The sequence below is a fragment of the Desulfuromonas sp. genome, from assembly GCF_002868845.1.
Lineage (GTDB): Bacteria > Desulfobacterota > Desulfuromonadia > Desulfuromonadales > BM501 > BM501.
Genome location: NZ_PKUB01000007.1, coordinates 1 through 50271 on the forward strand (window position 1 = coordinate 1; position 50271 = coordinate 50271).

Here is a 50271-nt window from a genome sequence, read left to right on the forward strand (position 1 = left end):
TCTCGGAGGGGGGCGCGCCCTGGGGAAAGCGGTTGAGCCGCTCGGTGAGGCGGGCGTAGGAGTCGCGGGCGGTCTGGTGGGCCATTGTGTCCTCACGCAACGGGGAAAGAATTCCAAGGCGAAAGGCTTGTCTCACGCCCGTTAGCTTTGCTCACTTATGGCCGCAAAGGGCGCGAAGGCAGACCTGGGGAAAACCCTTTGAAATCTGGCATAGGATATCACAGGCCGTTGACCACGCGAAATATACCGTCCTTCAGGCGCGATTCGCCGAAGTTGATAAGCAAGCCGAGTTTTTTGCCTGACAGTCTTAGGTAGGTCAGGAGCTGTTTTTTGTGAACGGGAATCACTTTTTCCACCGACTTCAATTCCACAATCAGAGAATCCGCCACAACCAGATCGGCCCGGAATCCCTCATCAAAGGTCTTGCCCTCGTAGGTAACGGCGACCGGCACCTGCCGCTCAACCCGAATCTCTCTCCTGGCAAGTTCATAGGCCAGAACATTCTCATAGACCGATTCCAAAAGACCCGGCCCCAAAGCACTATGGACATGAAACGCCGCATCCATGACCAGTCGTGAAATATGATTCTCTTTACCCATATCATTCTCCATTGATTGGCATTCTCCAACAATGAAGACATCTTTCCAAGAAAATAATGCTTTCTGCCCTCCCCTTTGCGACCTTAGCGGCCTTAAGTGAGCAACGCGAACGGGCGTGAGGCGCCCTTGGCCTCGGGTTCGTAGCCCCTAGCGGCAGGCCCCCTTTGCGAGAAACAAGAACAGCCCCGGCGGAACGATCCTGCGGGGCTCGGAACGACATCAACAAAAAACTGAAAACCTAATAACGGGAAGAGTCGATCAGGGAAGGGTCTTCCTCCCAGCTGCGCAGAAGGAAATAACCGATATTGAACTGCTCGTGGAGGCGGGCGAGATCGACCTGTTGCAGGTTGTCGCGGGGGCCGTGCAGGCGGCCGAAGGGGACATGAAGGACGTAGGCGAGGTAGTCTTTGCCGTCGAAGAGGTTGCAGGCGCTGAAATTGAGCACCGGCAACTCGTGCGAGGAGGTGAACCAGCTCCTCTGGGGGAGCAGGCCGCCGACAAGGTTGGTCTCGAGGCCGAGGAGTAAATCTTCGGAGAAGCTCGCGCTCTGGAAGGGGACGTAGTCCGAGGAGAGCCCGGGAGAAAACGGCTCCTGCCCGAGATAGACCCCGAGGCTGTCGGCGAGCGTGCCGACCTGCTCGACCAGCTCCTCGTCGGAGATTCCCGTGGTGACGCAGTTGGGGGAGAAGGCGACGCCGACGCTGTCGATGTTGACGGCGATGAGGATGCGCTCTTTCTCCTGTTTCGATAGGCGCGCCACGTGGGCGCGGCTGCCGCGCATGCCCGACTCCTCGGCCCCGGGGAAGAGAATCCGGTAGGTGAACGGCCCCGGCGGCGACTCGCTCAGGGCGGCGGCGAGCTCGAGGGCGACGGCCACCCCGGTGGCGTTGTCGATGGCCCCTTGCGAGAGGAAGGACCAGGAGATGAATTCGTCCAGGGCCCCGTTGAGAAGGAGGCTGAGGAACTTGAGGGGATTTGCGTCGGTCTTGTCGTAATGGGCGGTGAGGTAGACGATCCGGGGAGTGGTGCCGGGGACTTCGATCAGCAGGTTATTCTGGAGGCTGAACCAGTCGATCGGCTCGGTGCGGGCCAGGTGGGTCAGGCCGAGTTCGTCGATGCGCCCCTGGAGCGCGCGGAATCGGCCCAGGTTCCCGCCTTCGGCGGCGAGAGCGACGACCGTGCGGTAAAGCGAATCGCGACCGATCTTCCCCGATTCGGGAGCGGGGGGCAAGGAAGGCGCTGCGGAGCATCCGCAAAGAATGAGCAGCAGGACTGCGGCGAAAAACTTCAAGTGACTTCTCGGCCTGGAACTCGGACAAAAAAAAAGAGGAAGGTGCGTAAACACCTTCCTCTTTCTCCGTTGGTCGGGGCGAGAGGATTTGAACCTCCGACCCCCTGCACCCCATGCAGGTGCGCTACCAGGCTGCGCTACGCCCCGTCAATCAACGAATCGGGATTATGGTGTATTTGCCTTTTGTTGTCAAGGGAAAAGTGCCCTCGCATGCGCCTTTGTGCGAACTGAAAAGTTGAATGAGATTCGCCCGTTAGGAGTGGGCTAAAGATTCCTGCGGTCGATCACCCGCTGGGCCTTGCCCTCGTGGCGAGGCATGGAGGACGGCTCGACGAGCTTGACCTTGGCTCCGACGCCGAGGGTCGACACCAGCCGCTTCTGGAGCATGTCGACGAAGGCGCGCTGCTTCTTCATCTCGTCGAAGAAGATCCGCTCGTTGACCTCCACCTGGACCTCGAGGGTGTCGGAACTCCCCTCCCGCTCGACGACGAGCTGGTAGTGGGGTTCGCACCCCTCGACCTGGAAGAGGACCTCTTCGATCTGGGTCGGGAAGACGTTGACCCCCTTGATGATCAGCATGTCGTCGCTGCGGCCCATGGTCTTCTCCATGCGCACGTGGGTGCGACCGCAGTCGCACGGCTCGTAGTGCAGCCGGGTGATGTCCCGGGTGCGGTAGCGAATCATCGGGAAGGCTTCTTTGTTGATGGTGGTCAGGACGAGCTCGCCCACCGAGCCCGGGGGCAGGACTTCGCCGCTGTCCGGGTCGATGATCTCGGCGATGAACTGGTCCTCGAAGATGTGCATGCCGCGGCGGTGCAGGCACTCGCCGGCGATCCCCGGGCCCATGACCTCGGAGAGGCCGTAGTTGTCGGTGGCGACGATGCCGAGGCGCTCCTCGATCTCCCGGCGCATCTGTTCGCTCCAGGGCTCGGCGCCGAACAGCCCGACCCGCAGGGCGAGCCCGGCCGGGTCGATGCCGACCTTTTCCATGCGGTCGGCCATGGTCAGGGCGTAGGAGGGGGTGCTGACGAGGGCGGTGGAGCGGTAGTCCTGCATGATCATCAGCTGCTTGTCGGTGTTGCCGCTCGACATGGGGATGACCGAGGCGCCGATGCGCTCGGCCCCGTAGTGCAGGCCGAAGGCCCCGGTGAAGAGGCCGTAGCCGAAGGCGACGTGGACGATGTCCTCGTCGGTGACCCCGGCGGCGGTCATAAAGCGGGCGGCGAGCTCGGTCCAGCTGTTGAGGTCGGCGCGGGTGTAGCCGACGACCGTCGGCTTGCCCGTCGTCCCGGAGGACGAGTGGATGCGCACGACCTCCCGCAGGGGGACGGCGAACATGCCGTAGGGGTAGCCCAGGCGCAAATCCTCCTTGGTGGTGAAGGGGAGCTTGGCCAGGTCCTGCAGGGTGCTCACGTCGCCGTGCTCGATGCCGAGATCCCGGAATTTCTCCTGGTAGCAGGGGACGGCCCGGCAGACCCGCTCCAGGGTGGAGCGCAGCCGGGTCAGCTGGAGCATCTCCAGCTCATCCCGGGAGAGGCATTCGTTGACGGGGTCCCAGATACGCATGGGACCGACCTCGGAGTTAATGACGTTTCTCGACTTGTTCATCTAAGTTCCGAATATCGCAGCAGGTTTGGGGCAAGGGTGATCGTGGCTACATCTGGTAGACCCGCTCCCCTTCGAGGACGGTGATGCCGTTGGCGGTGAGGACCTTGATCGCCTCCTCGGGGTTGTCGAAGCGGAAGATGATGACCGCGTTCTCCCCGCAGCGCTCGACAAAAGCGTACATGTACTCGACGTTTACCTGTCCCGCGTCGAGGACCCGGAGGATGCCGCAGAGCCCGAGGGGCCGGTCCGGAACCTCGACGGCCACCACCTCGGTCTTGTTGACGGTGAAGCTGTGCTCCTTGAGGGCGGCCTTGGCCTGGTCGGTCTTGTCGACGATGAGGCGCAGGATGCCGAAATCGGAGGTGTCGGCCAGGGACAGGGCGCGGATATTGACCCCCGCCTCCCCGAGCACCCGGGAAACCTCGGCCAGGCGGCCCGACTTGTTTTCGATGAAAATGGAAATCTGCTCGACTTTCATGGATCCCCCCTCCTTTATTTTAGTTTTTCTCGCGCTTGTCGATCACCAGCCTGGCCTTGCCTTCGCTGCGGGCGATGGTCTTCGGCTCGACGAGGCGCGCCTTGCAGGTGACCCCGAGCAGGTCCTTGATCTCGTCCTGGATCTGCACCGAGAGCTGCTGAAGCACCTTGATTTCGTCGGAGAAGGTCCCCTCCCCCACCTCGACCTGGACTTCGAGGGTGTCGAGGTTCTCTTCCCGGTCGACGATGAGCTGGTAGTGGGGCTCGATCCCCTCGATGTTGAAGAGGACGCTCTCGATCTGGGAGGGGAAAACGTTGACCCCGCGGATGATGAGCATGTCGTCGCTTCGGCCGCTCATGCGCTCCAGCCGGGCGTGGGTGCGGCCGCAGACGCAGGGCTCGGTGATGATGCGGGTGATGTCCCGGGTGCGGTAGCGGATGAGGGGAATCCCCTCCTTGGTGATCGTGGTGATGACGAGTTCGCCCTTTTCGCCCGCCGGGAGGACCTCGCCGGTGTCGGGGTCGATGATCTCGGGAATGAAGTGGTCCTCCCAGATGTGCAGGCCGTTCTGGGCCTCGACGCACTCGATGCCGACGCCGGGTCCGAGGATCTCGGAGAGGCCGTAGATGTCGATCGCCTTGATGTTCAGCTTGGACTCGATCTCGCTGCGCATCTGCTCGGTCCAGGGCTCGGCCCCGAAGATGCCGACCTTGAGCTTGAGGGCCTTGAAGTCGATCCCCTGCTCGGCGGCCACCTCTGCCAGGTAAAGGCTGTAGGACGGGGTGCAGGTGAGGACCGTGGAGCCGAAGTCCTGCATGATCATGAGCTGCTTGAGGGTGTTGCCCCCGGACATGGGGATGACCGAGGCGCCGAGCTTCTCGGCCCCGTAGTGGGCCCCGAGCCCGCCGGTGAAGAGCCCGTAGCCGTAGGCGTTGTGAATGACGTCGCCCTTGTGGGCCCCGGCGGCGACGAAGGAGCGGGCCATGAGCTCGGCCCAGTTGTCGATGTCGCGGCGGGTGTAGCCGACCACCGTCGGCTTGCCGGTCGTCCCCGAGGAGGCGTGGATGCGGACGATCTGCTCGAGGGGAACGGCGAACAGCCCGTAGGGGTAATTGTCCCGCATGTCCTGCTTGAGGGTGAAAGGCAGGCGCTGAAGGTCTTCAAGGGTCTTGACCGTGCCGAGGCCGACCCCGGCCTTGCGGAAACTCTCCCGGTAGAACGGAACCGTGGCGCAGACCCGCTCGACGGTCTGCTGAAGACGCTTCAGCTGCAGGGACTCGATGGCCTCCCGGGGCAGGGTTTCGAATTCGTCATTCCAGATCATGGCGGCACCTCAAAAACCAGGTTCGGGGATAAAGGTGAAAGGTTCGAGGGCCAGAGCCCAAAATCACGCGCGGGCGGTAACCGCCCTGTCTCAGACGCTTCTGCCGAGGGTGAAGGCCTTGAGATTCACCTCGAGGAACTTGGCCGGCACCAGCTTGTTGAGCGCCTCGACCCAGGTCTCCTCCTCGAGCTCGAGAGAGCGGGAGAGGGTCCCGAGCAGGGCGACGTTGGCGGTCTTCAGGTTGCCGGCCTCGCGTGCCAGTTCCATGCCGTTGACGATCTTCGCCCCGGGGACCGCGGCCTCGATCTTGGCGGGAATGTCTTCGGGGTAGGCGCTGACGCCCATGGAGACGGTCGCCGGGATGACCTTCAGGTCGTTGGCCACGACGTCTCCGCCGGCCCGCAGCGAAGGCAGGTTGCGGTAGGTTTCGAGAAGCTCGAAGCCGAACAGGATGTCCGCCTCTCCCTCGGGAATGAGGGGGGAGAGGACCTTGGGGCCGAAGCGCACGTGGGAGGTGACGCTGCCGCCGCGCTGGCTCATGCCGTGGATCTCGCTCTTCTTCACGTCGTGGCCGGCGAGCATCAGGGCCTCGGAGAGGACCTCGCTGGCGAGCAGGGTTCCCTGTCCGCCGACTCCTGCCAGAAGGATGTTTTTCACGCTATTCGTCATGGGAAACTCCGAAAGCGTCGAAAGTGCAGACCTGTTCGCAGACCCCGCACCCGACGCACAGCAGTTTGTTGACCACGGCCTTGCCCTTGCCCCCCTCCTCGGAGGTCCATTCGATGGCGGGGCATCCGATCTTCAGGCAGGCTTTGCAGCCGGTGCACTTCTCCGGGTCGACGATCAGGGGCGGACGCCTTTCAGCGCCGCCGCGGCGCTCGAGCATGCAGATGCGCCGGGTGATGACGACCGAGGGCTCGTCCCTGCCCATGGCCCCTTCGAGCGCTTCGCGGGTCGCCGGAAGGTCGTAGGGGTCAACGACCTGGAGGTCCTTGACGCCGAGGGCGCGGCAGAGGGTCTCGATGTCGACGGTAGTTGTCTCTCCGCCGTCGAGGGTGTAACCGGTGGCGGGGTTGTCCTGGCGGCCGGTCATCGCCGTGGCGCTGTTGTCGAGGATGACGATCGTCGCCGGGACACGGTTGTAAACCATGTCCATCAGGCTGTTGACCCCGGTGTGCAAAAAGGTGGAATCGCCCATGACGCCGACAACCTTCGACTTCTCGGCGGCGGGCACGACCCGGTTCAGGCCGGAGGCGTTGCTGATGCCGGCCCCCATGCAGACGCAGGAGTCCATCGCCGAGAGCGGCGGCAGCGCGGCGAGGGTGTAGCAGCCGATGTCCCCGGTGACGAAGGCGCCGAGCCTCTTGAGGATGTGAAAGAGACCGCGGTGGGAACACCCCGGGCACATGGCGGGGGGCCTTGCGGGCAGGGCCTCCTCGACGGGATGGGCGACGGGGGCCTCCTCGCCGGTCAAAGCGGTCTTGACCCGGCCGGGGGTCAGTTCGCCGCAGATCGGGAAGATCTCTTTGCCCTGAACGGCGATCCCCATCGCCTTGACCTGCTCCTCGATGAAGGGGTCGAGTTCCTCGATGACGTAGAGAGTCTTGAAACGCTTCGCGAAGGAGCGGATCAGGTTCTTCGGCAGGGGATAGACCATCCCGAGCTTGAGGACGGAAGCCTCGGGCAGGATCTCCCGGGCATACTGATAGGAGATTCCCGAGGTGATCACGCCGACGTCGGAGGTCCCCTCATCGATCCGGTTGAAGGGCTGGGTGCAGGCCCACTCCTCCAGGTCGACGATGCGCTGCTCCACGAGGGGGTGGCGCTTGCGGGCGTTGCCCGGGAGCATGACGAGCTTCTCGGGATTGCGCTCCAGGCACGGCTCGGGCAGGCCGGTGACCGGCTCCTCCAGGGAGACGATCGACTTGCCGTGGGAGATGCGGGTGTTGGAGCGGAGCAGGACCGGGGTGTCGAACTTCTCGCTGATCTCGAAGGCGAGGCGGGTGAAGGCGCGGGCCTCTTCGCTGTCGGCCGGCTCGAGCATCGGCACCTTGGAGAAGCGGGCGTAGTGGCGGCTGTCCTGCTCGTCCTGGGAGGAGTGCATCTCCGGGTCGTCGGCGACGACGAGGACGAGTCCGCCCCGCACCCCGATGTAGGAGAGGGTGAAGAGGGGGTCGGCGGCGACGTTGAGTCCGACGTGCTTCATGGCCGCCAGGGCGCGGGCCCCGCCGAAGGAGGCGCCGATGGCGACCTCGAGGGCGACTTTCTCGTTGGGCGCCCAGGAGGAGTAGATTTCAGGGTAACGGGTAATGTTTTCGAGGATTTCGGTGCTCGGGGTCCCCGGGTAAGCCGAGGCGAGCCGCACCCCGGCCTCGAAGGCCCCCCGTGCGATGGCCTCGTTTCCAGAGAGAATCGCTTTGTTCATGCTACATCCCAATAGGTCAAGAGAAGTGTTCTAAGGTACTCATCAGAGAGGCGAAATACGAGCTGTGAATATAGCTCACCGGGCGGATTATTGTCAATCGCTTCGCCCGGGGAAAGAGGCCTCTTTCCCCGGGCCGGTGAGGAGAATCCCTTCCAAGAGGCCGAAGTCGCTCACCGTCAGGCGCTCCCGGCCGAAGAGTTCCATCAGCCCGAGCACCAGGCGCGTCCCGGGAACGATCAGGTCCCCCCTTCCCCGTTCCATGCCGGCAAGGGCTTCCCGCCCTTCGGGAGGCAGCCCCTCCAGGAGGCCCAGGGTGTCGCGAATTCCGGAGGTGATAAGGAAGTGGTTGTTGACCCGGCGCCAGTCGTATTCAGCCAGTCCCAGGTCGAGCGCCGCGAGGGTGGTGACGGTGCCGGCGGTGCCGACCAGGGCGAAGCCGTCGAGGGCGCCGGCCCCCCACCCCGCCCGTTCCAGGTCGGCCCCGATGCGCCGGAGGACAGCGGCGATGTGAATGCGCTGCTCAGAATCGCCGGGAAAGGACTCGGTCAGTTGGACGGCCCCGACGTGGTAACTGCGCCGATAGGCCAGTTCTCCGCCGGACCGGAGCATGATCTCGGTGCTGCCCCCGCCGACGTCGAACAGAATGCAGCGGACGGGCTTCGGGGAGAGCCCGGCGAGGATGCCGCGGGCGCAGAGCCTGGCCTCCTCGGCCCCGTCGACGATCTCGAGGGACAGGCCGGTCTCAGCCTTCACCCGTCGGCAAAAAGCAGGACCGTTCGGAGCCTGGCGCAGGGCCTCGGTTCCGACGGCCCTCGTCCACCGCACGCCGGCCCGGTTCGCCCTTCCGGCAAAGGCGGCCAGGGCCTGAAGGGTACGATCGAGGGCCTCCCTGGAGAGGTTCCCCTCTGGAGAGTAGCCTCCTCCGAGCCGGGTGATGACCCGATGATGCTCCACCGGGACCAGGCCGTCGCTCGTCACGCGCCCCAGGAGAAGGCGCACGGTGTTGGTTCCGACGTCGATCGCGGCGAGCACCTATTTGTCTCCGACCACCGCCTGGGCCACGTTATAGACGTGGTCGCCGATTTTTTCGAAGTTGTGAAGCATGTCGATGAAGATGAGACCAGGCAGGACCGCGCACTCGCCCGTATTGAGGCGCGAAATATGGTTGTTGCGGAGGGTCTCCTCCATGCTGTCCACCGTGTCTTCCATGTGGTGGGCCTTTTCGAGGATTGTCTTGTCCCCCCGCTCCAGTCCGGAAAGGACGAAGGCGAGGAATTTGCGGGTCTGTTCCGCGATCTCGCCGATCTCGCCGACGGCGATATCGGAAAAAACGATTTTCTGGTTTCTTTTGCGCTGACCGAGGGACCAGAGATTCTCGCAATGATCCCCGACGCGCTCGAGGTCGTTGACCATGTGCATCAGGGAGGCGATCTCCTTCGACGCCTCCTTGGAGATCGACTTCTGGGAGAGCGCGACGAGGAAATCGGTGATCTCTTTTTGCAGGAGATCGATGGCCTCCTCTTTCTTCTCCAGGACGGCGATCCGTTTTTCGTCCGGTTTTTCCAGGTACAGGAGGGACTCGTCAAAGACCTCGAGAGCCAGCTGCCCCATCCTCTTGGTCTCCGCCCGAGCCTGTCCGAGAGCGATCGGCGGGGTATTCAGGACGCGGTTGTCGATGAACTTGAGATGGAACTCCATCTCCTCGTCTTTTCCGCGGATGAGCGCCGTGGAGAGTTTGGCGAGGAGTCCGACAAGGGGCAGGAAGATGATGACGTTGACGATGTTGAACAATGTGTGGGTGTTGGCGATATGCCGGGCGATAAAAGGCTTGTCCCCAATGCTTCCCCCGAGGGCCTCGGCCTGGGCCTGGGTCTGGATCACCAGGTCCGCGTCCCCGGGGGTGATGGACGATATAAAGTCCATGAAGAAGGGGAAAAGCAGGAGCATGTAGGAAACCCCGAGGGCGTTGAATAAAAAGTGGGCGAAGGCCGTCCGCCGCGCCGCCAGGTTGGTGCCGATGGCCGCCAGGTTGGCGGTGATGGTCGTACCGATGTTCTCCCCAAGGATCAGGGCCACACTCGCATCGAAAGAGAGCAGGCCGCTCGTGGCCAATGCCAGGGTGATTCCGATGGTGGCGCTGCTGCTCTGGACAATGACCGTCAGCAGGGCGCCGATCAGAACGGCGATCAAATGGTTGTCGCCGACCATGGTGAAGATCTGGCGGAACTCCTCGCTGGTCTTCACCGGGTCGAAGGCGTGCTTCATGGTGGAGAGGCCGAAGAAGAGGATGCCGAACCCGAGAATGATCTCCCCGGTGTAGACCCACTTGCGGTCGCGCCCGAACAGCTTCAACCCGGCGCCGATGCCGATGGCGGGGAGAGCGAACTTGGTGATTTTGAAGGCGATGAGCTGGGCGGTGACCGTCGTGCCGACATTGGCCCCGAGAATGACCCCGATGGACTGGACGAGGGACATGAGGCCGGCGTTGACGAAGCCGACGACCATGACGGTGGTGGCGGAGGAGGACTGGATGATGGCGGTGACCGCGAGGCCGACGAGGGTGCCGACGACGCGATTGGCGGTGAGGGCCCCAAGGATCTTGCGCATCCTGTCTCCGGCCACCTTCTGCAGACCCTCGGACATGATCTTCATGCCGAANAGAAAGAGGCCGAGGCCGCCCATCAGGCCGAAAATCAGTTTCTGGTTCAGAAGAATATCGACCATCAGTCACTCCCCTTGATTCCAACAACGTCGGTTGAAAAACGGAAGTGACTATATCGAAACAGCACCTTTTCTTCAATGAAAAAGGAGGGGCGTTCCACGGGGGGAATGAGGCTGGGGCATGCACCGGAGAGAGGGCCGGATGGTACGGAGGGATAGGGCGCGAAAATTCGGAACGCTGAGGGTGGGGCTTAGGAGGTCAGGCCTCCTCGCCGAGGGCGAGAAGGAGCATGTGCCGGTATTCCTGGGCATTCTCCCGAATGCGCTGGCTGAGGGCCTGAACGATGTTGCGCATCAGCTTGATGCCGAGAGCGGGGTTGCGCTCGCAGAGGGCGTCGAAATCTTCTTTCTTCAGAACGAGCAGGCTGGCCGCCTCGATGACCCGGGCGGTCGCGGTGCGGGCGCCGCCGTCGAGAAGGGCCATTTCGCCGAAGACGTCCTCCGGGCCGAGGATGATGATAATCCTCTCCTCCCCCTCGGCGAGCATCTTGGAGACCTTGATGGTCCCCTCCCGGACCATGTAGAGGGATTCGCCGGGCATGTTCTCGACGAAGACGGTGGCCCCCTCATCGATCCGTTTTTCGCTGCAGATGGCATCGAGGGCTTCGATTTCCCCCTCGTCCAGATTGCGCAACAGGGCGCTGCCCCGGAAGGTTTCAAAACGGTCGCCGGACTGTCTGCTCATACTATTTATTGACCCTCTCCCGCAGCTCCTTGCCGACCTTGAAGAAGGGAAGTTTTTTGGGACGGACCTCGATGACCTCACCGGTCTTGGGGTTGCGCCCCATGTAGGCCTTGTAGTCTTTGACGACGAAGCTTCCGAAGCCCCTGATCTCTATGCGTCCGCCAACAGACAGCTCCTCGGACATCGCGTCGAAAATGATGCTGACGATTTCCTCTGACTTCTTGTAAGTCAGGTTCTTCTCGTTAGCCAGTGCTTCCACCAGTTCCGACTTGTTCATATCGCCTCCCGGGAAGAAAACAACTGTCTGCTGCCGATCGCCCCGCGCCAGGAAAGAGTCTTTTTGGAACCGGCGCCCCGAGAGTCCTGCATCGGGGCTGGGCCCGTCCTGATGTCGACCGGCACGTCTGATAAGTCAAATATACTTTGCGGCAAAATCCCTGTCAATAGATATAGCGAGAATTATCAAATACTTCCGCTTCATTTCCCCTTGCCGCAGGTGGCCAGGAGGGCCTTGCCCTCCTCACCCAGCTCCGGGGGCAGGTCGGAACTGGAGAGGGCTTTTTGCAGAAGAGGGACTCCCTCCTTCACCCATCCCCGGCCGATGTAGGCCTGGCCGATCCTCATGGTCCAGCGGGGATTGTCGGGTTCCTGGCGCAGCGCGCCCTTGAAACTCTCGAGGGCCTGGTCCAGGTTCTTGTTGTGGCGCAGCCAGAACTCGCCGAGGAGCGGATTTCCTCCTCCGCCGCCGCACCCTCCTCCGCCGAGGCGCTGCAACAGCTCTTCGGCCCCGTCCAGGTCTCCCCGTCTCTCCAGAAGGGTTGCGGTCAGGAAAACGGTCTCCGACTCGACATGTCCGGACTGGAGAGCCTTTTGCCCGTGCGCCAGGGCGCCGTCCAGATCCCCCTTACGACTGCGGATGGCAGCCAGTCGGGCATGGCAGAACCCCGGCTCGATCCCGTCGGCGAGGGCCTTTTCGAGGCGCTGCTCGACCAGGCGAAACTGCCCCGCCGCGCTTAACAGCCCGACAAGAGCTTCGAAGGCCAGCAAGTTTGAGGGGTTGAGCGAGAGGGCGGTTTCCAGCGCCTTTACCCCCTGCTTCGATTTCCCGAGCCTGGCAAGAAGGGCGCCCTGTTCGAAATGAAAAAGATCCGACCGTTCCCCGGAAGGGACCCTTTCGAGGGCGGCCAGGGCTTCGTCTTCGGCCCCCTGGTGCACCAGCAGCAACACCTCCCTCAGGGCCGCCCCGCTGCTTCGGTAGCGATCGGCGAGTTCAGGGGGATAAGTTGCGAGAACGAGCTCCAGGCGGGTTTCAGCATCCAAGCCGTCTTCGGGCGCATCCCCGTCTCCCTCGCCGTCATCGCCCCCCGGGGAGCAGGTTGAACCGCATCCGGTGCCGCAACTGCCGCCGTTCGTCTTCTTGGCGAGAGGGGCCTCAGGGATCCCCTTTTCAAGCTCGGCGAGAGACTCGGCCACCCTCTCCTTGAGTTCCGGAGAGACGGCCTGCCCGGCGGCCAGGGAGAAATGGTCGCCGGCCCGGTCCGCATTGCCGGCCCGGAGACAGGCCTGCCCTTCGGAGAGGTTCAGCTCGGCCAGGCCGTCGCGAGCCTCGATCAGCAGATTGTCGAGCCCCTCAAGAAGTTCCGGGGCCAGGGTGTCCCGGTCGATACTCTCACCATGGCAAAGGGCGTCGGCCCAGCGTCTTTGCTGGAGTGCCCTCCGCCCGGCGGACAGGGGATCGCTCTTGCCGAAAATCTTATTCCATATGCTCATTCTGTTTCTGCCTTTCGGTCGTCGGGATAGACCCCGCTTCGGGTCGAAGAGTCCCCATGGTGACGGAAAAACGGAATCAATGCAAGAGGTCACAAAGAAAGCGCACCGAAGACTTTACCGGCATGCCGTGGTCGGAAGGGGGCTCGAAAGGGGAGGATGCGGTTTCGGAAAGGGGCCGAAGGGCCTCAGATGGTGGTGAACGGGGACAGGGTCCAGATCACCTTGGCGTCCTCTTCACCGACGTTGTCCCAGCGATGAGGCAGGTGGGACTTGAAGCACAGGCTGTCGCCAGGGTTGAGGATCTGTGTTTCGCCGGCGATATTCACCCGGAGTTGCCCTTCCAGGACGTAGATGAGTTCGTCTCCGGGATGATACATGTTCTGGACCCCGCTGGTGCCCCCCTTCTGCACGGTGCAGAAAAAGGACATGAACTGGGGATCGCGCAGGCCCGAAGTGAACGATTCCGTATGCATGTTGTGTTCGTCGTCATAGACGGTTTTGTCGCGATGGCCCGGAGAGGTAAAGACGACCTCATGGGTGGTGGTGACTTCCTCCACGAAGTAATTAATGCTCTTGTTGAAAACGCCGGCAAGCTTCATGAGGATTTCGACCGAAGGGATGGTCAATCCCCGCTCGATGCGGGATATCATGTTCTAAGAGACCTTGGACTTCTCCGCGAGTTCTTGGATGGTCATGTCGTTCTTGAGGCGGATGTCCTTCAGTTTTTTCCCGACGATTTTCTTTATTTTCATGACCTTCTCCGGTAATCCATTGGAATTGGCGACCTGCGCGAAACCGGCCTTTCACCCTTCGGCGCCCGTCGGGCCCTTTTCAGTGGGACACTTCGGGGGCCGGGGAGACGACCCACAAAACGACGGTCTGCCCATCGTGGCGATTACGCCAACTGTGAGGCTGGGACGCTTTGAAAGTGATGGAGTCCCCCTCTTCGACCTGGTAGCGCTCCCCCTCGATGACGAATTCCATGCTGCCCCTGAGGACGAGAGCGAATTCCTCGCCGTTGTGGACCATGCCCCCCTCGCCACTCGTGCAGTCCCTCTCCAGGGTGTCGTAGAAAACGGCGAAGTTCGGGTCCCGCAGACCTTGAGTTAGGCTGGTGATCTGGTGCTTGTCCTCGAAAAAGAAGATCGGCTCGCCATGCCCCTTGCGGGTGTGGACGACCGTCGAGCCCTTTTCGGCCTCCTGGACGAAGTAGTTGATGCTCATGCCGAAGGCCTCGGCGAGTTTCATCAGAATCTCGACCGAGGGAATGGTCAGACCCCGTTCTATTCGCGAGATCATATTCGACGAGACCTTGGAGCTTTCCGTCAGTTCCTGGATGGTCATGTCATTTTTGAGCCGCGTGGCCTTCAGCTTTTTCCCGATCAGTTTTTTTACCATGGGTGACGCCCCTCCTCAAAATGAAATGATGTTCTACCACTGCGAGAGGCGATTGTCAATACGATATGGAAATTATTCATCCAGAAGTGGTATTCCGGAAAGAGGGGGATTGTCAACCCGGCCCCGACCAGGGGTTGACAATCGGCGCCGACTCTCTATAATCAACCCCCACATCCATTTTCCAAACAAGGGTCAATCAATGCAAGGGTCATATCGGGACATTTTTCAAAAGGTCGCAGAGGGGCTCCTCCCGAGCCGGTCTGAAGCGCTGTCGATCCTTCGGGCCCGGGGCGCCGATCTGGGGTGGATCCTTGCAGGGGCCCAGCAGCTCCGCGAGAATCACTCCGCCGACCGCATCCGTCTCTGTTCCATTATCAATGCCAAATCGGGACGCTGCGCGGAGGACTGCTCGTTTTGCGCCCAATCGTCCCACCACCGCACCGACGCCCCGGTCTTCCCCCTCAAGACGGCGAAGGATATTGTGGCGGAAGCCCGCCGGGCCGAGGCCTCCGGGGCCACCTGCTACGGCATCGTCACCAGCGGCACCGGTATCGCCCCCGGTCGGGAACTGGAGGGACTCCTCTCGGCGATCAGGCAAATCCGGGCCACCACCACCCTGGAACCCTCGGCCAGCCTGGGAATCCTGACCAAAGAGACCGCCGGCGCATTGGCCGAGGCCGGGTGCGCGACCTACCACCACAACCTGGAGACGGCCCGTTCCTTCTTCCCCTCGATCTGCTCCACTCACGGCTACGAGGAAGACGTCCTGACCGTGCGCCTCGCAAAGAGTGCCGGGATGAAGGTCTGCTGCGGGGGCATTTTCGGTCTCGGAGAATCCCTGGAGCAGCGAGTGGAGCTGGCCGAAACCATTCGCGAACTGGACGTCGACTCGGTCCCTCTCAATTTCCTCAACCCCGTCCAGGGCACGCCCCTTGAAGAGGCAGAACTTTTGAGCCCCATGGACTGCCTGCGGATCATCGCCATGTTCCGCCACATGTTGCCGGATCGGAAAATCACCGTCTGCGGCGGAAGGGAGAGAAACCTGCGGGACTTCCAGTCCTGGATCTTTCTCGCCGGGGCCGACGGAGCGATGGTCGGCGACTACCTCACGACCGGCGGCCGCAATCTCGGGGCCGACCTTCAGATGTTTCAGGACGGGGAGTTGAAAATCGATGCCGACTGATTTTTCACAAAAAGGTATTTTCGTGACGGGGACCGACACCGGGGTCGGAAAGACCCTCGTGAGCGCCGCCCTCGCCCTCTTCCTCCGCGGTTTCGGCATCGATGTGGGAGTGATGAAACCGGTGGAGACAGGAGTGGACGAACCGGCCGGCCTCGGAGAGGATGCCACCCTTCTTCAGTGGGCCGCAAAGAGCGGGGACGCCCCGGACTCCATCTGTCCCTGCCGCCTGCGCCTGCCCCTGGCCCCTTCGGAGGCGGCATCCCGGGAAGGGGCGGCCATCGACCTCTCCCTTCTGCAGGATCGTTTTGAAGCGCTCGCCGGGAGGCACGATTTCGTCATCGTCGAAGGAGCCGGCGGACTCATGGTACCGATCGCCGGCGGGGTCCTGATGGCCGACCTGGCCCGGAACCTGGGCCTGCCCCTCCTGGTCGTGGCCCGGCCCGGCCTGGGAACGATCAACCACACCCTGCTGACCGTCTTTGCGGCCCGCACCATGGAACTGCCGCTCGCCGGGATGATCATCAACGGCATGCCGAACAGCCCCGACGAAGCGGAGCAATCCGCCCCTCATGCCCTGGCCGCCCTGGCTTCCGCCGACCTCCTCGGGGTCCTCCCCCGGGTCGCCGGGGAGAAACGGGAGATGGCCGAAGCACTGGCGAAACATATCGCCGCCCTCCCCTCCCTCTTCTGGCTGCTCAAAGGCCTCGGCCTGCCGACCGATCTGGCCGGTCACTGAGAGTCGATCGAGACCGGTTCTGAACCCTTCCCCTGGAGAAGCCCATGGACACCAAGGAGATCATCGATCTGGACCGCCGTCACGTCTGGCATCCGTGCACCCAGGAAAAGGACCATGAATCTCTTCCTCCCATCCCCATCGACAGGGGAGAGGGCGTCTACCTCATCGACACCGAGGGCAACCGGTACATCGACGGGGTGAGTTCGTGGTGGGTGAACGTCTTCGGCCACAGTCACCCCCGGCTCAACCGCGCCCTCCAGAAGCAAGCCTCCCGCGTCGCCCACCACATCTTTGCCGGGTTCACCCACGAACCCGGGGTTTAACTGGCCGCCAGGCTCTGCGCGAAGGCACCCGCAAAGCTGGAGAAAGTTTTCTATACCGACAACGGTTCCGCCGCAGTCGAGGCAGCCCTGAAGATGAGCTTTCAGTACTGGCAACAGGCGGGCGAACCCGGGAAAACACGCTTTCTCTCTATTACCGAGGCTTACCACGGCGAGACAGTGGGCGCCCTCTCGGTCGGCGGGTGCGACCTGTACCGGGAGGTGTACCGTCCATTGCTCCTGGAGGGGTTCCAGGTGCAGGGACCCGACTGCTTCCGCTGCCCCCACGGCCAGAGCCGGGAGAGTTGCGACGCCCAATGCTTCGACGCCATGGAGAGTCTTGTGGCCGCCGAACACGGCCGCATCGCCGGAATCATCATCGAGCCCCTGATCCAGGGCGCGGCGGGAATGCGCATCTTCCCGCCCGTCTACCTGCGCAAGCTTCGGGCCCTGTGCGACCGCTACGGGGTCCATTACATCGCCGACGAAATCGCCGTCGGATTCGGCCGCACCGGCAAAATGTTCGCCAACGAACACGCCGCGGTGGCCCCGGACATCATGTGCCTGTCCAAGGGCATCACCGGGGGGTACATGCCCCTCGCAGCGGTTCTCACCACCGATGAGATCTACCAGGTCTTCTACGACGACTACCAGAGCCTGAAGGCGTTTATCCACTCCCATTCCTATTCGGGCAACCCCCTGGCCTGCGCGGTCGCGGTGGAGGTGCTAAACATCTTCGACGAAGAGAACATTCTGGAGGGATTAACACCGAAGATGGACTTGCTGGAGGCGAACCGGGAGCGGTTCGAGGCCCTGCCCCATGCCGGAGAGGTCCGACGCTGCGGCATGGTGGCCGCGGTCGAGATGGTTCAGGAAAAAAAGGGCAAGACCCCCTACCCCTGGCAGGAACGGCGGGGCTACCAGGCTTTCCAGGCCGCCCTGAAAAAAGGGGCGTTGCTGCGGCCCCTGGGCAACGTCGTCTACTTCATGCCTCCCCTCACGATCCCCGAGGAGGACCTCCAGCGCCTCCTGGACATCGCCTACGAGGCGATCGTGGAGGTCACCGACTGAACGAAGAAAGGCAGCCCCGAGGCTGCCTTTCCTTTTTGATGCGCATTGCCCGGCCCCGTCGAACCGGAAAGAGGAACCTAGTTGACCACGGCCCTGTGCTCCTCGGGAACCCCCTCTTTTACCAGGGGTTTTGACGAGAGGAGGTTGTCGAGGTCGTCAAGGACGGAGATGGCTTCCTGGGCGTAGGGGTCTTCCTGGATATCAGCAAGCCACTGATCGCGCTTTTCCTGCTCGCTCAGCTCCGCGTTCTTCTTTTCGTCCCCCTCGTCGGCGCCATGTCCGTGCATGCCGGGATTTTTCTTGGCCCTCTTGGCCTTGACTTCCTCCCTCTCCTTCTTCACCTCTTCGAACTGAAGGGGCTGCAGGGTCTTCTCGCGCCGGGCCTTGGCCTCCTCGGCCTCCTTGGCGATAGTGACGAAGTCTTCGCTTTCCTTCACCCTTTCAATGCTGCGCGCCTTGACCGCTGAGAGGGCCTGAGCCGGCAGCTGCCACGGGGTATATTCGGTCGGATCGACCGTATCCCAGGGAAGGGAGAAATCGAGAAACTTTTCCCCGCTCTTGACGTGCTGCATGGTGTCGGGCAGCACGATGTCGGGAACGATGCCCCGGTATTGGGTCGACTCCCCGCTGACCCGGTAGAATTTCTGGATGGTGACCTTCATCGCGCCGAGAGGCTTGTACTTGACCATGTTGGGAAAAGGGACGCTCCGGTTCAGGTCGATCATGGACTGGACGGTGCCCTTGCCGTGGGTGTGCTCGCCGCCGATGACCACGGCCCGCCCGTAATCCTGCAGGGCGCCGGCAAGAATCTCGGAGGCCGAGGCGCTGAACTTGTTGACAAGGACGACGAGGGGTCCGTCGTAGACGATCGTCGGATCGCGGTCCTTGAGGACCTTGATCTTCCCGTCGCTCTGTTTTACCTGGACCACGGGGCCGGACTTGATGAAGAGTCCGGTAATGGACACCGCGTCGGTCAGGGCCCCCCCGCCGTTATTTCTCAGGTCGAGGATGAGCCCTTCGATTCCCTCTCCCATCATCTTTTTCAACTCGGCCTGGACGTCGTCCGTGACATTGCGTCCCGTCCCGCCGTTCTGGGTCCCGCTGAAGTCCCGGTAGAAGGTCGGGATTTTGATATAGCCGACCCGCTCGCCGGTCTCTTCGTCTTCGATGGTGAGGCCCTTGGCGAAGGTTTCCTCGATTTGAACGACGTCCCTGACAATGGCAATAACGGCCCGGGTGCCGTCGGGATGCTTGACGGTCAGCCTGACTTCGGTTCCTTTTTTCCCCCGGATGAGACTCACGGCATCCCTTAGCCGGGTGTCGGTGATGTCAACGGGCTCCTCCTGCCCCTGGGCGACCATGACGATGATGTCCTCGGCATGGAGTTGCCCCTGGCGCGAGGCGGCGCTGCCGGGGATGATGCTCACGACCTTGATATAGCCGTCCTCCTCCCGAAGGGTGGCGCCGATCCCTTCCAGGGACCCCCTCATGCTGATGTCGAAATCCTCTTTCTGCCGCGGAGGGAGGTAGTTGGTGTGGGGGTCGAAAGCCCTGGCCACGGCGTCGAAGTAACGATCGACGTGGTCCTTTCCCTCGTCCTTCTGCAGGCGTGAGAAAAAGTCCTCGAAGCTTTTCCGGACTTTCTCCCGGGCCTTGATGCGAAGGGCCTCGGGGGATTCTTCCACCTCTGCATCGTCAGCGCCGTCGGTGACTTCGGATTCCTGCTGCTCGTCTTCGAGCAAATTCAGATAACGGTTCATGACCTGGTATTTGAGGATCTTCCGCCAGCGCTCCTTGAGTTCCGCATCGGTCCGGCAGAATTAAAGTTTCTCGGGGTCGGTTTCCAGGGTCTCCTTGATGTCGAACTTGAATCCCCGGTCGAGGAGTTCGCTTGTCATGGCCTGGACCTTCGGGATCCTGGCCTTCATGATGAGAGCGGCGACATTGGGGAGTTCAATCTGGGCGCGATTGAGTTCGTCGTCGATACTCTCTGAGTAGCCTTTGAGCTTCGCGACATCGTCCTGGAGAAGGAAACGCTTCTGGAAATCGAGCTGCTTCAGGTAAAGATCAAAAGCGCCCCGGGAAAGCTCGTCGTCCATCGCCTTGTGGCTGTAGTGACCCATGAGCAGGTTCTGGCGAATAATGTAGCTGAGCAACTTGGCCCGGTTGTCTTCGTAGTCGCCGGTACCGGAAAAGCCGAAGGCGCCCGCGGCGCCAAGACCGAGGAGCAGGACGAAGAGTGACAGCAGGATTTTAAGAGCATTTTTTTTCATATTCATATGGTTTCCATCCGCAATGCCGGCGGGGTTCTCCCTGACCGGAAGCCGTTCCGGTAAAAGGGACGTCTTATTGCCCGACCTCGGGCATTCCGAGGTCCGATACGGCCCTGTCCTTTGAGGAAAGGCCGGGCGTTAATCTACGCCGGTTTGTTTTTTTCAACTTGCCAATTTTACACCCAATGGGTTTCCCTGTGTAGGGTATTTTACAATTCGACCAAGATTCTTGAAAATACAGAGACTTAACAATGGTCTTCGGGGACAGTCTCCCGGTCCTGCCGAACGTTCCCGGTGAACCGGACGGCCCTTGCCGGAGCCTCGCGACAATTCGGGGGGAGTGCGGAGGAAACGAAACGGATTCGGGCCGGAGGGCCGGGCCACAGAACAATCGGACGTTTTACCGGCACTGCGGGATGTGTCAGCTTCGTCCCAGGCGCCCCCTTCCGACCCGACTGCTGCTGCGCTATGGAGCTTCGCTCAACCCTGCCTTTTCTTCCACCTCGTAGTGGTGCAGACATTTTCTGCAGACTTTTATTTCCCGTTCCTGCCCTTCGACAAGATCATCCAGAAAAACCGGGGTAATGATCAATTCCGGTACGCCACAACAATGGCTTGGGAAGTCGATGTCATGAATCTCGATGTCCGTCAGTTCCCAATGGTGCCAAAAACCGTAATGGGTTTTGAGTTTTTGAATGATTTTCTGTTTCTCTTCATCCTGAACGGTCGCCCGGATAAAGATGGAAATGATATTTTTTGCGAAGTTGTTGAGAAAGACGAACGCCCCCGTGGCAAGGATAATACCGACATAGATTCTCCAGTCCTCCGGGAAGTTCATTCCGTCCCCCTGGTTCGGCCCTTTACTTGACACTAACAGACCCTTCTGTCATGGCAACCGGGCCTTTTGTGCCGGGTGGGAAGCCCGGGTTTATGGCAACCATTCGGGGTGGGAACGGGAATAGCCGGCCGCAGTTGACTTTTCCCACGACGCAGGTTATCTAAGGAGGCATTTTTTCACTTCAACCGGAAGGACACCGCGAATGTACTGTGCAGCAGAGGGAGATACGGTCAAGGTCAACTACACCGGGACCCTGGCGGACGGAACCGTTTTCGACAGCACCGAGGGAAGGACACCCCTTCATTTCATCATCGGCAGGCAAGAGGTCATCGCCGGTTTCGACAGGGGCGTCATCGGCATGGTCATGGGGGAGAAAAAGACCGTCGTCATTCCCAGCGACCTGGGCTACGGACAGAAAGAGGAGAACCTGATCGAGGAAGTCGACCGGAAGGACCTTCCGGAAGACCTGGAACTCAAGGTCGGGGCGCAACTGGAAGTGACGCGCCAGGACGGCTCCAAATTCCTGGTCATGGTCGCAGGCGTCACCGACGACACTGCAACTCTCGACGCAAACCACCCGCTGGCGGGCCGGGACCTGACCTTCGAAGTCGAGATGCTCGAAATCACCAAGAAAGAGGCCAAGTGATCAAGGTCATTTTCTTCGGCGCCACTGAATAAAACCGACAGCAAGGATCGAACAGATCACCGCGCCGACGCTATTGGCCACGATGTCCCATCCGTCGGCATGTCGTCGGGCGGACAAGACACCCTGCAACATTTCCGCTACGGCGCCAAAGAGTACCGCAAAGACGGCGGCGCCGGCCCAGGCCCTTGCCGGCGAGGAGGAGAACAGGGCGAACAGCCTTCCGGCCAGGAGGGCCATAAGGGCGTAAGCGCTTGCATGCTGGAGTTTATCCCAGGAAAGGATCGAGGGGACCGTAAAAGGGTCGGACGTCAGAGAAAGCCAGAGGACGGTCCCGACCCATAGACTCAGGGTGAATGCGCGAAGGACAAGGAGCTGACCGCAGGGCGCCGGGTGTACTTTTTCGCTGCACCTTTTCATGGGGGAAGCATAGCCCAAAAACTCTCTCTTACAAAGACCGGCCGCCCCGGATCCGGCAGTCCCTGCCGGACCGGTGCGCTTCAATCGATCCTGGACAAAAAGAAGGCCCGCCTTGAAAAAGACGGGCCTTCTTTTTGTCCGAACCTTGAAATCAGGCCACTTTGGAGAGGACTTCCGGGCGCTGCCGGCAGTTTCCGAGACTGTCGAGAAACCCGACCAGAACAGAATGAAATTCCGATGGGTTTTCAAGGTGAACAAATTGCCCCGATTCCGAAAAGAAATGTTTTTCGCACTTCGGCGGGACCGATTTGAGAAGACGGTTTTTATCACGCAAGCCCGCCTGATCCGCATCCCTTCCGACAACGAGGGTGGGCAGCAACAATCTTCCGGCATAATCAGCGAAGTCCCTTCGGTCGCGCAGCGCGATCAGGGCACTGCTCAACCCGACGGGGTCGGCCGCCTCCATGGAGGCTCGAAGACTCAGAAGCGCGGACGAGCTTCCGGCCCGGCCATTCTGCCGGTCGATCTTCTGCCATATGTCCTCGATCAGCGCCTTGGGACCCTCCTGGCGAAGGAGTTCCAACTGGCCGTCCCTGAGGAGTCTTTCCTCCTGTGAGGCCGCATGGGGCGTGGTGGCGATGAACCCGGCAGCAGCCACTTTTCGCGGATGCCGTTTCAGGAGATCGAAGACCAGGTGTCCCCCCATCCCCAGGCCGAGGAAGACCGACCGTCCAATACCGAGGTATTTCAGCAGACCGACCAGGTCGTCGACCATGGAGGACAAAGTGTACGGGCCGAGTGGAGCGCCGCTCTCCCCGAAACCCGGCAGATCGGGCACGATCACCCGGTATCCCGCATTGGCAAGGGTCTTGGCCTGCCAGCGCCACATGTCCCGATTGAACGGGAAATCATGCAGCATCATCACCGCCGGGCCGGACCCGAAATCATCAAAGGCCATGAGAGTGCCGTTAACTTTGACTTTCATCGTCCTTCTCCTCCCGTGCAAAAGGATCATGTAGCCCCGCTCCTCTACGAAGCAGAATCTATCCGTCAAAGTGGCAACATTCATACCAATGTTTTATTTTTTATCGTTTTATTTTTTGTGACGTTTTATTGGGGACTTAGAGCGGCTGGAGGTTGCCAGGACGAGGCCCCATGAAAAAGCTTCTTTTTGCGGATTTGCAAGAACTGAGCGGAGGCGACTACCCGAAGTGGAACTATATTCGATCCGTGGAACGGCCTCCAGCCCCTTAGCTTCCTATATTCAGACACTTACACCCCACAGGCTCCTGTATGAAAGACATTTTGCGTTTTTGCATAACATTATTCTATTTTCGCATTTCCGCAAAAGGAGATCCCCTTTTCGGAAGGGGCAACCCTACATTGACGGTCGGAACGGAAGGCAGCGAAAAGGGCCCCGAAAACGCTGAAGGTCTGAAAAAGAAAAGCCGCGTTATCCGCGGCCTTTCTCTACAACATGTTCAGCTTGTGGTAATCGGAAGGTCTGTTTATTGGGCCTTTTGATAGGAGAAGCTGAACTGGCGTTTTTTGCCGTCGGCCATTTTCGTCCCGACGACGATGTTGTACTCCCCGGCCTCTTTCAGGGCAAGGTCGGCACCAAAGCCTGCCCCCATCCCCATGAGCTTGGTGGGCCCGGTGGTGGTTCCGTCGGGACCGGTCACCTTGATCGCCACCAGGCCTTCAGCGAGGGCGTCTCCGCTGGCGTCATCGGTCAAAAAAACCATGAAATGATGCGTCATCGCCATGCCCATCCTGGCCATGGCGGCGCTGATGTCTTTGAGCATCCCCTTGGCGGCGACCCCGTCGACCGTATCGGTTCCGACGGGAATCATGTCACCCTTCATGGCCATTGAGTCATGCTCCATTTCGCCGTGATCGTGCCCTTCGTGCCCCATGGGCTCGGTCGCTTCCATTTTGCCGTGATCATGCCCTTCGTGCCCCTTGTGGTCCATGGCAGAGGCGACCAGGGGGAACGAGAGGACCATCAGGGCTGCCAAAATCATCGAAAATTGTTTTTTCATCGTGTTCTCCTGTCTGTCGGGGTTTGGCGGATCATTCCGCGAAAATGGTTTCTTTCGTTTCGGGCCAGTTTTCACCTCAGGTCTCGGTCAACTCATCAATGGCGGTCGGTTCCAGGCTCTTCTCGAGCCTGCGCCCGCGCCAGAGATAGTAGATCACCGGGTAGACCATCAATTCCATAATACCACTAGTGACCACCCCGCCGACCATCGGCGCGGCGATACGCTTCATGACATCGGCCCCGGTGCCGTGACTCCACATGATCGGCAGCAGGCCGGCGATGATAACGGCGATGGTCATTACCTTGGGCCGGATGCGCTTGACTGCGCCGTGGTGGATCGCCTGAACCAGGTCGCCCCGGGTCAGCATGCGGCCGTTGTCGCCCCACAATTTGTGGGCGAGGTCGAGGTAGAGCAGCATCACCACCCCGGTTTCGGCGTCGAGCCCCGCCAGGGCTATCACCCCGACCCAGACCGCCACCGAGGTGTTGTAGTCGAGCAGATAGAGGAACCAAAAGGCTCCGACCAGCGAAAAAGGCACCGCGAGAAGGACGATGCCGGTCTTGACCACGCTCTTGGTGCTCATGTAAATGATAACGAAAATGATCAGTACCGTCAGCGGAATGATGACCATGAAACGTTTCTTCGCCGCCTCCATGTACTCGAACTGGCCGCTCCAGACGATGCTGTATCCCTGGGGCAGTTCGATCTTTTCGGCGACGGCGGCCTGGGCCTGCTTGACGTAGGTGCCCACGTCGATGCCACGCAGATCGACATAGACCCATGCGGTCTGGCGTGCGTTCTAGCTCTTGATGCCGGGCGGGCCCTTTTTGAGCTCGATGCTGGCCACCTGGGAAATCGGGATATGCTTGCCGTTTTTCAGCGGCACAAGCACCCGCTCGAGGGCAGGCAGGTCGTTGCGGTAGTCTCGTTGATAGCGGACGTTGACGGGGTAGCGCTCGAGCCCCTCGACGGTCTCGGTGACGTTCATGCCGCCGATGGCGGTCTGGACAATGTCCTGCACCTCGCCGACAGTGAGGCCGTAGCGAGCCGCGGCGGCACGGTCGACGATGAAATAGAGGTAGTTGCCGCCGACGACCCGCTCGGAAAAGGCCGACAGGGTCCCCGGCAACGTCCGCACCAGCGCCTCGATCTCTTCGCCGATACGGCTCAGGGTCTCCAGGTCGTCCCCCATCACCTTGATCCCCACCGGCGTCTTGATGCCGGTCGAAAGCATGTCGATGCGGGTCTTGATCGGCATGGTCCAGGCGTTGGTCAGGCCCGGAAACTGGATGGCGTTGTTGAACTCCTCTGTGAGCTTCCTCACCGAAATCGGCTTCAACTCCGGCCAGACCCAGCGCAGCGGCTTCTTCACCCATTCCCAGGAGTCCGACCACCCGCTGAAGAAACGGTCGGTATGCACCTTGCGCCACTGCTCCTCCGGCTTGAGCATGATGGTCGTCTCGAGCATGGAAAGGGGCGCAGGGTCCGTGGCCGTTTCGGCCCTTCCCGCCTTGCCGAAGGTGCGCTCCACCTCGGGAAAACTGGCGATGATGCGGTCGGTCTGCTGCAGGAGTTCGCGGGCCTTGGCCACCGAGATCCCCGGCAGGGTTGTCGGCATGTAGAGCAGATACCCCTCGTAAAGGGGCGGCATGAACTCGGAGCCCATCTTCGACAGAGGGTAGACGATGGAGAGGACCAGCAGCAGCGCCACGAGGAGGGTGCTTTTACGCCAGCGAAGCACCAGGTCGACAACCGGGTGGTAGAGGCGAATCAAGAGGCGGTTGATCGGGTTGGCATGCTCGGGCTTGATGCGGCCGCGAATGAACCACCCCATCAGGACCGGGACGATGGTCACCGACAAAAGCGCGGCGGCCGCCATCGCATAGGTCTTGGTATAGGCGAGCGGCTTGAAGAGGCGCCCGGACTGCTCCTGCAATGTGAAGACCGGCACGAAGGAGACGGTGATCACCAGGAGCGAAAAGAAGAGGGTCGGGCCGACCTCCTTGGCCGCGGCGAGGATGATCTCCCAGTGCGGCTTTTTGCCCTGATCGCGCTCGAGGTGCTTGTGGGCATTCTCGATCATGATGATTGCGGCATCGATCATCGCCCCGATGGCGATGGCGATCCCCCCGAGGCTCATGATATTGGCGTTGATCCCCTGGGCGCCCATGATGCCGAAGGCGATCAGGATTGCAACAGGGAGGGTGAAGATCGCCACCAGGGCGCTCGGCAGGTGAAAGAGGAACAGGGCGGTGACGATGGCCACCACGATGCTCTCCTCGAGCAGCTTTTCCTTCAGGGTGTCGACGGCCCGCTCGATGAGGCCCGAGCGGTCATAGACCGTTTTGATCCTCACCCCTTCGGGGAGCCCCGCCTTGAGCTCTTCGAGCTTGCGCTTGACGTTTTCGATGGTCTCGAGGGCGTTCTCGCCGAACCGCATGACGATGATGCCGCCGACCGCCTCGCCCCGCCCGTCCAGCTCGGCCAGGCCGCGACGCAGCTCGGGGCCGATTGAAACCCGGGCAAGGTCGCGCAGCAGAATCGGCGTACCGCGACTGTCGTGGCCGACCACCACCAGTTCCAAGTCTTCGACTCCCTGGATGTAGCCGAGGCCACGGACCATGAACTCGGTCTCGGCAATCTCCACCAGGCGGCCGCCGACGTCGTTGTTGCTGCGCTGAATGGCGCGCTGGATCTGCGGGATGGTGATGTGGTAGGCGAGCAGACGGTTGGGGTCGATGGCGACCTGGTACTGCTTGACGTACCCGCCGATGCTGGCGACTTCCGAGACCCCTTCGACGGCGGCGAGCTCGTAACGCAGGTACCAGTCCTGAATGGATCGCAGCTGCTGCAGGTCGTGACGGTCGCTCTCGAGGACGTACTCGTAGACCCAGCCGACGCCGGTAGCGTCAGGCCCCAGCGACGGCGAAACCCCGGGCGGCAGTTTGCCGGCGGCATAGTTGAGGTACTCGAGCACCCGCGAGCGGGCCCAGTAAAGATCGGTGCCGTCTTCGAAAATAATGTAGACGAAGCTGAGGCCGAAGAAGGAGTAGCCCCGCACCACCTTGGCGTGGGGCACCGCGAGCATCTGGGTGGTCAGCGGGTAGGTGACCTGCTCCTCCACCACCTGGGGCGCCTGCCCCGGATACTCGGTGAGGATGATCACCTGAACGTCGGAGAGGTCGGGAATGGCATCGACCGGGGTGTTGAACAGGGAGTAAGTCCCCGCAACAATGGCGAACAGGGTGAGCAGGGTCACCATGAACTTGTTGCGGATGGACCATTCGATTATTTTTTCAAGCATAGTCAATCCCGGCCAGGGGCCAAAAGGATGGTTTTACGCTTTAGGTTTTAGGCACCTAACACCTAAAACAAGCCCTCTAAAACAGTTCGTCGAGATCTTCCTTCTCCTCCCCGAACAGGTCGTCGATCTCCTCCTCCGGGCCGGCGGGCTCCGGTTCCCCGGCCGGTTCGAGCATCTTCTGGATTGCCTCGCGCAGCTTGCTCTCCGAATCGAGCATGAACTGGGCGCTGGTCACCACCTTCTCTCCATCGAGCAAGCCCTGGCGGATTTCGATCATCCCCCCCTCGCCCTGCAGGCCGGTCTTGACCCGCCGCGGCTCGAACTTGCCCTCGCCCAGGGCGACGAAAACCGTGCTCTGTTCGCCGGAGGAGAGGACGGCCTCGCCCGGCACCGCCAGGGCGCCCTGGACGGTCTCTCCTTCGAGCCGCACATTGACGTACATGTCGGGTTTCAGTTCCAGTCCCGGGTTGTCCAGGTCGATGCGGGCCTTGACGGTGCGGGTCTTCGCCTCCACGTAGGGGTAGACGGTGGAAACGGTGCCGGTAAGGGTGCTGCCGCCCACGAAGGGGAGCTCGACGGTCGCCTTCTGGCCGGCCTTGACCCAGGGCAGCTCGTACTCGTAGATATCGGCGAAGACCCAGACCTTGGAGATGTCAGAGAGCTGGAACAGCTCCATCCCCGACTGAACGTACATCCCCTCGTTGACCATCTTCATGGTCACGATGCCACCGTAGGGGGCGTAGAGGGTGAGGGTCTTCTTCACCTGGCGGGTCTGCTCCAGGTCGCGAATCTGCCGCGAAGAGACATCCCAGAGCTTGAGCCGTCGCCGGGAGGACTCGAGCAGCCTTTTCCCCCCATCGGCAATCTCGGGAAAGGGGCTCTGGGACAAGGCGGCGTTGTTGGCCAGGGCCAGCAGGAGCTCTTCCTGGGCGGAAACGAGTTCGGGGCTGTAAATCTCCAGCAGCGCCTGCCCTTTCCTCACCATCTCCCCGGTTTCGGCGACGTGCAGTTTTTCAACCCAGCCGGCCACCTTGCTGTTGACCGAGTACTGGCGGGGCTCCTCGTACCCCACGAGGCCGACGGTGCGAACGGTGCGGCTGAGGTCGGTCCGCACCGCCACTGCCGTGCGAACCCCCATGTTCTGCGCCGTCACCGGGTCGATCCTGATGACCGCCCCGGTTGCCGCCTCGTCCTCGTAGACCGGAACGAGATCCATCCCCATAGGAGATTTTCCGGCCTCGTCGCGGATATAGGTCGGGTCCATCGGCGCCACCCAATACTTGATCTTCCTCTCCCCTTTGGACTTTTCCCCGTCACCGCCGGTTCCGGATTTGAGGGGGGTCAGGTCCATGGCGCAGATGGGACAGAGGCCCGGTTCATCGACGATAATCATCGGATGCATGCCGCAGGTGTACTTCACGTCGGCGGCATGCGCTGCGCCGGGACCACCTATGGAGACCTCCTCCCCGGCCAGAAGACACCGGGAGAGGTAAAGACCACCGCCGCCGGAGAGCAGCAGGACGGTCAGCAGGCTGATGGAAAAAATCTTGGCGGGTCGCGTCATCCCTAACGTTCCTTTGGGTCGTTATTCTGATAAGACTGCTGAATCCGGGCCCGGTTGAGCCCTGCCTCGTACTCGATACGGGCCAGACTGCGCTGATACTCGGCCACCGCCCGAAAGTAGTCGATCTCATAGCGGTAGAGCCCCAGGAGCGAATTGAGCACGTTGAGGAAATCGACTTTGCCGACCTGGTAGGCGCTCATCGAAGCCTGGAAGGCCTGGGAGGCCTGCGGAACGAGGCCGGTTTTGTAGAGCATTGCCTGGTCGCGGCTGCGCTCCTTGCGGGCGAAAGCACTGTGCAGGTTGGCAGCGACCTTTCCGCGGAAATCCTCCAGTTGTCTCCGGGCCATCCGGCTGCCGGCCCGAGCCTCCGCAACCGCCTCGGAGCGCTTTTCCCCGAATATGGGCAGGTTGATCGTCACCCCGGCGCTGGCGAAATCGGTGCCGCCGTCGGCCAGACCGTCGTCCCGGAAACGATAGCCGGCAAAAACCGTAAGATCCGGCTTATAGTCGAGCCGGGCCAGTTTTTCCTTGGCCTCGAAGCGTTCGAGCAGCGAACGATAGGCGGCGAACATGGGACGGCTTTCCTCGGCCTGTTCCTGAAGGCCTGCAAGGGTAAAGTCAAACGGTGTCAGCCCCGCCTCCGGCAGGCCCGATTGGGATGAACCCGCCGGGCGATCGAGGATCGCGTTCAGGGCGGCGAGAGCCTCCTCGCGGCCCTGGCGAAGGGTGAAAAGCGAATCCATCAGCTTTGATCGCTCCACCTGGGCCTTGAGCACATCCTGCTGGAGACCCTGGCCGACTTCATACCGGGTCTCGGCCAGGCGGATGGTGTCATCGAGCAGGCGCAGGTTCTTCTCGACAATGGCGATCGCCTTGTCCTGCTGAAAGAGCCGGTAATAGACGTCTTTCAACCCGAACCTGACTTTCAGGCGAGTCTCCTCGTAGGCCGCCCGATACCACTCGGCCTCGGTCTCGGCAACCTCTCCCTTCAACCCGAGCTTGCCTGGGTAGGGAAACTTCTGTGCGATTTTCACGTCGTTACCGGTCATGGGCGTGTCGTCGGCGTTGAAGGAATCGACCGGGTAATTGGAAAAGGCAATGGTCAGCTGAGGGTCGTTCAGGGAACGGGACGGAAGGACCTTGTGCTCGAACATTCTCCAGCGAGCCTCTGCGGCCCGTATCTCCGGGTTACGGGCGAGGGCCTCGGCGACAAGCTCCGGAAGGAGGGTCTCTGCGAAAACCATCCCTGGAACTCCCCCGAGTAAAACAGAGCAGAACAGGGCATGAACCAGATACCTGCGCAAAAAAGAACCCACGATCAGATATCCTTTCTGCTGCCGAAAGGTCAGGAGTCTCATAGTAAAAATATAAACCCTCGGGTCAAAGCTACAATCCTAACTATTGATAATTGCTGTTTCAGGAATCATGCCGGAAAATTTCCGCTGCGATTAACCAGGATTTAACGCTCTGGACAACGGGTACCCCCGAAAAAGTGGAGAATATTCTACAAGGACAGGGGAATATTCTCCAACCCTTCCACAAAAACCCTTCGACCTTTGGATGAAACCGGTGGATTGGGCTATAATGAGACCCATGATAAAAAACATTTTGACAATCTGCGGTTTCGCCCTATATGCCCTCCTGGTCCTGCTTCCCGCTCCCCTTCGGGCAGCAACCACCATCCTTCACCACGATCTGCAGGTGCGCCTCTTTCCCGGAGAAGCCCGACTCGAAGGAAGAGATGCTCTGCGCCTCACGGTGGAGGGGAAGGAAAAGGTCGTTTTTCGGCTTTCGCCCGGAGCCCGGGTCGAGAGGGTCGTGCTGGAAGGACGCGATATCCCTTTCGAGTTTGAACAGGGCAGTCTGAGGGTCTCTCTCCCGGTGGCGGGCGGACGATCCCAGATCATCCTGAGGGTCGATTACCAGGGGCGCTTTCAGGACGCGATCCCCGGCCAGCCGGTCCATTCCGAGGACCCGAGCTACGGCATCGCCGGAACCATTTCCCCCAAAGGCGCATTCCTCAGCCCCGCCGCAGGATGGTATCCCGACCTGCCCGGCGGCAACGCCACCTTCCGGCTTCGGGTCGAAGCCCCTGCAGGTTTCGAAGGGATCACCGCCGGGGCGCTCGTCGCCGAGGGTCGAAAAGACGGGCAGAGCTACTCAGTCTGGCAGACCGCCCGCCCCCTGAGCGGCCTGACCCTGGCGGCCGGGCCCTACCGCATGGAGCGCGACCTCTACGGCGACATCCCCCTGCTGGCGTACTTTTACCCGGAGAACGAACACCTTGCCCAGACCTACCTGGCGGCGGTCAAGGCCTACCTCGAAATGTACAGTGAACTGTTCGGCCCCTATCCCTACGAAAAGTTCGCCGTGGCGGAGAACTTTTTCCCCACCGGATACGGATTCCCCTCCTGGACTCTCCTCGGCAGCTCCGTGGTGCGCCTGCCCTTCATCGTCGAGACGAGCCTCGGCCACGAGGTCGCCCATTCCTGGTGGGGCAACGCCGTGAAGGTCGATTACGCATCGGGGAACTGGTCCGAAGGGCTGACGACCTATGTGGCGGACCATCTCTACAAGGAACGGTCTTCCCCGGAAGAGGCCCTCGAGTACCGCAGGAAAATCCTGCGCGACTACACGACCCTCGTCGATGACGAGTCCGACTTCCCCCTGAGTTCCTTCACCAGCCGGGACAGCGCGGCGAGCCAGGCGGTCGGGTACGGCAAGGCCGCCATGGTCTTTCACATGCTCCGCCGCCTGGTCGGCGAGGCACCTTACTGGGAGGGGCTCAAAAGGGCCTCGGCCGAACGTCTTCATCAACGGGTCGGCTGGTCAGAGCTGAAGTAGGACTTCGAAGCGACGAGCGGCAAAAGCCTGAAACGGTTCTTCCGGCAATGGCTGGAACGACCCGGGGCCCCCTCCCTTGCCCTTCGGGACGTCTCCTTCGGGCGACGGGACAATGCTTGGCTGATCGAAGGCAGCCTGGTTCAGACGCCGCCCTTTTACGACCTCCTCGTCCCGGTGCGAGTCGAGACGACCAGCGGACCCCTGGAAGGGAAGATCCCCTCGCAAAAAGGATCAGCGCCCTTCATCCTTGAGACTCCGGCCCGCCCGTTGCGCCTCGTCGTGGACCCCGATGCGGACCTCTTCCGCCGGCTCCATCCCGAAGAGAGCCCTCCCACGGTCAACGCCATCCGCGGCGCCCCCGCCCTGATGGCCGTGGTCTCGATCGGCCTGGAGAAGGAGGCCCTGGAAGGGACCAAAACCCTCCTCGCCGCGCTGAGGCAGGAGAAGGCACTCATGCTGGCCGAGGGCCAGGTCGACCTGAGGGCACTGAAGGATCATGACCTCCTTTACCTGGGCTGGCCGCGAAACACCATCCTGCACCCGGTCCTGCCGGAAGGTCTGTCGATAGGAAAAGGAAACGTCACGCTCTTCGGGACGACCTACGACGACCCGGGCGCCGCCCTCTTCGTCGCCCTGCCCCACCCGGTGAACCCGGAACGAAGCGCCGCCATCTTCATCCCCCTCTCGGGCGCCGCCGCCGGCAAGGCCGCCCGCAAGATCCCCCACTACGGCAAGTACAGCTACCTTCTCTTCGAAGACGGGACCAACCGGGTCAAGGGAACCTGGCCCGTCACGGCCTCTCCCCTCATCCACGAATTTTCAGACCGCGAGGACTCCCGATGAAAAGAATCGCTCTTCGATCCGCTCTCATGGCCTTCTTCGTTTGCACCATCGGCCTCGCCGCCCCGATATCTCCCGAAGCCCACACCCTCAAAATGGACGATCGGTCGGTCGTGTCCTTCGACGAGGTTGTCGAGGACCTGCGGACCGTCCGGCTCATTTTCATCGGGGAACTTCACGACAACGAGGCCCACCATCGGGCCCAGTTGCAAATCATCGAGGCCCTTCGAAACGCCGGGGTTCCCGTGGCTGTCGCTCTTGAAATGTTTCGAAGCGGGAGTCAGCCCGAGCTGGATCGCTGGACCGAAGGAGAGATGTCAGAGAGGGATTTCCTGGAGGTCTTCAACGCGAACTGGAGCATGTGGCCTGTGTACCGGGAGATTTTCCTTCACGCGCGACACCACAACATCCCCATGGTGGGGCTGAACATCCCGAGGTCGATCACGCAGCAGGTCGCCGAGGGCGGATTCGCCTCCCTGCCCCCGGAGCAGGCGGGGAGCCTGCTTCCGGTGCGTTGCGACGTCGATGAAAAGTACCAGGACTTTATTCGACTCACCCTCGGAGGGCACGGCCACAACGGAGCGAACTTTTACAATTTTTGCGAGGCTCAGCTCCTCTGGGACGGAGTCATGGCCCATACCCTGCTTGAATATCTTAAAACGCATCCCGGCATGACCGTCGTCGTGCTGGCCGGCAGCGGTCATTCCTGGAAGCACGGCATCCCGGAACAGGTCCGTCGCCAATCCGACCTGGACTTCAGGGTCCTCCTTCCGGCGGTTCGGGGCCGAATCGACCCCGACATGGTGGGGAAAGAAGAGGCCGACTACCTGATGCTCGGCCTGGAGGAAGCGCCCCTGCACTGACCCGGGAAAACCCGCTACCTGCGGACCCCCTTCCCATCCATAGAAACTTCGAACTCGCCCTCGCCCGAGACGAACCGCACCCGATCGGGGAGGATTTCCAGCACCTTCGCACCTTCGACGACTGTTCCCTCCATGACCGGCAACCCATTCACCACGGCGAGCCGCGCCAGGGGATTCTCCCCGAAAGCGATCCCGGAAATCACCAGGCCAGAAGCATGACTCCCTTCGGAGGGCTCGACCTCCGGGAGCGACTCGGCGGCTGCCCGTGCAGCGGTTGCTTGAACATTCTCGTCCGGGACAACGGGAACTCTTGTCACGATCTGGGCGGGTATCGGCGCCACACCCTCGGTCGCCACGGTCGGTTCCACGGAAGGAACCGGTTCGGTCCGAGAGGGGGCGGATGGGACGACGGCCGAGGCGGGTCGCAGATCCTCGATCTTCACCTCCACCACCTCCGGCTCCGAAGGAGCAGTGACTGCCGGTAAAGTCCTGACGGCCCCGACCTCCCGGGAGACCGTCTCCGGTGGAGAGCCGGCGCGGCCCTGGGGAGTGACCGGCTCCGATCGATGCAGAACGGGCGCAGCGGAGGGCGGCTCCGGTCCGAACAGGTGCCAGGCGCCGACGCACCCGACCCCCAAGAGGAGACAAAAACCGAGCAGGAGCGGCCATGGGAAGGCCCTCCTCTTTCTCTGGGCGGAACGCAGAATGTCCCGGGCGATGTCGACCTGCCCCTCGTTGCGGCGGGCCTTTTCCTGCTCCAGCTTCCTCAGGGCCTTGAGGATGGAACTCATAAGACCCCTCCCTCTTCGCCCATTCCGGAACGCAGCCGAGGCGGATCGAACCGGGGGTCCTCCTGGTAAAGGAGCATCAGGGTGTGGGGTCCGACCCTACCGTCCTGAGCCACGCCCCGGTCAGCCTGGAAACGGGTCACCGCCGCGATGGTGGCCGCGTCGAAAACCCCGCTTGGCTTTTCCTGAAGATAGCCGAGTCCACCGAGAAAACCCTGCAGGCGCGCTACCCCCTTCCCACGGGTCCCCGGGCGGGTGATGACGGGAAGGTCGGAAAAATTTTTCCAGGGAAGAAGGGCCCGGCCGAACCAAAGAGTTTCCAGCTCTCCACGGGTCAGAACGTCTCTTCCCGCCAGGGCCGGGGCGATTCCCCATCCTCCCTCAGCCTCCCGGCTCAGGGCCAGGTAGCGGCTTCCGACCGTACCGGGCAGGGTCAATTCGAGCAGTGCGGGGGAATCGAGTCGCAGCAGGTCGTCAAGCCCCCCCTGAAAACTGGCAAGCCTCAACCGCCTCTTCCCGGCCGCGGCCCGCAGCCCCTTGGCCAGTTCCAGCTCCTTGCGGTCCGCGATTTCCCGCACCTTCCACAGCTGGGCCAGGCCATTGAAGGAGGCAACCGCACTGGACTTTTCCTCCATGGCCCGAAGGTTCTCGCGGAGGATTTCGATCGCGGAATCCGGTTGTAAGACGGCGGCCGGCTCCAGGGCCGGTTGTTGTGCGACGGGCCGGGGCGAAGGCGCCGCCTCGGTGGCCGGGGGGGGGACAGGCGCCGGGTTCTGACCCGATGCCGTGGCAGTCGAAACGACCCGCGAAGACGGTTTGTCCCAGAAGAGAAAGAGTCCCCCGGCGACAAGTAAGGCGGAGACAAGGGCGGTGATCAGCGCCCGCCCCCCGGAGGTCCCTTTTTTATCCCGACGCAACTCTTTCAGGGCCTCGCAAACGATGGCCCGGCTGATCGATTTTTCTTCCTTGGTATAGGCCACGAGCAGGGCCCGGTCGCAAAGGACGTTGATCAGGCGGGGCAGCCCCCCGGAGAATCGGTAGACCCGCTTCAGGGCTCCGGTCGAAATCAGGGAAGGGTTTCCCCCCGCGACCCTCAGGCGGTGTTCGACGTAGGTCCGGGTGTCCTGGAAATCCATGGGGCCCAGTTTGTAGCGAACCGTGATCCTCTGACTCAGCTGCCTCAGTTCTGGACGTTCGAGCATCGTGCCGAGCTCTGGCTGCCCCACCAGGATGATCTGGATGAGCTTGTCCTTTTCCGTCTCCAGGTTGGAGACAAGCCGGACTTGTTCAAGGACCTCGGGTTTGAGGTTCTGCGCCTCGTCAATGACCAGAACCACGGTACGCCCGGCGGCGTTCTCCTCGAGCAGAAAATCGTTGAGGGCCTCGAGATGGTCCGTTTCATCAGGCCCCTGGCAACTGACGCCGAACTCCCGGTTAATGCTGCGCAACAGCTCAGGCCCCGACCTGCTGGGGTTGAAGATCAGCGCCAGCCGATAGGCGTCGTCATCGAGTTCGTTGAGCAGGGTCCTCAGGATGGTCGTCTTCCCGGTGCCGACCTCCCCGATGATCTCGATGAATCCGGACCGGTTGCGAATCCCGTACAGAAGATGGGCGAACCCCTCCTTGTGCTGCTGACTCAGGAAGATGAACCGGGGATTGGGGGTCAGGTTGAAGGGCTTTTCCTGAAAACCAAAATAATCACAGTACATGGGCAGGGGCCGCCAGTGAAGGGATGGGAAAGGTCTTTCGCAGAGCTAAATGTCCCACACTCAAGCGATTATTTCAAGACTTCAATCGGTCCGGGTGCAGAAACCGGTGGCCTTCCCGCGCCCACTTTGCCCCTACCCATATGAGCTATTCCTGCTATGCTTGGTATTTGAGTAGGGGGACTTAATTACAACACGTCAAGCGAGGGCACGACCGATGAGCGATTGGAAACGATTCACCCAGGAACAGAAAATCGCCTACTTTTCCATGGAGATCGGCCTCACCAACGAGATCCCGACCTACAGCGGGGGCCTGGGGATCCTGGCCGGAGACACCATAAAGAGCGCCGCCGATCTCAAACTTCCCATGATCGCCTTGACCCTGGCGAGCCGCAAGGGGTATTTCCGTCAGAAAATAGGCGAGGACGGCTGGCAGGAGGAATTCCCGGTAGAGTGGACGCCGGAGACCCTCACGGAGCTCCTCCCCACCAAGATCCTGGTCACCATCGAGGATCGAGACGTCAAGGTCCAGGCCTGGATGTACCGGGTCAAGAGCCCGACCGGAGGCGAAGTCCCGGTCCTCTTTCTCGACACCGACATCCCCGGCAACATGGACCAGGACCGACGCCTCACCGACCATCTGTACGGCGGGGACAACGAGTACCGCCTCAAGCAGGAGATCATCCTGGGGATCGGGGGCGCCCGCATTCTGGATGCTCTCGGTTTCAGCATCAAGAAGTACCACATGAACGAGGGCCACGCCAGCCTGCTGACCCTGGAACTGCTGAACGGTTCCCGCCGCCCCGTAGAGGACACCTGGGACGAGAGGGCCTCCTGGGACACCCACCGGGTCATGGAACAGTGCGTCTTCACCACCCACACGCCGGTCACGGCAGGCCACGACAAGTTCCCCTACGAGCTGGTCAAGCGGGTCCTGGGCGAGCCCGTTCCCATCGCCCTGCTTCAGGAGCTCGCCGGGAAGGACCTCCTTAACATGACCATGCTGGCCTTGAACCTGAGCCGCTACGTCAACGGCGTCGCCAAGAAGCACGGGGAAATCTCCAAGGCGATGTTCCCCGGTTTCGAAATCCACGCCATCACCAACGGCATCCACCCCTTCACCTGGACCTCTCCCTATTTCGTCACCCTGTTCGATCGCCACCTGCCGAGCTGGGCAAACGAACCGGAACTCCTCGTCCGGGTCGACGCCATTCCGGACAACGAGATCTGGGACGCCCACAGCGGAGCCAAGGCCTATCTCTTTCAGTACATCGAGGAGACGACAGGGGAAAAGCTCGACCCCGACCTGTTGACCATCGGATTTGCCCGCCGTTCCGCGACCTACAAGCGCGGCGATCTGATTTTCCACGAAATCGACCGCCTCGTGAAGATGGGCGAGGGAAAGCTCCAACTCGTCTTTGCCGGGAAGTCGCATCCCAAGGACATCCCGGGCAAGCAACTCATCCAGCGCATCGTGCGCAAGATCGACGCCCTGAAGGACAAGATCAAGGTCGTCTACCTCGAGAATTACAACATGGACGTGGCTTACCGGCTGATACCGGGCGTGGACATCTGGCTGAACAACCCCCTGAGGCCCCTCGAGGCCTCCGGCACCAGCGGCATGAAGGCCGCTCTCAACGGGGTCCCCAACTTCAGCGTCCTTGACGGCTGGTGGATCGAGGGCCATATCGAAGGGGTGACCGGGTGGTCCATCGGTCCGCCGCCGACCGAATCCTCCGTCGAGGTGAACCACTCTACCGAGGATGTCGAAGACCTGTACAACAAGCTGGAGAAGGTCATTATCCCCCTTTACTACGGGGACCGGCAAAAGTGGATTCAGCTTATGAAAAGCGCAATCGGCAAAAACGCCTACTACTTCAATACCCATGTCATGATGCGCCGCTACGTAACCGAGGCCTACATTCGCTAGGATTTCGCTCAAAAACGCAAATCACCAACATTCCAGGGAGATTCGTCATGACCAGAAAACTCTTTCAGAAGCTCCTCGTTCTGCTTCCGGCCGCCGTATTGATCCTTGGGATGCAGGGCTGCGGCAATGACGAAGACAGCCCAGACGGCAGCCCGGCCCTTCAGGGGGGGCAGGTGGCGGTCCTCCTGACCGACGGCCCCGCCCTCGGTTTTGAAGAGATCTGGGTAACGGTCACTTCAGTCAGCCTGATCGCCGAGGACGGGGTCATGGCACCGATCTTCTCCGGTGAAGAGGATGTCAACCTGAAGGATCTCGAATCCGACTCGACCCTCTTCTCCGTCGCGGAGGATGTCCCCCCGGGAACCTATAATAAGATCCGGATGAGGGTCACCGGGGTCACCCTCGTCACCGAGGAGGGCGAGGAGATCACCCCGAAACTTCCCGGCAACGGCAAGATCGACCTCCATCCCCGATCACCGTTCGAGGTTGTCGGTGGAGAGGCCCTCCTCATCTCCCTGGACATGGACGCCAACAAGTCGATCCACATCGTCGAGGCCGGCAAGAGCGGCAAGTACATCTTCCGCCCCGTGATATTCGTGGATGTCGGATCGAGTTTTCCCGACGGCAAGCTTGTACGTCTGAGGGGAACAGTTGCCGAGGTTCCCGAACCCGATCTGGCCGTGATCGGGGGCAGTTTCCAGCTCTGCCCTCCCTCCCCTCCGGACCCGTCCCCTTACAACGTAGGCAAATGCACCTGGATCGGGGTGTCGGATCAGACCTCGCTTTTCGATGAAGACGCCGACCTGATCACCCTTGATGCCCTTCAGGAAGGAAGTATCGCCACGGCCATCGGCCGGGTCGGCAGTGCGGGAGGCCCCGAATATGGCGCCCCGATGGTATTTCTTAACGCCCTGCTGATCGAGGCCGGAGACTTCCTAACCCTCAAGGGGGCCATTGCAGAGGTCCCGGCAGCAGACGGAGCGAACAGCTTCGATTTCGACGTCGATCCAGGACAGGGTATCAGCAGCGACCCGGTCCTGCCGACCGACCTGCAGCCCGGGGCGAAGATCTTCTCCAGGTCGGGAGAACTTCTCCAGGAAAGCGACCTCCTCGAAGGGAAGCGCGCGGAGATCGACGGGGTTCTCTCCGTTGACCAGGGCGCTCTGAAAGCGGTTCTCGCGGTGCTCGGCCCCATCAAGGAGGAGACCGGTCTCGAAGACGTTATCGACTGGATCGATGCGCCTCAGCGCACCCTCTTCCTGAAAGACGGATCCTGCGCGGTGATCCCCGAGTCTGCCGGCCTCTTCCGGATCGAGGAAAGCACCGGTTCCGAGGAGAAGGTCACGGTCACCCCCGTGTCGTTCGCTGCCTTCCTGCCAGGCATGACCGTCAGTCTCTTCGGCGATCCCGGTTCACCCTGCCTCGAAGTGACTGAAGGGTTCATTGTCGAAGAAGACTGATCCGGTTCACCCTCTCTTCTCTTCTCGGGACCGGACTCCCTTCGGGCGTCCGGTCCCCTTTTTTTTCCGGTGCACCAGTGACGTTTACCGAAAAGAGCGTCGGTTACAATTTGGCAAAGAAAAACTATCTTTGGTTCTAGAAAACAGTCAAACCTTTGTTGACAACCCCCTTCAAGCAATTAAGATATATCAATCCTTTTTCCCAGGAAAGTCGATCCCGTCCTCGCGGAGCAGGCCTCGGGGGGACGCGATATGTAAAGCAACCGGAAGCATCTCGGGAGACTGAATGGAATGGAGAGAGCCAGGTTTATCGACCACAAGGGTAAGCGAATCTTTTTCCTCGATTTTTCCCTCTGCACCATCGAAGACGCATTTTCAGTCATCGAGGAGGCCAGGGACCAGATACGGTCCCAACCGGAGCAATCGGTCCTGACTTTGACCAACGCCGGGGGCGGACGGTTCGACAGCGCGGTCCTTCAAAAGCTCAAAGAGTTTACAAAAGACAACACCCCATACGTCAAAACTGCGGCCGTCGTCGGCGTCACCGGTCTTCAGTCGATAGCCTTCAGCGCCATCAGGATGTTCACCAGGAGGAACTTTCACACTTTCGACGATCTTGAGAAAGCCAAAGATTTCCTCGCCGGCTGCTGACTCGTTCCATGCCTTTCAAGCGAACCGTTTCAACGAAGAGGGGCCCGCACAACTGCGGGCCCCTCTTCGTACATGCCGACTGTTTCGATGGGGAGTGGCTTCAGTTTTTCCGGCGCTTGGATTCCCAGATCGTCGGTTCGACTTCGGCACTGTAACGCTCTATGAACTCACCGGCTTCCTCGTCGCTCAATAGAATGTTCTCGTCCGGCAAGGTCACGGTGCGCATTTTGTGAAGGGCCACGTCGTCAAAGAGTTTTTCCGCGGCGCCGTGATCAAGATGGCAGTATTTGATGATAGGAGTGACTACGTCCCTTTCTTCGATGCCCTGTTGGCTCATCCCCGCACCTCCCGCGCTGGAAGTTGGTCGTCTCAAAACTCCTTCGGCCAATGCTCCTGACTTAAATATTAAATGGTTCTGGCCTTCTGGCAAGGCCCGGCCCCTCTTCCCGAATCTTTCTCACAAGAACTTTTCGACAGGCACTCCCGCCACCACAACGCCCAACCTACCCCAAAAGGTACACACATACTTACAAGCACTCCTGCTTACCTCGACCTGAAAGCCGATCTCAACCCGCGGTTCATCGTCTCGAAGGCGGGAAGTGCAGGGGCCGGGCACAAAAAGCTTCAGTTCGGGAGCGAATGACCCAGGTCGCGGCTGGAAGACAAACGGGGGATAAACTGCACGGCAAGAAGAGAAATCAGGCTGAATACGGCCCCGGCGACGAAGACGATCCGGTAATCGATCAACCAAAGGGCCCCTCCGATGGCGGGCATGACGACGGCGGCGACATGGTTGATGGTGAAGCCGACCGCCATGCTCGGGGCAATGTCCTGTGGGTCGCCGACTTTTTGGAAATAGGTGCGGATGGCGATGGCGAAATTGAACAGAAGGTGGTCGAGGACATACATGGCGACCACCACGATTTTTGAGCCGGTGAACGCGTAGGCAAGGAAGATAAAGATCAGCCCCGCGTATTCGAGAGAGAGAACCGACCGTTCGCCGAAGCGGACGATCGCCCGGCCGTTCAGGGGACTGGCGAAATAGTTGATCGCATTGTTGACCAGGAAAAGCAGGGCGATTTCCGAGGCCGAGAACCCGAAGACCTTGACCATGAGAAAGATGGAAAAAGCGATGAATATCTGCCGCCGGGCCCCGGCCATAAAGGTCAGGAAGTAAAACAGGGAGTACTTGCGTCGAAAAACCATTTTCCGGTGCTGGACAGGCACCTCTCCGTGGGCCGGTTCCTGCGCAAGCCCCCAGAGCCCGGCCGCCATCACCAGAGCGCCCAGAACCAGGAAGAGTTCCCGGTAGCCCATCTGGGGTTTCAACAGGTAGATCAGGAGCCCCACCCCGATGCTGGTGGCCGCACCGAGGCTGCGCAGGCGGCCGAAGACGACCGGCGAGGTGGCGGCGTCGAAATACTGCAGGGTCAGGGACTGGTTGGTCGTTTCGAAGTAGTGGAAGCCGAAGCTCATGACGAGGGTGGTGAAGGCGAGGCCGGCGAAGGAGGGGAAGAAACCGGCCAGGGCCGTGCCGAGACCGAGCAGGATGACGGAGATCGCCGACAAGCGGTGCTCTCGGACCACGAGCATGACATAGATCGCGAGCAGGGCCAGGAACCCGGGGACTTCCCGAATCGACTGGATGATGCCGACGTGTTGCCCGTCGAGACCAGCCATCTCTACTGCGAAGTTGTTGAACAGGATCATCCACGCCTGCAGGCCCACCACCGAGGCGACGGAATGGACGACAAGGAAGCGCAGCATCGGTTTTTGTCGGGCAGAGATGTTCAAGAACCCGGCTTTCTGGCAGGGGGACGGCCCTTCAGGGCAACGAGCAGTTCAAAATAGACCCCGGCGGCCGGGGTGTCAAGAGGAGGCGGCACCGCCGCAAAGGGCATAAAAGGATTGAAAAGCGCGATGCCATTGGTTCTAATGGGGCAATCTTGTGCGAGCCTCTCCCCGAGGCGGGAAAGGCACCGGAGTCAACAGGGACCCGGCGGGTGCCCTTCGGAGGGAACGATGGACAGACTTACGCTCATCGAGCGGTTCAAGGAAAACGAGGATCTGGCGGAGAAATTCCACGATGTGGAGGTCAGCATCCTCTCCATCCTCAACTTCAACGACCTCTTCGAGGTCCTCCTGACCCGGATCCGGGAGAAATTCGGCATCCCCCTCGTCTGGTTCTCCCTGGTGCGGGAGACCGGCTTCGCCCAACTCCTCCAGGCCCACGCAGGCCGGGAACTCCTCCGGGAGAACCTCAGCCTCGTCGAAGGGGACGAGTTCGCCCGGATCACCGCCGGCTCACCCGCCTCCCTCCTTCTCAACAAGGACCTGGATCGTTACGCCTCACTTTTCCCCCGTCCCGGCAGCGAATCGATCCGCTCCATGGCAGTGACCCCCGTTTCCGTCGACGGCGAGGTCATCGGCAGCCTCAACGTGGCCGACTTTTCCCCGGATAGGTACCGCCCCGGGCTGGACACGATCTTTCTCGAACGCCTGGCCCTCAAGGTCTCCCTCTGTCTCTCCAACGTGGCGGCCCACGAAAACCTCCGCACCCTTGCCGAGCGCGATCCGCTGACCAACCTGCTCAACCGCCGGTCCATGGAAAAGGCCCTGAACCGGGAATTGAACCGGGTGGAACGCTTCGGCCGAACCCTCTCGGTGGCCTTTGTCGACGTAGACGACTTCAAAAAGGTCAACGACGCCCACGGCCACGAGGTCGGGGATCGCCTCCTGCAGCATTTGGCCCGGACCATGGTCCACCTGACCCGGGACTATGACATGGTGACCCGCTATGCCGGGGACGAATTCGTTCTGATCCTGCCGGAGACCTCGCCGGAGAACGCCGAACGACTCCTCTCCCGGATCGGCGAAGCCCTGGAGGACAGCCCACTGCATGCCGGCGACAGGGTTGTCCCTGTCACAATCAGCTACGGCATCGCCTCGAGGGGCGGTAAAGAGGGCGCGGGAAAGGAGGACCTTGCCCGTCTCCTTCGGGAAGCGGACGAGCGGCTCTATCTGCACAAGAAGGGGAAAAAGGAGGGGCGGGATAGAAAAGAATGATGCCAGCTGTTCGCCCCTACCCGGCCGTCAGGCCAGAAACAGGCTTCGCTCCTCATGAAAGAGGTGGATGAACTCGTCGAGGAGCGGCTCCAGCTCCTCCATGGTCAACCCCAGCGATCGGGCGGCATCGGTCGAAGGCAAGTCTATTTTCACCTTTTTCTGCCTCGGCCCGATGCCGAAATAGCGGCAGAATTCGGCCCCGAGACTGACCGTGGCGGCCAGGTGGAACACCTCCGGGTCGCTTTCCCGAACCGATTCGAAATCGTGATGGTGCCGGACCACGGAGACCAGGCGGGGCGGGAAGTTCCAGTGTTCGAGCAGGGCGGCGCCGACCATCTCGTGAGAGAAGGCGAAGAGGGCCCTCTCGCCGTCGTGGAGGGGGACCTCCCCCCGCTCGTGGAGCTTGACCACCTTGCGGTACAGGTCCCGGTCCCGGTTGAGCATGATGGTCTTGCCGATGTGACGGAAGAGCCCGGCGACAAAGGCTTCTTCGGGCGGGGCGCTGGAGAGGCGCTCCGCTGCCAGGCGCGCTCCGACTGCGCACCCTACCGAATTTTCCCACAACCAGCGCTCGAGCAGGCCGTGGGATTTGTTGACATTGCGCAGGCTGATGTCCATCACCGCCCTTTTGAGGTTGTTTTCCCCGATGACGATGATCGCCCTCTCCAGGGTAGTGATCTGCCCGAGCTGACCGTAGAGGGCCGAGTTGGCCATCTTCATGATCTTGGCTGTTACCGCCGGCTCGACGGAGACCAGCTTGGCCAAGTCCTTGACCGACAGGTTGGGATTCTTCAGCTCCTTGAGGAGTCTGGCGGCCACGGCCGGCGACGGCGGCAGGTCGCCCATGCTGGAGGCAATGATCTTGAAATCTTGGAACATATAATTTCCCTGCCCCCTCTGCTCTTTCAGGAGGATTCAAAATACGGTCTCGGGATGCAAAGGGGCGGCTCCGGCCGGGGCCGCCCTCGACAAGTTGCATGTCTATGTCTTCAGAACGTCAAAAGGTTCTTGAAGGGAGCGGGCCGCCACCGAAGAAGATGCGGGCCCGTCAACTTTCGACAACCATACATTCCCGCCCGGGACTGGTCAATGATTTGAACACTTTCCGTTGGAGCGGGAGAGCAATTGTGCTAAAGAGTGTGACGGCCGACCAGAGAACCAACAACCTCCGGCCACAGGGAGGATCCTTATGCGCAGCGAAACCGTCTATGTCGTCGGGCACCGCAACCCCGATACCGATTCGATCTGCTCCGCCATGGCCTACGCCCGGCTGCGACAGCGCCAGGGGGCGGAACATGTCCGCCCGGCCCGGGCGGGGAATCTGAACCGGCAGACCGAATTCGTCCTCGGCGAGCTCTCCCTGCCGGTTCCACCGCTCCTGGTCGACGTCCATCCCCGGGTGCGGGACGTGATCACCGAACACGTGGTGACGATCCCGGCCGGCGCCCCACTCTCGTTGGCCATGGAGCTCTTCCACCTCCATGACATCCGCCAGCTGCCCGTGGTCGATGACGACGCTCGCCCGGTCGGCCTCCTCGTCCTGAAGCGGATGACCGAGTTCGTCCTCGTCCCGCGACGCCAGGACGAGATCCGCAGGGTGCTGGCCTCTCCCCGCTCCATCCGGGCCTGCCTTCAGGCCCGGGCCCCGATCGAGCACGAGCCCGAAGCCGTGGAAGAGCTCAATCTCTACGTCGGCGCGATGGCTTCCGGCACTTTCCGCCAAAAAATCCAGGGACGCGATCCGCGCTCCATGGTCCTGCTCACCGGCGACCGGGAGAATATCCAGCGCGAGGCGGTCGAAATCGGAGTACGGGTCCTGGTCGTCACCGGCGGCCTTCCGGTCTCCGAAGAGATTCTGGAGACGGCCCGGCAGCGAGGGGTGACCGTCCTCACGACCCCCTTCGACACGGCGACGAGCGCCTGGCTGACCCGGCTCGCCACCCCGGTGGGAAAGCTCGTAAAAAACGACTTTATCGCCGTCGGTCTCGGCGAGCGGGTCGACGACCTGCGCCTCAAGCTGCTCCACGGGACCGACCCCGGGGCGATCGTCCTCGACGGCGACGGCCGGGTCGCCGGGATCGCCACCAAGAGCAACCTGCTGGCCCCCTCCCCCGTCAAGCTGATCCTGGTCGACCACAACGAGCTCTCCCAGGCCGTCCCCGGCGCCGACAAGGTGGAGATCCTCGAGGTCGTCGACCACCACCGTCTCGGCAACTTCCACACCGACCAGCCGATCCGTTTCATCAACCAGCCCCTCGGCAGCACCTGCACCGTCGTGGCGACCCTCTACCGCGCCGCCGGAATCGACCCCGAGCCGGCTGTCGCCGGGCTGCTGCTGGCCGGGCTCCTCTCCGACACGGTGATCCTCAAGTCGCCGACCACGGGCGAGCTCGACCGCGAGACGGCCCGCTGGCTCGGGGAGTTGTCCGGCTACGACCCGGAGGAGTTCGGCCGGCGCCTCTTCCAGGCCGGCAGCGCCCTGGCCGCCTACCCCTCCCGACGCGACCTGGTCCTCTCCGACTTCAAGGAGTTCGCCGCGGGACAGACCCCCTTCGGGGTCGGACAGGTCGAGGTGGTCAGCTTCGGGGAGTTTCTCGAACTGAAGGACGAGATCGAGGCGGCCCTGGCCGCGGTGAAAGAGGAGAAGCGCCTCGCCGCCGCCGCCCTGCTGGTCACCGACATCGTCCAGGAGACGAGCCTGCTCCTCGCCCTCGGCAGCAAGGAGCTGCCTTACGTCATCGGCTACCCCCAGGTCGGCGAGAGCCTCTACGAGCTGAAGGGGGTCCTGTCGCGCAAGAAACAGCTCGTGCCCCACCTGCTGAAGGTCCTCAAGGGGTGACGCCCGGAGGCGCCTGCTTGGCGGTCACGCCGGCTGTCAGAGTGAAGCGCATTGCCTCCTCCAGGGTCATGTTCACGGGGCGCACCGCGCTGCGGGGAGTCAAGACCGCGTATCCGCCGATCATGTAGCTCAAGGGGAGGTAGACCAGGACGCTGTCTTCCCCCCGGAAATCCTCCGGCAGCCGCTCCGGAACCGGCTGGGTCACGAAGCCGATCACCTCCATGCCGGTCTTGCCGATGGTCACCGCCACGACCTGCTTGAATTCCGCCTTGGCCGCCGGGGAAAAGTAATCGATGAAGTCGCGGATCGCCCGGTACACCGACTTGACGATCGGCATGTGGTAAAAGAGCTCCTCGCCCCGGGCGAAGATCCGCTGGACCATGTCGGTGTGCATCAGCAGCCCCACCACGAAGACCACGGCCAGTCCGGCCGCCAGCCCCATCCCCGGCCAGTACAACCCCTCCGGAAGGATCCACCGGATCATGCCCCCCAGCACCGACTCCGCCGACACCGCCAGCCAGTAAAGGATGTAGAGGGTGAGGACGACCGGCAGGATGGTTACCACCCCGGTCAGAATGTTTCTGCCGACAAATCGCACCATCCGGGTCACCTCCTCAGAAGCCAGAAGCCAGAAGATAGAAACCAGGAACCAATGGCACCCTTTGATATTCTGAACGGGACGGCCCATCTGTCAAATCAGGCAGGCGAACTTATCCCACGGAAATCGATCGCGAGAAATTTCTTCTCATAGGTTTCCTTTGCGCCTTTGCGTTCTTGAGTGAGTGAAGCGAACGGGCGTGAGGCCTATTTAGATTTCCATCGCCCATATCGCTCTGGAAGACGGCGAGGAGTCAATACAGGTTGTGCCGCAGAGCCGCGCCGGACAGAGACAGGAGCGCCACCACGACGGTGCGACCGGCCGCGTTGGAGAGTTGGTCCAGTTCCAGTTCGACCGCGCCCTCGGTCGGTTCGCTGCGCTTGATCCCCATGCTGTCGACGATCAGCCGATCCTTTTCGGCCCAGATCCATTCCCCTGGATTTCCCAGGACGTCGACCACGAGGTCCAGGTTGGCTTCATAGACATCGGCGTCAGCGCCGATTGCCACAAGGTCGGCCTCGATCTTATCGAGCCTCTCCTCCAGTTCCGGGACACAGGGTGAATCCTCTTCGGGGCAGTCGTCAAAGCCCCAGTTGCCGCGTTGCAGCAGGTCGAGTTTGGCCTGGAGCAGTTTCTGACGCCGCACCAGGTCTTCCCGCTTGTCCTCGACCAAAGTGATGCCGGCCAGGGCAAGAGTAAGCAGATGATCGAAAGCCCGGCGTTTGAGCAGGCGCCTGGTTTGCGCAAGGTCGGCGGCGGGGTCGCGCAGCAGGTGGCCCCCGAAGCTGACCGTCACCTGGGGCACATCGTGGACCAGCACCTCCCCGACCCGGTCAACGCCCAGAATCCCCTTCTCCTCTTTTTCCATCACNGGATCGCCGAGAAGAACCTTCTCCATATGCTCCGTCGAAAGGAAAAAGGATTTGAGCCTTGGGTCGCTGTCGTAGCGCAGCTGATCGATCCCGATGGGAGGAGCGAGGTTGTCGACCAGGGCGACCACGTGGTCCATCGCCTTCAGAACTGCAGGCCGCAACTTGCGCTGGTAGCCCCACATCCCCCGCAGCAGCGGATCGGTGCCGTCCACCGCCCTTTCGATCGCTTTTTCCACCAGTTCTTCGGGATAGCGATCCCGTGCAGACTCGTCGCCGAAGATCGATTCAAACAGTCCGAACATGGGGCCCTCCGAGAGGTTTTCCGGGTCGATCGTTTCCATCCATTGTAGCGGGTCGGCGGCAAGAGGCCAGAGTCCGGCGGCATGGGCGCGAAACGGTTGAGCCTTACCAAATGAAATAGAGGAAAGAACGGGGAGTTCTTTCCTCTATGGACCATCAGTCAGAATAGGAAGTTCTTGAAACCAGGGTTGCCCCCGGGTCGGTTCTACAGAATCGAAACGCTCCCGGGAAGACATCGGCATCTCCCGTCTTTTTCGGACCTGGCACGCAGGCCCTACCTGGAATTACCCTCAGGAGTTGAGAGCTTCCCCCCCGTTTTCACATCCGTTTTCAGCCTCGGCCTTGCAGCGCGAGACCACGTCCTTCAGCCAGGCGATCTCGTCCGGCGCGAACTGCTTGGAGTAGTCGGTGCCGATATTCATCGCCCAATAGAGTTCCGCCGTTGTCATCTCCGCGAGCACATGCCCCGGGAGCTGGACGCAGGGCGCCTCCTTCTCGGCCCAGTCGTTGAGGCGCTGCCGTTGATCGAAAAAGAGCAGATAGTCGGTGCCGTCATTTTCGATGATCAACGGCAATTCGGCCTCTTGCTCTTCGTTGTCCTCGTCCGTTCCGATGCTCTGGGTCATGGTGGGAACGAAGAAAACCGCATTGAGGAACAGGTCGTAAAAGCCCGACTGTGCTTTCTGGTCGTCGGGGTTGGCACGCAGGGTCTCCAGGGCTTTATCGAGTTCGGTCATGAAAATCTGCCTTTGTTGTGGGTTGGTTGGTGTCCGTAAAACGTGGAACGAAGACGGCGGTCGACAAACAAGGATCAGCAGACGTCCAGGCGCAGCAGGGACCTTATTCGCCGCATGCTTCAGTATCAGCCTTGCAGCGCGCGACCACGTCCTTCAGCCAGGTGATCTCCTCGGGCGTGAACTCCTTGGGCTGGTCAGTGCCGATATTCATCGCCCAGTAAAGTCCCTCGTTGGTCAGGTCCGCAAGCGCGTGGCCCGGCAGCTGCACACAGGGCGCCTCCTTCTCGGCCCAGTCGTTCAGGCGCTCCTGGAGATCGAAGAAAACCAGGAAGTCGGTGTCGTCGGTTTGGACGATCAACGGAAGATCGATTTCCTTTTCACCACTGCCCTCCTCGGCGACGACGGACTGTCTCATGGTAGGGACGAAGAATATCGTGTTGAGGAACAGGTTGTAAAAGGCGAACTGGGCATTCGTATCTTCGGTGTTGGTGCGCAGGGTTTCGAGGGCCTTGTCAATCTCGGTCATGAAAAACGTCCTTTGTTATGGGGGGAGGATTTCGCAATAGGCGACGCCCCACAACATAACAGATTGGACCCTCTTTTGTCTCGGTTCGTGACGGGAACTGAAAAAAAGAGGTCTCCGAGCCCCGTCAGCCCGGCCCCGGACTTCCGGATCAGGCCTCGGTCCCATCACTGGCCGCTTCGAAGCTCCGGACCCACTCCGCCATCTTTTCCCGGATCGCCTCCAGAGTTTCGTAAGAGATCTCGGGAAGTTCTCCGCCCCAGGCCTCTTCGGCCTGGCGGAAGCCCTCTTCCACGCCGGTCATGATCGCCTCGAAACGCNCGACAACCCGGTCAGCTGTCTGCTCGACCCCGAAAAAGCCGTCTTCGGCGACGAGGTCCTGCGCCTCCTCCGGCGTCAGTTCAGTCAGTTCGGTTTCAATCCCCTCGATGCTGACCTGGGTCGACACCCCCTGCTTCTCCAGGGTGGTCGCGAAGAATTCCTTCAGGATCTGCAACTGGGCGTCAAAAGAAAGGGCGGTCCCGACGGGCTGGTAAGTAACCGCCTGGGGTTCCTCTCCCGCCAGCGATACCCGGTCGCCCGCACCCACCGGCTTATCAAGTTGCTGCGGATCTTTCGGTCCCTGTTGATCCTTGGTGAAATCGATTTTTTGTCCCGATAAAACCTGGCTGTTGATTCCCTTCAACATGAGCCTCTCCTTTTCCCTCCCTGGGGAGATTAACGGTCCGATTTGTCTGGACAAAGAACTCCATCTCACTTATCGGCAGGGAGTCGGATAAACTTTAGAATGACCGTCTTCGGATGGCTCGAAACATTGCCGGACCGGGGCCGGCCGTCAACCAAAGGCCCAAGACCAATAGGCCATTGGACACGGATCAAATCTGATGACATTCGATTTTAAAAACCGGGGCCTGGAGCTGAAAGGAGTCTTTGGGAAGTATTGAAATAAGGTTGTCTTCAGGGATTTTCGGATGGCTGGAACCGGTATCCCACCCCGTGCACCGTGAGCAGAGACTGCGGAGTGGCCGGGTCCGGTTCGATCTTCTTGCGCAACTGGGCGACATGCTGGTCGAGGGTTCTCGTCGTGCCGAAATAGTCGACGCCCCAGGCTGCATTGAGCAGATCGTTGCGGGAGAGGACTTCATTCGGCCGCGCATGGAAAATTTCCAGCAGCTTCATTTCCCGTGAGGTCAGGCTGTGCGATCGCTCGCCGACCGTAACCTGGTAGGTCTTGCGGTCGACCAGGGCCCGGCCGACCCGGAAGGTGTCCGGACAGCTCGCTGCCGGCTCCGGCCGATGGTTCCGCGAACGGCGCAGCACGGCGGCGATCCGCGCCCGCAGCTCGTGCAGACCGAAGGGTTTGGTGACATAATCGTCCGCCCCGAGTTCGAGCCCGACCACCTTGTCGATCTCCTCCCCCTTGGCCGTCAGCATGATAATCGGGGTGAGGCTGTCACTTTTACGGATTTCGCGGCAGACATCGTAGCCGCTCATCTCCGGCATCATCACATCGAGCAGAACCAGGTCGGGCCCCTCCCGGCGGAAACAGTCCAGGGCCTGC

General features: G+C 61.3%; 40 protein-coding genes, 1 tRNA gene and 5 pseudogenes. 12 read left to right on the forward strand and 34 right to left on the reverse strand.

Going from position 1 to position 50271, the window contains the following annotated elements:
• Positions 1 to 218: 218 nt before the first annotated feature.
• From C0617_RS01850 to C0617_RS01920, 16 genes and pseudogenes are all read right to left on the reverse strand, one after another.
• Positions 219 to 599 (reverse strand): GxxExxY protein, encoded by a 381-nt coding sequence (locus C0617_RS01850; protein ID WP_291315319.1) that lies wholly within the window; start codon positions 597 to 599, stop codon positions 219 to 221.
• Between the two features lie 238 nt (positions 600 to 837).
• Positions 838 to 1890, reverse strand: a complete 1053-nt coding sequence (locus C0617_RS01855) for a M20/M25/M40 family metallo-hydrolase (protein ID WP_291315320.1) — start codon at positions 1888 to 1890, stop codon at positions 838 to 840.
• A gap of 70 nt (positions 1891 to 1960) precedes the next feature.
• Positions 1961 to 2037 (reverse strand) — tRNA-Pro (locus C0617_RS01860).
• Positions 2038 to 2154: 117 nt separating this feature from the next.
• Positions 2155 to 3456, reverse strand: coding sequence for a phenylacetate--CoA ligase (locus C0617_RS01865; RefSeq protein ID WP_365888839.1), 1302 nt, complete (start codon positions 3454 to 3456; stop codon positions 2155 to 2157).
• Between the two features lie 88 nt (positions 3457 to 3544).
• Positions 3545 to 3976 (reverse strand): ACT domain-containing protein, encoded by a 432-nt coding sequence (locus C0617_RS01870; protein WP_291315322.1) that lies wholly within the window; start codon positions 3974 to 3976, stop codon positions 3545 to 3547.
• A 19-nt stretch (positions 3977 to 3995) separates the two neighbouring features.
• Positions 3996 to 5300 carry a phenylacetate--CoA ligase gene (locus tag C0617_RS01875; protein WP_291315323.1) on the reverse strand — a complete coding sequence of 435 codons (1305 nt, stop codon included), beginning with the start codon at positions 5298 to 5300 and terminating at the stop codon, positions 3996 to 3998.
• Between the two features lie 90 nt (positions 5301 to 5390).
• The gene (locus C0617_RS01880; RefSeq protein WP_291315324.1) at positions 5391 to 5969 is read right to left on the reverse strand and encodes an indolepyruvate oxidoreductase subunit beta; all 579 of its coding nucleotides are present in this window, start codon (positions 5967 to 5969) and stop codon (positions 5391 to 5393) included.
• Positions 5959 to 7725, reverse strand: a complete 1767-nt coding sequence (gene iorA / locus C0617_RS01885; protein WP_291315325.1) for an indolepyruvate ferredoxin oxidoreductase subunit alpha — start codon at positions 7723 to 7725, stop codon at positions 5959 to 5961. Before iorA ends, C0617_RS01880 begins: the two co-directional genes overlap by 11 nt.
• Before the next feature lie 93 nt (positions 7726 to 7818).
• The gene (locus C0617_RS01890; protein ID WP_291315326.1) at positions 7819 to 8757 is read right to left on the reverse strand and encodes a hypothetical protein; all 939 of its coding nucleotides are present in this window, start codon (positions 8755 to 8757) and stop codon (positions 7819 to 7821) included.
• Positions 8758 to 10383: Na/Pi cotransporter family protein (locus tag C0617_RS01895; RefSeq protein ID WP_291315327.1), on the reverse strand; the 1626-nt coding region annotated here is incomplete at its 5' end.
• Between the two features lies 1 nt (position 10384).
• Positions 10385 to 10449: pseudogene (locus tag C0617_RS16960) on the reverse strand (hypothetical protein); the annotation flags it as partial.
• Positions 10450 to 10645: 196 nt separating this feature from the next.
• Positions 10646 to 11131: a cyclic nucleotide-binding domain-containing protein gene (locus C0617_RS01900; RefSeq protein ID WP_291315328.1), complete on the reverse strand. Its 486-nt coding sequence runs from the start codon at positions 11129 to 11131 to the stop codon at positions 10646 to 10648.
• A gap of 1 nt (position 11132) precedes the next feature.
• On the reverse strand, positions 11133 to 11408 hold the full coding sequence (locus C0617_RS01905; protein ID WP_291315329.1) for an HU family DNA-binding protein: 276 nt from the start codon (positions 11406 to 11408) through the stop codon (positions 11133 to 11135).
• 200 nt (positions 11409 to 11608) lie between these two features.
• Entirely contained in the window at positions 11609 to 12901 is a 1293-nt protein-coding gene (locus tag C0617_RS01910; protein WP_291315330.1) for a tetratricopeptide repeat protein, read from the reverse strand.
• Positions 12902 to 13086: 185 nt separating this feature from the next.
• Positions 13087 to 13551, reverse strand: coding sequence for a cupin domain-containing protein (locus C0617_RS01915; RefSeq protein ID WP_291315331.1), 465 nt, complete (start codon positions 13549 to 13551; stop codon positions 13087 to 13089).
• Positions 13552 to 13732: 181 nt separating this feature from the next.
• Positions 13733 to 14299 carry an XRE family transcriptional regulator gene (locus tag C0617_RS01920; protein WP_291315332.1) on the reverse strand — a complete coding sequence of 189 codons (567 nt, stop codon included), beginning with the start codon at positions 14297 to 14299 and terminating at the stop codon, positions 13733 to 13735.
• 199 nt (positions 14300 to 14498) lie between these two features.
• Between C0617_RS01920 and bioB the strand changes: the two genes are divergently transcribed.
• From bioB to bioA, 3 genes and pseudogenes are all read left to right on the forward strand, one after another.
• Positions 14499 to 15482 (forward strand): biotin synthase BioB, encoded by a 984-nt coding sequence (gene bioB / locus C0617_RS01925; protein ID WP_291315333.1) that lies wholly within the window; start codon positions 14499 to 14501, stop codon positions 15480 to 15482.
• Positions 15472 to 16218: a dethiobiotin synthase gene (gene bioD, locus C0617_RS01930; RefSeq protein WP_291315334.1), complete on the forward strand. Its 747-nt coding sequence runs from the start codon at positions 15472 to 15474 to the stop codon at positions 16216 to 16218. The genes bioB and bioD overlap by 11 nt, the downstream gene beginning before the upstream one ends.
• 44 nt (positions 16219 to 16262) lie before the next feature.
• Positions 16263 to 17609, forward strand: a pseudogene (gene bioA, locus C0617_RS01935) (adenosylmethionine--8-amino-7-oxononanoate transaminase).
• A gap of 77 nt (positions 17610 to 17686) precedes the next feature.
• On the opposite strand, the pseudogene C0617_RS01940 reads toward bioA, so the two are convergent.
• Both C0617_RS01940 and C0617_RS01945 read right to left on the reverse strand, forming a co-directional pair.
• A pseudogene (locus C0617_RS01940) lies at positions 17687 to 19888 on the reverse strand (carboxy terminal-processing peptidase).
• Between the two features lie 460 nt (positions 19889 to 20348).
• Positions 20349 to 20720, reverse strand: coding sequence for a hypothetical protein (locus C0617_RS01945; RefSeq protein WP_291315335.1), 372 nt, complete (start codon positions 20718 to 20720; stop codon positions 20349 to 20351).
• Positions 20721 to 20922: 202 nt separating this feature from the next.
• Between C0617_RS01945 and C0617_RS01950 the strand changes: the two genes are divergently transcribed.
• Positions 20923 to 21366: an FKBP-type peptidyl-prolyl cis-trans isomerase gene (locus C0617_RS01950; protein WP_291315336.1), complete on the forward strand. Its 444-nt coding sequence runs from the start codon at positions 20923 to 20925 to the stop codon at positions 21364 to 21366.
• A 6-nt stretch (positions 21367 to 21372) separates the two neighbouring features.
• Here the strand turns inward: C0617_RS01950 and C0617_RS01955 are convergent, their stop codons facing one another.
• From C0617_RS01955 to C0617_RS01980, 6 genes and pseudogenes are all read right to left on the reverse strand, one after another.
• Entirely contained in the window at positions 21373 to 21783 is a 411-nt protein-coding gene (locus C0617_RS01955; protein WP_291315337.1) for a VanZ family protein, read from the reverse strand.
• Between the two features lie 151 nt (positions 21784 to 21934).
• A complete protein-coding gene (locus C0617_RS01960; RefSeq protein ID WP_291315338.1) occupies positions 21935 to 22768 on the reverse strand; it encodes an alpha/beta hydrolase in 834 nt (277 codons plus the stop codon).
• A 523-nt stretch (positions 22769 to 23291) separates the two neighbouring features.
• Positions 23292 to 23825, reverse strand: coding sequence for a hypothetical protein (locus tag C0617_RS01965; protein WP_291315339.1), 534 nt, complete (start codon positions 23823 to 23825; stop codon positions 23292 to 23294).
• 76 nt (positions 23826 to 23901) lie between these two features.
• A pseudogene (locus C0617_RS01970) lies at positions 23902 to 27129 on the reverse strand (CusA/CzcA family heavy metal efflux RND transporter).
• Between the two features lie 76 nt (positions 27130 to 27205).
• Positions 27206 to 28693, reverse strand: coding sequence for an efflux RND transporter periplasmic adaptor subunit (locus C0617_RS01975; RefSeq protein ID WP_291315340.1), 1488 nt, complete (start codon positions 28691 to 28693; stop codon positions 27206 to 27208).
• 2 nt (positions 28694 to 28695) lie between these two features.
• Entirely contained in the window at positions 28696 to 29937 is a 1242-nt protein-coding gene (locus C0617_RS01980; protein WP_291315341.1) for a TolC family protein, read from the reverse strand.
• A 349-nt stretch (positions 29938 to 30286) separates the two neighbouring features.
• Between C0617_RS01980 and C0617_RS01985 the strand changes: the two genes are divergently transcribed.
• From C0617_RS01985 to C0617_RS01995, 3 genes are all read left to right on the forward strand, one after another.
• Positions 30287 to 31537, forward strand: a complete 1251-nt coding sequence (locus tag C0617_RS01985; protein WP_291315342.1) for a M1 family aminopeptidase — start codon at positions 30287 to 30289, stop codon at positions 31535 to 31537.
• Positions 31538 to 31804: 267 nt separating this feature from the next.
• Complete coding sequence (locus C0617_RS01990; protein WP_291315343.1) at positions 31805 to 32380, forward strand: hypothetical protein; 576 nt, start codon at positions 31805 to 31807, stop codon at positions 32378 to 32380.
• Positions 32377 to 33240: a ChaN family lipoprotein gene (locus C0617_RS01995; RefSeq protein WP_291315344.1), complete on the forward strand. Its 864-nt coding sequence runs from the start codon at positions 32377 to 32379 to the stop codon at positions 33238 to 33240. Before C0617_RS01990 ends, C0617_RS01995 begins: the two co-directional genes overlap by 4 nt.
• Before the next feature lie 14 nt (positions 33241 to 33254).
• On the opposite strand, the gene C0617_RS02000 is transcribed toward C0617_RS01995, so the two are convergent.
• Both C0617_RS02000 and C0617_RS02005 read right to left on the reverse strand, forming a co-directional pair.
• Positions 33255 to 34031: a hypothetical protein gene (locus C0617_RS02000; protein WP_291315345.1), complete on the reverse strand. Its 777-nt coding sequence runs from the start codon at positions 34029 to 34031 to the stop codon at positions 33255 to 33257.
• The gene (locus C0617_RS02005; RefSeq protein WP_291315346.1) at positions 34028 to 35737 is read right to left on the reverse strand and encodes an AAA family ATPase; all 1710 of its coding nucleotides are present in this window, start codon (positions 35735 to 35737) and stop codon (positions 34028 to 34030) included. Before C0617_RS02005 ends, C0617_RS02000 begins: the two co-directional genes overlap by 4 nt.
• A gap of 214 nt (positions 35738 to 35951) precedes the next feature.
• Here C0617_RS02005 and glgP point away from each other — a divergent pair, with 214 nt between their 5' ends.
• The 3 genes from glgP to C0617_RS02020 all read left to right on the forward strand — a co-directional run bounded on the left by glgP (position 35952) and on the right by C0617_RS02020 (position 39775).
• On the forward strand, positions 35952 to 37664 hold the full coding sequence (glgP, locus tag C0617_RS02010; RefSeq protein WP_291315347.1) for an alpha-glucan family phosphorylase: 1713 nt from the start codon (positions 35952 to 35954) through the stop codon (positions 37662 to 37664).
• A gap of 47 nt (positions 37665 to 37711) precedes the next feature.
• Positions 37712 to 39124, forward strand: a complete 1413-nt coding sequence (locus C0617_RS02015) for a DUF4382 domain-containing protein (RefSeq protein ID WP_291315348.1) — start codon at positions 37712 to 37714, stop codon at positions 39122 to 39124.
• A 291-nt stretch (positions 39125 to 39415) separates the two neighbouring features.
• Positions 39416 to 39775 (forward strand): hypothetical protein, encoded by a 360-nt coding sequence (locus tag C0617_RS02020; RefSeq protein ID WP_291315349.1) that lies wholly within the window; start codon positions 39416 to 39418, stop codon positions 39773 to 39775.
• Between the two features lie 100 nt (positions 39776 to 39875).
• On the opposite strand, the gene C0617_RS02025 is transcribed toward C0617_RS02020, so the two are convergent.
• Entirely contained in the window at positions 39876 to 40112 is a 237-nt protein-coding gene (locus C0617_RS02025; RefSeq protein WP_291315350.1) for a hypothetical protein, read from the reverse strand.
• A gap of 287 nt (positions 40113 to 40399) precedes the next feature.
• Positions 40400 to 41542 carry an MFS transporter gene (locus C0617_RS02030; RefSeq protein WP_365888840.1) on the reverse strand — a complete coding sequence of 381 codons (1143 nt, stop codon included), beginning with the start codon at positions 41540 to 41542 and terminating at the stop codon, positions 40400 to 40402.
• 255 nt (positions 41543 to 41797) lie between these two features.
• On the opposite strand from C0617_RS02030, the gene C0617_RS02035 reads away from it, so the two are divergent.
• A complete protein-coding gene (locus C0617_RS02035; RefSeq protein WP_291315352.1) occupies positions 41798 to 42841 on the forward strand; it encodes a sensor domain-containing diguanylate cyclase in 1044 nt (347 codons plus the stop codon).
• A gap of 27 nt (positions 42842 to 42868) precedes the next feature.
• On the opposite strand, the gene C0617_RS02040 is transcribed toward C0617_RS02035, so the two are convergent.
• Complete coding sequence (locus C0617_RS02040; protein WP_291315353.1) at positions 42869 to 43720, reverse strand: HDOD domain-containing protein; 852 nt, start codon at positions 43718 to 43720, stop codon at positions 42869 to 42871.
• Between the two features lie 310 nt (positions 43721 to 44030).
• Here C0617_RS02040 and C0617_RS02045 point away from each other — a divergent pair, with 310 nt between their 5' ends.
• On the forward strand, positions 44031 to 45680 hold the full coding sequence (locus tag C0617_RS02045; protein ID WP_291315354.1) for a putative manganese-dependent inorganic diphosphatase: 1650 nt from the start codon (positions 44031 to 44033) through the stop codon (positions 45678 to 45680).
• Here C0617_RS02045 and C0617_RS02050 read toward each other — a convergent pair.
• The 5 genes and pseudogenes from C0617_RS02050 to C0617_RS02070 all read right to left on the reverse strand — a co-directional run.
• Positions 45670 to 46281 carry a DUF502 domain-containing protein gene (locus tag C0617_RS02050; RefSeq protein WP_291315355.1) on the reverse strand — a complete coding sequence of 204 codons (612 nt, stop codon included), beginning with the start codon at positions 46279 to 46281 and terminating at the stop codon, positions 45670 to 45672. The two genes, C0617_RS02045 and C0617_RS02050, sit on opposite strands and share 11 nt — an antisense overlap.
• Before the next feature lie 250 nt (positions 46282 to 46531).
• A pseudogene (locus tag C0617_RS02055) lies at positions 46532 to 47149 on the reverse strand (hypothetical protein); the annotation flags it as partial.
• A gap of 591 nt (positions 47150 to 47740) precedes the next feature.
• Entirely contained in the window at positions 47741 to 48187 is a 447-nt protein-coding gene (locus C0617_RS02060) for an SseB family protein (protein ID WP_291315356.1), read from the reverse strand.
• A 103-nt stretch (positions 48188 to 48290) separates the two neighbouring features.
• Entirely contained in the window at positions 48291 to 48713 is a 423-nt protein-coding gene (locus tag C0617_RS02065; RefSeq protein WP_291315357.1) for an SseB family protein, read from the reverse strand.
• A 954-nt stretch (positions 48714 to 49667) separates the two neighbouring features.
• A partial coding sequence (locus C0617_RS02070; RefSeq protein WP_291315358.1) for a response regulator transcription factor occupies positions 49668 to 50271 on the reverse strand: 604 nt, incomplete at its 5' end.

Excerpts from the sequence above, each read along its gene's own strand:
- C0617_RS01850 (WP_291315319.1), bottom strand. The coding sequence starts at position 599 with ATGGGTAAAGAGAATCATATTTCACGACTGGTCATGGATGCGGCGTTT.
- C0617_RS01865 (WP_365888839.1), bottom strand. The coding sequence starts at position 3,456 with ATGCGTATCTGGGACCCCGTCAACGAATGCCTCTCCCGGGATGAGCTG.
- C0617_RS01870 (WP_291315322.1), bottom strand. The coding sequence starts at position 3,976 with ATGAAAGTCGAGCAGATTTCCATTTTCATCGAAAACAAGTCGGGCCGC.
- C0617_RS01875 (WP_291315323.1), bottom strand. The coding sequence starts at position 5,300 with ATGATCTGGAATGACGAATTCGAAACCCTGCCCCGGGAGGCCATCGAG.
- C0617_RS01880 (WP_291315324.1), bottom strand. The coding sequence starts at position 5,969 with ATGACGAATAGCGTGAAAAACATCCTTCTGGCAGGAGTCGGCGGACAG.
- iorA (WP_291315325.1), bottom strand. The coding sequence starts at position 7,725 with ATGAACAAAGCGATTCTCTCTGGAAACGAGGCCATCGCACGGGGGGCC.
- C0617_RS01900 (WP_291315328.1), bottom strand. The coding sequence starts at position 11,131 with ATGAGCAGACAGTCCGGCGACCGTTTTGAAACCTTCCGGGGCAGCGCC.
- C0617_RS01905 (WP_291315329.1), bottom strand. The coding sequence starts at position 11,408 with ATGAACAAGTCGGAACTGGTGGAAGCACTGGCTAACGAGAAGAACCTG.
- C0617_RS01910 (WP_291315330.1), bottom strand. The coding sequence starts at position 12,901 with ATGAGCATATGGAATAAGATTTTCGGCAAGAGCGATCCCCTGTCCGCC.
- C0617_RS01915 (WP_291315331.1), bottom strand. The coding sequence starts at position 13,551 with ATGATATCCCGCATCGAGCGGGGATTGACCATCCCTTCGGTCGAAATC.
- C0617_RS01920 (WP_291315332.1), bottom strand. The coding sequence starts at position 14,299 with ATGGTAAAAAAACTGATCGGGAAAAAGCTGAAGGCCACGCGGCTCAAA.
- bioB (WP_291315333.1), top strand. The coding sequence starts at position 14,499 with ATGCAAGGGTCATATCGGGACATTTTTCAAAAGGTCGCAGAGGGGCTC.
- bioD (WP_291315334.1), top strand. The coding sequence starts at position 15,472 with ATGCCGACTGATTTTTCACAAAAAGGTATTTTCGTGACGGGGACCGAC.
- C0617_RS01945 (WP_291315335.1), bottom strand. The coding sequence starts at position 20,720 with ATGAACTTCCCGGAGGACTGGAGAATCTATGTCGGTATTATCCTTGCC.
- C0617_RS01950 (WP_291315336.1), top strand. The coding sequence starts at position 20,923 with ATGTACTGTGCAGCAGAGGGAGATACGGTCAAGGTCAACTACACCGGG.
- C0617_RS01955 (WP_291315337.1), bottom strand. The coding sequence starts at position 21,783 with ATGAAAAGGTGCAGCGAAAAAGTACACCCGGCGCCCTGCGGTCAGCTC.
- C0617_RS01960 (WP_291315338.1), bottom strand. The coding sequence starts at position 22,768 with ATGAAAGTCAAAGTTAACGGCACTCTCATGGCCTTTGATGATTTCGGG.
- C0617_RS01965 (WP_291315339.1), bottom strand. The coding sequence starts at position 23,825 with ATGAAAAAACAATTTTCGATGATTTTGGCAGCCCTGATGGTCCTCTCG.
- C0617_RS01975 (WP_291315340.1), bottom strand. The coding sequence starts at position 28,693 with ATGACGCGACCCGCCAAGATTTTTTCCATCAGCCTGCTGACCGTCCTG.
- C0617_RS01980 (WP_291315341.1), bottom strand. The coding sequence starts at position 29,937 with ATGGTTTTCGCAGAGACCCTCCTTCCGGAGCTTGTCGCCGAGGCCCTC.
- C0617_RS01985 (WP_291315342.1), top strand. The coding sequence starts at position 30,287 with ATGATAAAAAACATTTTGACAATCTGCGGTTTCGCCCTATATGCCCTC.
- C0617_RS01995 (WP_291315344.1), top strand. The coding sequence starts at position 32,377 with ATGAAAAGAATCGCTCTTCGATCCGCTCTCATGGCCTTCTTCGTTTGC.
- C0617_RS02000 (WP_291315345.1), bottom strand. The coding sequence starts at position 34,031 with ATGAGTTCCATCCTCAAGGCCCTGAGGAAGCTGGAGCAGGAAAAGGCC.
- C0617_RS02005 (WP_291315346.1), bottom strand. The coding sequence starts at position 35,737 with ATGTACTGTGATTATTTTGGTTTTCAGGAAAAGCCCTTCAACCTGACC.
- glgP (WP_291315347.1), top strand. The coding sequence starts at position 35,952 with ATGAGCGATTGGAAACGATTCACCCAGGAACAGAAAATCGCCTACTTT.
- C0617_RS02015 (WP_291315348.1), top strand. The coding sequence starts at position 37,712 with ATGACCAGAAAACTCTTTCAGAAGCTCCTCGTTCTGCTTCCGGCCGCC.
- C0617_RS02020 (WP_291315349.1), top strand. The coding sequence starts at position 39,416 with ATGGAGAGAGCCAGGTTTATCGACCACAAGGGTAAGCGAATCTTTTTC.
- C0617_RS02025 (WP_291315350.1), bottom strand. The coding sequence starts at position 40,112 with ATGAGCCAACAGGGCATCGAAGAAAGGGACGTAGTCACTCCTATCATC.
- C0617_RS02030 (WP_365888840.1), bottom strand. The coding sequence starts at position 41,542 with ATGCTGCGCTTCCTTGTCGTCCATTCCGTCGCCTCGGTGGTGGGCCTG.
- C0617_RS02035 (WP_291315352.1), top strand. The coding sequence starts at position 41,798 with ATGGACAGACTTACGCTCATCGAGCGGTTCAAGGAAAACGAGGATCTG.
- C0617_RS02040 (WP_291315353.1), bottom strand. The coding sequence starts at position 43,720 with ATGTTCCAAGATTTCAAGATCATTGCCTCCAGCATGGGCGACCTGCCG.
- C0617_RS02045 (WP_291315354.1), top strand. The coding sequence starts at position 44,031 with ATGCGCAGCGAAACCGTCTATGTCGTCGGGCACCGCAACCCCGATACC.
- C0617_RS02050 (WP_291315355.1), bottom strand. The coding sequence starts at position 46,281 with ATGGTGCGATTTGTCGGCAGAAACATTCTGACCGGGGTGGTAACCATC.
- C0617_RS02060 (WP_291315356.1), bottom strand. The coding sequence starts at position 48,187 with ATGACCGAACTCGATAAAGCCCTGGAGACCCTGCGTGCCAACCCCGAC.
- C0617_RS02065 (WP_291315357.1), bottom strand. The coding sequence starts at position 48,713 with ATGACCGAGATTGACAAGGCCCTCGAAACCCTGCGCACCAACACCGAA.